55 protein-coding genes, 1 tRNA gene and 1 pseudogene are annotated in these 55,348 nt (G+C 71.8%); 28 read left to right on the top strand and 29 right to left on the bottom strand.

Going from position 1 to position 55,348, the window contains the following annotated elements; all coding sequences use genetic code 11:
- Positions 1-51: 51 nt before the first annotated feature.
- The 6 genes from LBW97_RS04935 to LBW97_RS04910 are packed head-to-tail and all read left to right on the top strand — an operon-like array spanning position 52 to position 6,861.
- Positions 52-1,287, top strand: coding sequence for an acyl-CoA dehydrogenase family protein (locus LBW97_RS04935; RefSeq protein WP_224498301.1), 1,236 nt, complete (start codon positions 52-54; stop codon positions 1,285-1,287).
- Positions 1,284-2,276 carry an acyl-CoA dehydrogenase family protein gene (locus LBW97_RS04930; protein ID WP_224498300.1) on the top strand — a complete coding sequence of 331 codons (993 nt, stop codon included), beginning with the start codon at positions 1,284-1,286 and terminating at the stop codon, positions 2,274-2,276. Before LBW97_RS04935 ends, LBW97_RS04930 begins: the two co-directional genes overlap by 4 nt.
- Complete coding sequence (locus LBW97_RS04925) at positions 2,273-3,175, top strand: enoyl-CoA hydratase-related protein (RefSeq protein ID WP_224498299.1); 903 nt, start codon at positions 2,273-2,275, stop codon at positions 3,173-3,175. The genes LBW97_RS04930 and LBW97_RS04925 overlap by 4 nt, the downstream gene beginning before the upstream one ends.
- Positions 3,176-3,230: 55 nt before the next feature.
- Complete coding sequence (locus LBW97_RS04920; protein ID WP_224498298.1) at positions 3,231-3,752, top strand: 2Fe-2S iron-sulfur cluster-binding protein; 522 nt, start codon at positions 3,231-3,233, stop codon at positions 3,750-3,752.
- Entirely contained in the window at positions 3,749-4,744 is a 996-nt protein-coding gene (locus LBW97_RS04915) for a xanthine dehydrogenase family protein subunit M (protein ID WP_224498297.1), read from the top strand. The genes LBW97_RS04920 and LBW97_RS04915 overlap by 4 nt, the downstream gene beginning before the upstream one ends.
- On the top strand, positions 4,741-6,861 hold the full coding sequence (locus tag LBW97_RS04910; protein WP_224498296.1) for a xanthine dehydrogenase family protein molybdopterin-binding subunit: 2,121 nt from the start codon (positions 4,741-4,743) through the stop codon (positions 6,859-6,861). The genes LBW97_RS04915 and LBW97_RS04910 overlap by 4 nt, the downstream gene beginning before the upstream one ends.
- Before the next feature lie 84 nt (positions 6,862-6,945).
- Here the strand turns inward: LBW97_RS04910 and LBW97_RS04905 are convergent, their stop codons facing one another.
- Positions 6,946-7,446, bottom strand: coding sequence for a MarR family winged helix-turn-helix transcriptional regulator (locus LBW97_RS04905; RefSeq protein WP_224498295.1), 501 nt, complete (start codon positions 7,444-7,446; stop codon positions 6,946-6,948).
- Between the two features lie 83 nt (positions 7,447-7,529).
- Here LBW97_RS04905 and LBW97_RS04900 point away from each other — a divergent pair, with 83 nt between their 5' ends.
- The 4 genes from LBW97_RS04900 to typA all read left to right on the top strand — a co-directional run bounded on the left by LBW97_RS04900 (position 7,530) and on the right by typA (position 11,940).
- Positions 7,530-8,093: a YceI family protein gene (locus LBW97_RS04900; RefSeq protein ID WP_224498294.1), complete on the top strand. Its 564-nt coding sequence runs from the start codon at positions 7,530-7,532 to the stop codon at positions 8,091-8,093.
- A 190-nt stretch (positions 8,094-8,283) separates the two neighbouring features.
- On the top strand, positions 8,284-9,585 hold the full coding sequence (locus LBW97_RS04895; RefSeq protein ID WP_224498293.1) for a DUF4232 domain-containing protein: 1,302 nt from the start codon (positions 8,284-8,286) through the stop codon (positions 9,583-9,585).
- Positions 9,586-9,605: 20 nt separating this feature from the next.
- A complete protein-coding gene (locus LBW97_RS04890) occupies positions 9,606-9,947 on the top strand; it encodes a hypothetical protein (protein ID WP_224498292.1) in 342 nt (113 codons plus the stop codon).
- Positions 9,948-10,050: 103 nt separating this feature from the next.
- Positions 10,051-11,940, top strand: a complete 1,890-nt coding sequence (gene typA, locus LBW97_RS04885; RefSeq protein ID WP_224498291.1) for a translational GTPase TypA — start codon at positions 10,051-10,053, stop codon at positions 11,938-11,940.
- 72 nt (positions 11,941-12,012) lie between these two features.
- Here the strand turns inward: typA and LBW97_RS04880 are convergent, their stop codons facing one another.
- Positions 12,013-12,639, bottom strand: a complete 627-nt coding sequence (locus LBW97_RS04880; protein WP_224498290.1) for a hypothetical protein — start codon at positions 12,637-12,639, stop codon at positions 12,013-12,015.
- Between the two features lie 359 nt (positions 12,640-12,998).
- Between LBW97_RS04880 and LBW97_RS04875 the strand changes: the two genes are divergently transcribed.
- The gene (locus LBW97_RS04875) at positions 12,999-13,493 is read left to right on the top strand and encodes a DUF5994 family protein (protein WP_224498289.1); all 495 of its coding nucleotides are present in this window, start codon (positions 12,999-13,001) and stop codon (positions 13,491-13,493) included.
- Positions 13,494-13,848: 355 nt separating this feature from the next.
- Here the strand turns inward: LBW97_RS04875 and LBW97_RS04870 are convergent, their stop codons facing one another.
- The 4 genes from LBW97_RS04870 to LBW97_RS04855 all read right to left on the bottom strand — a co-directional run bounded on the left by LBW97_RS04870 (position 13,849) and on the right by LBW97_RS04855 (position 17,543).
- Entirely contained in the window at positions 13,849-14,841 is a 993-nt protein-coding gene (locus LBW97_RS04870) for a sulfite exporter TauE/SafE family protein (protein ID WP_224498288.1), read from the bottom strand.
- Positions 14,842-15,160: 319 nt separating this feature from the next.
- Complete coding sequence (locus LBW97_RS04865) at positions 15,161-16,159, bottom strand: inorganic phosphate transporter (RefSeq protein WP_224498287.1); 999 nt, start codon at positions 16,157-16,159, stop codon at positions 15,161-15,163.
- Between the two features lie 20 nt (positions 16,160-16,179).
- Positions 16,180-16,797, bottom strand: a complete 618-nt coding sequence (locus LBW97_RS04860) for a DUF47 domain-containing protein (RefSeq protein WP_224498286.1) — start codon at positions 16,795-16,797, stop codon at positions 16,180-16,182.
- A 107-nt stretch (positions 16,798-16,904) separates the two neighbouring features.
- A complete protein-coding gene (locus tag LBW97_RS04855) occupies positions 16,905-17,543 on the bottom strand; it encodes a sigma-70 family RNA polymerase sigma factor (protein ID WP_224498285.1) in 639 nt (212 codons plus the stop codon).
- Between LBW97_RS04855 and LBW97_RS04850 the strand changes: the two genes are divergently transcribed.
- Genes LBW97_RS04850 through LBW97_RS04830 form a run of 5 tightly spaced genes read left to right on the top strand, consistent with a single transcriptional unit; the run spans position 17,542 to position 22,465 of the window.
- Positions 17,542-18,180, top strand: coding sequence for a zf-HC2 domain-containing protein (locus LBW97_RS04850; RefSeq protein WP_224498284.1), 639 nt, complete (start codon positions 17,542-17,544; stop codon positions 18,178-18,180). The two genes, LBW97_RS04855 and LBW97_RS04850, sit on opposite strands and share 2 nt — an antisense overlap.
- The gene (locus LBW97_RS04845) at positions 18,177-19,949 is read left to right on the top strand and encodes a copper resistance protein CopC (RefSeq protein WP_224498283.1); all 1,773 of its coding nucleotides are present in this window, start codon (positions 18,177-18,179) and stop codon (positions 19,947-19,949) included. The genes LBW97_RS04850 and LBW97_RS04845 overlap by 4 nt, the downstream gene beginning before the upstream one ends.
- 25 nt (positions 19,950-19,974) lie before the next feature.
- Positions 19,975-20,736, top strand: a complete 762-nt coding sequence (locus LBW97_RS04840) for a YcnI family protein (RefSeq protein WP_224498282.1) — start codon at positions 19,975-19,977, stop codon at positions 20,734-20,736.
- Entirely contained in the window at positions 20,733-21,407 is a 675-nt protein-coding gene (locus LBW97_RS04835; protein WP_224498281.1) for an SCO family protein, read from the top strand. Before LBW97_RS04840 ends, LBW97_RS04835 begins: the two co-directional genes overlap by 4 nt.
- Entirely contained in the window at positions 21,404-22,465 is a 1,062-nt protein-coding gene (locus tag LBW97_RS04830) for a hypothetical protein (protein WP_224498280.1), read from the top strand. Before LBW97_RS04835 ends, LBW97_RS04830 begins: the two co-directional genes overlap by 4 nt.
- Positions 22,466-22,544: 79 nt before the next feature.
- Here the strand turns inward: LBW97_RS04830 and LBW97_RS04825 are convergent, their stop codons facing one another.
- The 4 genes from LBW97_RS04825 to LBW97_RS04810 are packed head-to-tail and all read right to left on the bottom strand — an operon-like array spanning position 22,545 to position 26,851.
- Complete coding sequence (locus LBW97_RS04825; RefSeq protein WP_224498279.1) at positions 22,545-23,357, bottom strand: NTP transferase domain-containing protein; 813 nt, start codon at positions 23,355-23,357, stop codon at positions 22,545-22,547.
- A 4-nt stretch (positions 23,358-23,361) separates the two neighbouring features.
- Entirely contained in the window at positions 23,362-24,495 is a 1,134-nt protein-coding gene (locus tag LBW97_RS04820) for a CDP-glycerol glycerophosphotransferase family protein (RefSeq protein WP_224498278.1), read from the bottom strand.
- Positions 24,492-25,274, bottom strand: a complete 783-nt coding sequence (locus LBW97_RS04815) for an HAD family phosphatase (protein ID WP_224498277.1) — start codon at positions 25,272-25,274, stop codon at positions 24,492-24,494. The genes LBW97_RS04820 and LBW97_RS04815 overlap by 4 nt, the downstream gene beginning before the upstream one ends.
- A 41-nt stretch (positions 25,275-25,315) precedes the next feature.
- Positions 25,316-26,851 carry a mannitol dehydrogenase family protein gene (locus tag LBW97_RS04810; protein WP_224498276.1) on the bottom strand — a complete coding sequence of 512 codons (1,536 nt, stop codon included), beginning with the start codon at positions 26,849-26,851 and terminating at the stop codon, positions 25,316-25,318.
- A gap of 520 nt (positions 26,852-27,371) precedes the next feature.
- Between LBW97_RS04810 and LBW97_RS04805 the strand changes: the two genes are divergently transcribed.
- Both LBW97_RS04805 and LBW97_RS04800 read left to right on the top strand, forming a co-directional pair.
- Positions 27,372-28,157: a M23 family metallopeptidase gene (locus tag LBW97_RS04805; RefSeq protein ID WP_224498275.1), complete on the top strand. Its 786-nt coding sequence runs from the start codon at positions 27,372-27,374 to the stop codon at positions 28,155-28,157.
- Between the two features lie 106 nt (positions 28,158-28,263).
- Positions 28,264-28,336 (top strand) — tRNA-Ala (locus tag LBW97_RS04800).
- 200 nt (positions 28,337-28,536) lie between these two features.
- Here LBW97_RS04800 and LBW97_RS20585 read toward each other — a convergent pair.
- Positions 28,537-29,562, bottom strand: a pseudogene (locus LBW97_RS20585) (tyrosine-type recombinase/integrase); the annotation flags it as partial.
- A 74-nt stretch (positions 29,563-29,636) separates the two neighbouring features.
- Positions 29,637-29,879 carry a helix-turn-helix domain-containing protein gene (locus LBW97_RS04790; protein ID WP_224498274.1) on the bottom strand — a complete coding sequence of 81 codons (243 nt, stop codon included), beginning with the start codon at positions 29,877-29,879 and terminating at the stop codon, positions 29,637-29,639.
- Between the two features lie 200 nt (positions 29,880-30,079).
- On the opposite strand from LBW97_RS04790, the gene LBW97_RS04785 reads away from it, so the two are divergent.
- The gene (locus tag LBW97_RS04785) at positions 30,080-30,283 is read left to right on the top strand and encodes a hypothetical protein (protein ID WP_224498273.1); all 204 of its coding nucleotides are present in this window, start codon (positions 30,080-30,082) and stop codon (positions 30,281-30,283) included.
- Between the two features lie 743 nt (positions 30,284-31,026).
- Positions 31,027-34,002, top strand: a complete 2,976-nt coding sequence (locus tag LBW97_RS04780) for a TrlF family AAA-like ATPase (protein ID WP_374489400.1) — start codon at positions 31,027-31,029, stop codon at positions 34,000-34,002.
- 312 nt (positions 34,003-34,314) lie between these two features.
- Here the strand turns inward: LBW97_RS04780 and LBW97_RS04775 are convergent, their stop codons facing one another.
- Positions 34,315-35,445, bottom strand: a complete 1,131-nt coding sequence (locus tag LBW97_RS04775; protein ID WP_224498271.1) for a DUF4062 domain-containing protein — start codon at positions 35,443-35,445, stop codon at positions 34,315-34,317.
- Positions 35,446-35,653: 208 nt separating this feature from the next.
- Between LBW97_RS04775 and LBW97_RS04770 the strand changes: the two genes are divergently transcribed.
- Positions 35,654-36,649, top strand: a complete 996-nt coding sequence (locus tag LBW97_RS04770; protein ID WP_224498270.1) for a PIN domain-containing protein — start codon at positions 35,654-35,656, stop codon at positions 36,647-36,649.
- Positions 36,650-36,811: 162 nt separating this feature from the next.
- Positions 36,812-37,387: a hypothetical protein gene (locus LBW97_RS04765; RefSeq protein ID WP_224498269.1), complete on the top strand. Its 576-nt coding sequence runs from the start codon at positions 36,812-36,814 to the stop codon at positions 37,385-37,387.
- A gap of 490 nt (positions 37,388-37,877) precedes the next feature.
- Here the strand turns inward: LBW97_RS04765 and LBW97_RS04760 are convergent, their stop codons facing one another.
- A complete protein-coding gene (locus LBW97_RS04760) occupies positions 37,878-38,540 on the bottom strand; it encodes a hypothetical protein (RefSeq protein WP_224498268.1) in 663 nt (220 codons plus the stop codon).
- A 443-nt stretch (positions 38,541-38,983) separates the two neighbouring features.
- Between LBW97_RS04760 and LBW97_RS04755 the strand changes: the two genes are divergently transcribed.
- Together LBW97_RS04755 and LBW97_RS04750 are read left to right on the top strand one after the other, a co-directional pair.
- Entirely contained in the window at positions 38,984-39,853 is an 870-nt protein-coding gene (locus tag LBW97_RS04755) for an SGNH/GDSL hydrolase family protein (protein WP_224498267.1), read from the top strand.
- 150 nt (positions 39,854-40,003) lie between these two features.
- Entirely contained in the window at positions 40,004-40,663 is a 660-nt protein-coding gene (locus LBW97_RS04750; RefSeq protein ID WP_224498266.1) for a ScbR family autoregulator-binding transcription factor, read from the top strand.
- Positions 40,664-40,672: 9 nt separating this feature from the next.
- On the opposite strand, the gene LBW97_RS04745 is transcribed toward LBW97_RS04750, so the two are convergent.
- From LBW97_RS04745 to LBW97_RS04730, 4 genes are all read right to left on the bottom strand, one after another.
- Positions 40,673-40,945 carry a flagellar FlbD family protein gene (locus LBW97_RS04745; RefSeq protein ID WP_224498265.1) on the bottom strand — a complete coding sequence of 91 codons (273 nt, stop codon included), beginning with the start codon at positions 40,943-40,945 and terminating at the stop codon, positions 40,673-40,675.
- Between the two features lie 137 nt (positions 40,946-41,082).
- On the bottom strand, positions 41,083-42,387 hold the full coding sequence (locus tag LBW97_RS04740) for a hypothetical protein (RefSeq protein WP_224498264.1): 1,305 nt from the start codon (positions 42,385-42,387) through the stop codon (positions 41,083-41,085).
- The gene (locus LBW97_RS04735) at positions 42,384-42,812 is read right to left on the bottom strand and encodes a hypothetical protein (protein WP_224498263.1); all 429 of its coding nucleotides are present in this window, start codon (positions 42,810-42,812) and stop codon (positions 42,384-42,386) included. The genes LBW97_RS04740 and LBW97_RS04735 overlap by 4 nt, the downstream gene beginning before the upstream one ends.
- On the bottom strand, positions 42,809-44,686 hold the full coding sequence (locus LBW97_RS04730; protein WP_224498262.1) for a hypothetical protein: 1,878 nt from the start codon (positions 44,684-44,686) through the stop codon (positions 42,809-42,811). The genes LBW97_RS04735 and LBW97_RS04730 overlap by 4 nt, the downstream gene beginning before the upstream one ends.
- Positions 44,687-44,794: 108 nt before the next feature.
- Here LBW97_RS04730 and LBW97_RS04725 point away from each other — a divergent pair, with 108 nt between their 5' ends.
- Entirely contained in the window at positions 44,795-45,562 is a 768-nt protein-coding gene (locus tag LBW97_RS04725; protein ID WP_224498261.1) for a MerR family transcriptional regulator, read from the top strand.
- Here LBW97_RS04725 and LBW97_RS04720 read toward each other — a convergent pair.
- Positions 45,540-45,758: a hypothetical protein gene (locus LBW97_RS04720; protein ID WP_224498260.1), complete on the bottom strand. Its 219-nt coding sequence runs from the start codon at positions 45,756-45,758 to the stop codon at positions 45,540-45,542. The two genes, LBW97_RS04725 and LBW97_RS04720, sit on opposite strands and share 23 nt — an antisense overlap.
- Before the next feature lie 46 nt (positions 45,759-45,804).
- On the bottom strand, positions 45,805-46,740 hold the full coding sequence (locus LBW97_RS04715) for a siderophore-interacting protein (protein ID WP_224498259.1): 936 nt from the start codon (positions 46,738-46,740) through the stop codon (positions 45,805-45,807).
- A gap of 148 nt (positions 46,741-46,888) precedes the next feature.
- Between LBW97_RS04715 and LBW97_RS04710 the strand changes: the two genes are divergently transcribed.
- Entirely contained in the window at positions 46,889-47,614 is a 726-nt protein-coding gene (locus tag LBW97_RS04710) for an ABC transporter substrate-binding protein (protein ID WP_224498258.1), read from the top strand.
- A 75-nt stretch (positions 47,615-47,689) separates the two neighbouring features.
- Positions 47,690-47,830 (top strand): hypothetical protein, encoded by a 141-nt coding sequence (locus LBW97_RS04705; RefSeq protein ID WP_224498257.1) that lies wholly within the window; start codon positions 47,690-47,692, stop codon positions 47,828-47,830.
- A 67-nt stretch (positions 47,831-47,897) separates the two neighbouring features.
- Here the strand turns inward: LBW97_RS04705 and bfr are convergent, their stop codons facing one another.
- From bfr to LBW97_RS04670, 7 genes are all read right to left on the bottom strand, one after another.
- On the bottom strand, positions 47,898-48,383 hold the full coding sequence (gene bfr, locus LBW97_RS04700) for a bacterioferritin (protein ID WP_224498256.1): 486 nt from the start codon (positions 48,381-48,383) through the stop codon (positions 47,898-47,900).
- Complete coding sequence (locus tag LBW97_RS04695) at positions 48,370-48,600, bottom strand: bacterioferritin-associated ferredoxin (RefSeq protein WP_224498255.1); 231 nt, start codon at positions 48,598-48,600, stop codon at positions 48,370-48,372. Before LBW97_RS04695 ends, bfr begins: the two co-directional genes overlap by 14 nt.
- A 178-nt stretch (positions 48,601-48,778) precedes the next feature.
- A complete protein-coding gene (locus tag LBW97_RS04690) occupies positions 48,779-49,015 on the bottom strand; it encodes a hypothetical protein (protein ID WP_224498254.1) in 237 nt (78 codons plus the stop codon).
- Positions 49,012-50,481, bottom strand: coding sequence for a glycosyltransferase family 2 protein (locus LBW97_RS04685; RefSeq protein WP_224498253.1), 1,470 nt, complete (start codon positions 50,479-50,481; stop codon positions 49,012-49,014). The genes LBW97_RS04690 and LBW97_RS04685 overlap by 4 nt, the downstream gene beginning before the upstream one ends.
- Complete coding sequence (locus tag LBW97_RS04680; protein ID WP_224498252.1) at positions 50,478-51,230, bottom strand: PHP domain-containing protein; 753 nt, start codon at positions 51,228-51,230, stop codon at positions 50,478-50,480. The genes LBW97_RS04685 and LBW97_RS04680 overlap by 4 nt, the downstream gene beginning before the upstream one ends.
- On the bottom strand, positions 51,227-52,216 hold the full coding sequence (locus tag LBW97_RS04675) for an ATP-grasp domain-containing protein (RefSeq protein WP_224498251.1): 990 nt from the start codon (positions 52,214-52,216) through the stop codon (positions 51,227-51,229). The genes LBW97_RS04680 and LBW97_RS04675 overlap by 4 nt, the downstream gene beginning before the upstream one ends.
- On the bottom strand, positions 52,209-53,294 hold the full coding sequence (locus LBW97_RS04670; protein ID WP_224498250.1) for a response regulator: 1,086 nt from the start codon (positions 53,292-53,294) through the stop codon (positions 52,209-52,211). Before LBW97_RS04670 ends, LBW97_RS04675 begins: the two co-directional genes overlap by 8 nt.
- A gap of 255 nt (positions 53,295-53,549) precedes the next feature.
- Here LBW97_RS04670 and LBW97_RS20335 point away from each other — a divergent pair, with 255 nt between their 5' ends.
- Positions 53,550-54,257, top strand: coding sequence for a response regulator transcription factor (locus LBW97_RS20335; protein ID WP_224498249.1), 708 nt, complete (start codon positions 53,550-53,552; stop codon positions 54,255-54,257).
- Positions 54,258-54,329: 72 nt separating this feature from the next.
- Here LBW97_RS20335 and LBW97_RS04660 read toward each other — a convergent pair whose 3' ends face one another.
- A complete protein-coding gene (locus LBW97_RS04660) occupies positions 54,330-54,785 on the bottom strand; it encodes an Hpt domain-containing protein (protein ID WP_224498248.1) in 456 nt (151 codons plus the stop codon).
- A complete protein-coding gene (locus LBW97_RS04655; RefSeq protein WP_224498247.1) occupies positions 54,779-55,198 on the bottom strand; it encodes a hypothetical protein in 420 nt (139 codons plus the stop codon). The genes LBW97_RS04660 and LBW97_RS04655 overlap by 7 nt, the downstream gene beginning before the upstream one ends.
- Positions 55,199-55,348 lie beyond the last annotated feature (150 nt).

Genomic DNA, 55,348 nt, shown 5'->3' with positions numbered 1-55,348 from the left:
TGACCGGTGTCACGCTGCGCGCGTTCCGCCCACCGACGAGAGGCGCCGCCCGTGGACTTCGACGACAGCCCCGACGAGGCCGAGTACCGGTCGCGGGTTCGAGCCGCCCTGCAGCAGCACGCCGACGAGCTGCTGCGGCTGGCGCCGGGGCAGGAGGCCGTCGACGCGCGTCTGCAGGAAGCCGAGATGCGGCGCACCCAGCGGGTCCTCCACGACGCCGGCCTGGTGGGGGTGACGTGGCCGCGCGAGTACGGCGGCCAGGGCGGCTCGCTCCTGGAGCAGGCCATCGTGGGGCAGGAGCTCGCGCGCTTCCGGGTGCCGGCCCTGATCAACCACATCGGCATGGGCATGTGCGGCCCGACGGTCATCGGCCACGGCTCGCAGGACCAGCGTGACCGCTACCTGGCCCGGCTGCTGCGGGCCGACGACGTCTGGTGCCAGTTGTTCAGCGAGCCGGCCTCCGGGTCGGACCTCGCCGCACTCCGCACCACCGCGGTCCGCGACGGGGACGACTGGGTGGTCAACGGCCAGAAGGTCTGGACGACGCTGGCGCACGTCTCCGACTACGGCATCCTGCTCACCCGCACCGATCCGGAGAAGCCGAAGCACGCCGGCCTGACGATGTTCGTCGTCGACATGCACGCCCCCGGCGTCACGGTGCGGCCGCTGCGCCAGATGGGCGGGCAGTCGGACTTCAACGAGGTCTTCTTCGACGACGTCCGGATTCCCGACAGCGAGCGGCTCGGCGAGCCCGGTGAGGGCTGGCGGGTCGCGCTGACCACGCTCATGAACGAGCGGGTGACCATCGGCGGCGCGGGCAGCGCGATCGGCTCGCCGGTCGAGGAGTTCGCGCGGCACGCCAAGGAGCGGTTGCCGGAGCTCGACGCCGACCGGCAGGTGCTGGCCCGGCAGGCGGTCGGCCGCGCGGTGGTGGCCGCGCTGGGTGCCCGCTACACCGGCTACCGGCGGCTCACCGTGCTCAGCCAGGGTGGCATTCCCGGGCCGGAGGCCAGCGCCGGCAAGCTCGCGGGCACCGAGGCCGCGCACCTGATGGCCGACGCCGGGGTGCGCCTGCTGGGCGACGACGCGGTCTACGCGGCGACCGCCGATGGCGACGACCGGTGGCAGCGGACGCAGTCCTGGCTGCCCGGCATCTCGATCGCCGGCGGCACCGACCAGGTGCTCCGCAACATCCTCGGCGAGCGGGTGCTCGGCCTGCCGTCGGAACCCCGCCTCGACAAGACGGCTCCGTTCTCGGCCGGGCGCTCCGACGGGGGCACGCGATGAACTTCGACCTCGACGACGACCAGCACGCCTTCGCCGCCGGCGCCCGGGACTTCTTCCGCGGCAGCGCCTCACCGGCCGCCGCCCGCGCCGGGCTGGAGGGCGGCGCGCTCGAGCCCGGCCGCAAGTCGCTGGCCGACATCGGCTTCCTCGGCATCACGGTGCCGGAGTCCGCCGGAGGCTCGGGACGACCGCTGCTCGACCTCGCAGTCGTCGCCGAGCAGGGCGGTGCTGTGCTCGCCGGGCCCTCGCTGGTGACCGCGGCGCGGGCGGCGGTGCTGCTCGCCGACGCACCCGATCTGGCGGCCCAGCTCGCCGACGGGTCGACGGCGTTCGCCGTCCTCGACGGGTCGGTGGAGGGCTCCGCGCCGTCGGTGGACGCGGCCGACGCGACGCTCTTCCTGGGGCTCGACGGCGGCGCGCTCGTCGTCGGCGAGGGCGAGGTCGTGCCCGGCCGCCCGCTGGACGCCACCCGGGGACTGGCCTCGGTCCGGCTCACCTCCCGCCGGGTGCTGGCCGAGGACGCCGGCGAGCTGTGGGCCCGCGCCCGGCAGGTCGGAGCCGTGGTCATGGCCGCCGAGGACCTCGGCGGCGCGGACCGGTGCGTGCAGCTCGGCGTCGCCTACGCGCAGGAGCGCGAGGCGTTCGGCCGGCGGATCGGCTCCTACCAGGCGATCAAGCATCTGCTGGTCGACGCCTGGGTGGGGGTGGAGCAGCTGCGCTCGCTGGTGTGGTGGGCCGCGTGGGCGGCCGACTGCAACCCCGCGGAGCTGCCCCTGGCGGCGTCGGCGGCGAAGGCCTGCGCGGCGACGACGTTCGAGCGGGCGGCGTCCACGCTGATCCAGGTGCACGGCGGCATCGGGTTCACCTGGGAGCACGACGCGCACCTGTTCTGGCGGCGGGCCAAGGTCGACCGGCTGCTCCTGGGCGACGAGGCCGAGCACCTCGACGCCGTCGCGCGGCTCGCCGTCTCCGGGGCGCTGGGCGCATGAGCGTGGGCGAGCTGACCGAGCTGCGCTACGAGGTGGCCGACGGCGTCGCGACCGTGACGCTGCACCGGCCGGAGCGGCTGAACGCCTTCACCATGACCATGGCCGCCGAGCTGGCCCAGGTGGCGGCGGCCGCCGACGCCGACGACGCCGTGCGGGTGGTGGTGGTGACCGGTGCGGGCCGCGCGTTCTGCGCGGGGGCCGATCTGGGCGCCGGCCCGGAGACCTTCTCCGACCGGCGCTCCCGCGAGCGCCCGCCCGGCCCGTTGAGCGAGCAGATCGGCGGTTTCCCGCGGGACGCCGGCGGGGTCGCCTCGCTGCCGTTCGCCGCCCTGCGCAAGCCGGTGATCGCCGCGATCAACGGCCCGGCGGTCGGCATCGGCGCGACGCTGCCCCTGGCCATGGACATCCGGATCGCCGCGGAGTCGGCCCGGTTCGGCTTCGTCTTCGGCCGGGTCGGCATCGTGCCCGAGGCGGCGTCGTCGTGGTTCCTGCCGCGGGTGGTCGGGATCAGCCAGGCGATGGAGTGGGTCGCCACCGGCCGGGTCTTCGACGCCGACGAGGCGCTGCGCGGCGGGCTGGTCTCCCGGATCGTCTCCGACGAGGACCTGCTGCCCACCGCCTACGAGTTGGCGCAGGAGATCGTGGCCAACACCAGCGGGGTGGCGGTCGCCGCGGCCCGGCAGATGCTGTGGTCGATGCTCGGCGCGGCCTCGCCGTGGGACGCCCACCGCGTGGAGTCGCGTGCGCTCGTCGAGCTGGGCGAGGGCCCGGACTCGGCCGAGGGCGTCGCCGCTTTCCTGGAGAAGCGCCCCGCGCGCTTCCCCGCGAAGGTCGGCGAGGGCGAGGTGGCCGGCGTGCCGCGCTGGCCCGCGCCGCCGGAGGACGTGACGCCGGGCTGAGACGGTTGGTCGCTGCACCGTTTGTCCACACGGGTTCGGCGGGCAAGGGCGCGGCGTGGACACCGAGATCACGCTGCTGGTCGACGGCGAGCGGCATCCGCTCGTCGTCGACACCCGCACGACCCTGCTCGACGCGCTGCGCGAGCGGCTGCGCATCACCAGCCCGAAGAAGGGCTGCGACCACGGGCAGTGCGGCGCCTGCACGGTGCTGGTCGACGGCCGCCGGGTGAACAGCTGCCTGGTGCTCGCGGTGACCGTCGACGACGCCGAGGTGACCACCTCCGACGGACTGGCGGCCGAGGGGGAGCACCCGCTGCACCGCGCGTTCCTGGACAACGACGCGTTCCAGTGCGGCTACTGCACCCCGGGCCAGGTCTGCTCAGCCGCCGGGGTGCTGGCCGAGGCGAAGGCCGGCTGGCCGAGCACCGTGACCGACGACCTGACCGCGGAGGACGTCGACCTCACCGACGACGAGATCCGCGACCGGATGAGCGGCAACCTGTGCCGCTGCGCCGCCTACGCGCACATCGTCCCGGCGGTCGCCGCCGTGGCCGAGGCCGAGGGCGTGCGGCGATGAGGGAGTTCCGGTACGAGCGGGCGACCGACGCCGCCTCCGCCGTCGCGCTGCTGGCCGCCGAGCCCGAGGGCGCGTTCCTCGGCGGCGGCACCAACCTGGTCGACCTGATGAAGCTCGGCGTCGCCACCCCCGACCTGCTCGTCGACGTCCGCCGCCTGACGTCGGCCGAGGTCACCGACCTGCCCGACGGCGGGCTGCGGATCGGCGCCGCCGTGCCGAACGCCGACCTCGCCGCCGACCGCCGGGTGCGGGAGCGGTTCCCGGTGCTCAGCCAGGCGCTGCTCGCCGGTGCCTCCGGGCAGCTGCGCAACCGCGCGACCACCGGCGGCAACCTGCTCCAGCGCACCCGGTGCGGCTACTTCACCGACGTCACCAGGCCGTGCAACAAGCGCAGCCCCGGCAGCGGCTGCGGCGCGCTGGAAGGCGTGCACCGCAACCACGCGATCCTCGGCCAGACCCTCGAGGGCCCCGGCACCTGCGTCGCCACGCATCCGTCGGACATGGCGGTGGCGCTCACCGCGCTGGACGCCGTCGTCCGGGTGCTCGGCCCCGACGGCGAGCGGGAGGTGCCGATCGTCGAGCTGCACCGGCTGCCCGGCGACGACGCCTCGCGCGACACGACGCTGCGGCACGGCGAGCTGATCACCGCCATCGACCTGCCGGCCCTCGGCATGCCGTCGCGCTACCGCAAGGTGCGCGACCGGGCCTCCTTCGCCTTCGCGCTGGTCAGCATCGCCGCCGCCGTCCAGGTCACCGACGGCATGGTCGCCGACGTGCGCCTGGCGCTCGGGGGAGTGGCGCACAAGCCGTGGCGCGCCACGGCGGCCGAGGAGGCCCTGCGCGGGCGGCCGGCCACCGAGGAGTCGTTCGCCGCGGCCGCCGAGGCCGAGCTGGCCGCCGCCACCCCGCTGCGGGACAACGGGTTCAAGGTGCCGCTGGCCCGCAACCTCGTGGTCCGCACCCTGCTGCAGCTGACGGAGGGCTCCCGATGACCACGGTGGACCGCATTCTCGGCGCGGGCGTCGAGCGGATCGACGGCCCGGCCAAGGTCCGCGGCACCGCGCCGTACGCCTACGAGCAGGACCCGGGCGAGCCGATCTGCCACGTCGCGGTCGTGCAGAGCACCGTCAACCGCGGCCGCATCACCCGGCTGGACCCGACGGCGGCCGAGGCGATGCCCGGAGTGCTGGCCGTGCTCACGCCGGCGAACGCGCCGCGGCTGGGGGAGGGCCTGACCTCCGATCTGCCGGTGCTGCAGTCCCTCGACGTCCACTACCAGGGCCAGATCGTGGCCGCCGTCGTCGCGGAGAGCTCGGAGATCGCCAAGGCCGCCGTCGGAGCAGTCGCCGTCGAGTACTCCGCACATGAACCGGACGTCGTGCTGAGCGCCGACCGCCCCGACCTCTACGCCCCGGACCAGCTGATGGCCGGCTTCGAGACCGACTCGGTGATCGGTGACGTCGACGGCGCGCTGGCCGCGGCCGCGGTGACCGTCGACGCCACGTACGAGACGCCGACCCAGCACAACAACCCCATCGAGATGCACACCTCGATGGCCCGCTGGGACTCCGACCGGCTGACGATGTGGGACGCCAACCAGGGCCCGCACACCATCGTCAACGACCTGATGACGGCGTTCGGTCTGGAGCGCGGCCAGGTGCGGGTGATCTCCCCGTATGTCGGCGGGGCATTCGGATCGAAGGCCTTCACCCACCCCAACCAGATCCTCGCCGCGATGGCCGCGAAGGTGGTCGGGCGCACCGTCGTCTTCGAGCTCACCCGGCAGCAGATGTTCTGCCTCGTCGGGCACCGGACGCCCACGATCCAGCGGATCCGGCTCGGCGCCGACGCCGAGGGGCGGCTGACCGCGATCAGCCACGAGGTCGTCGAGCACACCTCGCGGATCAACGAGTTCGCCGAGCAGACCGCGACACCGACCCGGGTGCTCTACGCCGCGCCCCACCGGCGGACCACCCACCGGCTGGCCCGCCTCGACGTCCCGCCGCCGACGATCATGCGGGCGCCGGGGGAGACCCCCGGCATGTTCGCGCTCGAGTCCGCGATGGACGAGCTGGCGCACGAGCTGGGGATCGACCCGGTGGAGCTGCGGATCCGCAACGAGCCCGAGCGCGATCCGGAGCGCGACGTCCCCTGGTCCAGCCGGAACCTGGTCGCCTGCCTGCGCACCGGCGCGGAGCGCTTCGGCTGGGCCGGCCGCGACCTGCGACCCGGCGTGCGCGAGGACGGCCGGTGGCTGATCGGCACCGGCGTCGCCGCCGCGACCTACCCGGCCCGGCGCCGCAAGGCGGAGTGCCGGATCACCGGGCACGGTGACGGCCGGTGGACCGTCGAGATCGACGGCTCCGACATCGGCACCGGCGCGTGGACGGCGCTGACCCAGATCGCGGCGGACGCCCTGGGCGTGGAGCTCGCCGCGATCGAGCTGAAGATCGGCGACAGCGACCTGCCGTTCGCCGGCGGCGCGGGTGGCTCCACCGGCCTGGCGTCGTGGGGCTCGGCGATCGTGCTCACCGCCCGGGACGTGCGTCGGCAGCTCGACGAGCGGTACGGCGGGCAGCTGCCGGCCGACGGCGTCGTGGTGAAGGGCGAGGTGCCCGGGCCCTCACCGCACGCGGAGGACTACTCGATGCACGCGTTCGGCGCGCACTTCGTCGAGGTGCGGGTGGACCGCGACACCGGCGAGGTGCGGCTGCCGAGGGCGTCCAGCGTCTACGCGGCGGGCGCCATCGTGAACGCCCGCACCGCGAGGTCGCAGTTCCTCGGCGGCTTCAGCATGGGTGTGTCCATGGCGCTGCACGAGGAGTCGATCGCCGACGAGCGCTTCGGCCACTACGTGAACCACGACCTGGCCGAGTACCACGTGGCGACCAACGCCGACATCGGCGAGATCGACATCCACTGGGTCGAGGAGCACGACCCCTGGGTCAACGAGCTGGGGATCAAGGGCATCGGCGAGATCGGCATCACCGGTGCGGCCGCGGCGGTCGCGAACGCCTACTGGCACGCCACCGGCCTGCGCGTCCGCGACCTGCCCATCACCCCGGACAAGTACTTCCGCGACGCTCCGCGCCGCACCGCGGCCAGGTGACGTCCCCCGATTGCCCGGAGCCCATCCGTGTTCCGTGTCGGGAGGCCTCCGGCCCCCGCGACGCGGAACACACGACGCTCAGGGTCAGCGAAGAGAATTCGGATCCAGGTGGCGCAGCAGCGTCTCCCCGAAGTCGCGCATGTTCTCGATCTGCTCGGGGGAGAGCTGGTCGAACAGTTCCCGGCGCACGCCCTCGACGTGCACGGGCGCGGCCCCCTCGAGAGCTGCGAACCCTTCCTCGGTGAGGACGGCGAGCTGCCCGCGACCGTCCTCGGCGCAGACCTGGCGGCGAACCCAGCCGCGCTCCTCCAGTCGCGAGACGGCGTGGGAGAGCCGGCTGCGCGAGGAGAGGCACCGGTCGGCCAGCTCGCTCATGCGCATCATCCGCTCGGGCGTCTCCGACAGCGCCACCAGGATCTCGTAGTACGCGTGCGAGATGCCGGTGCGCTGGGTGAGGTCGCGGTCGAGCCGGTCCTGCAGCAACTGGGCGCTGTAGAGCCATGCCCGCCAGGCCTTCTGCTCCTCGGCGTCGAGCCAGCGGGGCTCACCCGCGGGGAGGGGCTGTGGCGACACGGACGACGTCATGCCCCTAGAGTACTAGCGGAATAGTTCAACGCTCAACTATGCTTCACCCGACGACAGCACGACCGCTCAACCAGGGAGACACCATGACCAGCAGCACCTCCGTCCAGATCCCCGGCTACATCGCCGGCACCTGGGACATCGACGCCAGCCACTCGACCGTCGGCTTCTCCGTCCGCCACATGATGGTCAGCAAGGTCCGCGGCTACTTCCGCGAGTTCGCCGGCGAGATCGTCACGGCCGAGAACCCGGCCGACTCCACCGTCAACGCCACGGTCGACCTGGGCTCGATCGACACCCGTCAGGAGCAGCGTGACGCGCACATCCGCTCCGCTGACTTCTTCGACTCCGAGAACCACCCCCAGATGACCTTCCGCTCGACCGCCGTGCGCACCCAGGGTGCCGACTGGCTGGTCGACGGCGAGCTGACCATCAAGGGCAACACGAAGCCGGTCACCCTGGCCCTGGAGCTCAACGGCTTCGGCCCGGACGCCTACGGCGGCACGCGCGCCGGCTTCTCCGCCCGCACCGAGATCTCGCGCTCGGAGTTCGGCGTCGACATCCAGATGCCCATGGACGGTGGCGGCGTCGTCGTCGCCGACAAGATCGCCGTCGAGCTCGAGATCGAGGCCGTTCTCCGCGCTGCCTGATCCGCTCCGCACGAGGGCCCGGACGCATGGCGTCCGGGCCTTCGTCGTCCCCGGGTGCCGACGGCGGCTCGCGTCCGGTCGCGCACGGGCGTCGGAGATGCGCGGCCCGGGCGCGCACGAGCGCGTCATCGCGGTGCGGACGGCGGCTGCGCGGGATCATGCGGACCGGGGCCGGTCCGGAGGAGGGTGCATGCGCGACAGGCTGCGGCTGGTGGCCGTCGCGGGAACCCTGCTCGGGCTGGGCGTCATGGTCGCGGCCGCCGTGCGGGCGTCGTCCTACATCCCGTTCCTGGACTCCGAGCCGCCCTGCGTGCGCTCCTCCGGAGGCTGTCCCGCGGACCTCGACGCGGCTCTGCGCGGACTCTGGTGGCAGGCCGGCGCGGGCGGCGTGCTGGTCCTGGTCGGGGTGGTCCTCGTGGTCGTCGCGCTGCCCCATCGGGCGAGGGAGGGCTCGCGTCTCGCGCAGCACCCCGTCGTGCACGCCGTCGCCGCCGGCGTGACGAGCGTGCCGCTGATGGTCGTGGGGAGCTACCCGGCGCTGCTGCTCCTGTTCACGGGTGGTGCCCACGGCCTGCCGGCGCTCGCCGCCGGCGCCTGGCTCGGGCAGGCCGCGGCGCTGGCTGCGCTCGACCGACGCCTCGGGCGTGCGGACGCCTCCCCCCGCGGCACGGCGGTGGGAGGGCTGATCGTCAGCGCGCTCGGCATCGGCGCGACGCTCGGGGTCCTCCTCCTCGACGGTGCGCCGCTGGGCTTCTGGGCCCTGCTGCTGACCGACGGGATCACCGTGGCTCTCGGGGTGCTCCTGGTCCGCCTCGCCTCCGATCCCTGGCCGGTCGACCCGCGCGGCCGGCTCCGGCGTGGGGCGGCCGTCTGCGCGGCACTGGCGGTGGGGCCCCTGGGGGTGGTCGCGCTGGTGGCCGACCAGGACCGGGACCCGGTCCCTCCGGCGGCGTCCCGGCCGATCCCCGCACCGCCGTCGCTCGAACCGCCCGTGCCCGTGCCCGCGCCGCCGCCCCCGGCCCCGACCGCTGCGCCCGAGCCCGCCCCGGTCGCGGCCGACGACCCCTGCGGGAGCGGCGACCTGAGCTTCACCGTGACCGGGATCGACGGGGCGATGGGAGCCCGGGCGACGAGCATCGTCGCGCGCAACGTCGGCGCCGTCCCGTGCTGGGTGGAGGGGCAGCCGGTCGTCGCGCTGGTGCAGGGCGGTCGCCCCCTCACCCTGACCGTCGAGCCCGGTCGGACGCCGTCGGGCGACCCGGCGCCCGTCCGACGGGTGGGCCTCGCGCCCGGGGGAGCGGCGTACGCCCTGCTCACCTGGCGGAGCTACGGCGGCTGGGCCGACCAGGAGACGCCGCAGTCGATGACCGTCGCCTTGACCGCGGCCGCCCAGGCGGTCCCGGTGCAGGTGGCCGACGGCTCACCGGCCCCCTTCGACATCGCCGACGGCGGCACCTGGGCCGTCGCCCCGTGGGCGCCGCCCTGGAACTGACCGGGGGGAGACTGGACGGCATGACGACCTCGGCCCTCGCCCGGATCCCCGCCTCGCTGCTCGTCGCCGTCGGCCTCGCCGCGGGGTTCGGGATCGCGCAGAGCACCGGCATCCGCGCGCTCGGCGGCGCCGTGTTCGCCGTCTGCGGGGTCGGAGCCGGTTGGATCGCCGCCCGTCGCCGGGGTCCTGCTGTCACCGCGGGGCTCGCCGCCCTCTACGTCGGCGCCTTCGTACTGGCGCACGTGCTTGCCCTGGGGGCCGGTTTCCCGGCCTGGTTCGCGGTGAGTCTGGTCACTGTTGCCGCCGCGGGGACTACCTACGGGGTGGTCGACCGGCAGCGGACGGAGGTGTCCGCGCGTTGAGCGCCTAGAGTGGCGGGGAAGGTCGCGGCATCGGTTGCTGTTGACCTGATGCCCGCGCGCGTCCGCGCGGTGCGCTCCCGAGCTCCCCGAGGTGCCCTTCCGCATGCCCACCCGCAACGACCTGCGCAACGTGGCGATCATCGCCCACGTCGACCACGGCAAGACGACCCTGGTCGACGCCCTTCTCCGCCAGGCGGGCGCCCTCGGGCGGTCCAAGGGCGAGGGGACGGACAACGACTCCACGCAGGACCGCGTGATGGACTCGATGGACCTCGAGCGCGAGCGCGGCATCACCATCCTCGCGAAGAACACCGCGATCCACCTGGCCGACGAGGACGGCAACCCCGTCGTCGTCAACATCGTCGACACCCCGGGCCACGCCGACTTCGGTGGCGAGGTCGAGCGCGGCCTGTCGATGGTCGACGGCGTCTGCCTGCTCGTCGACGCCTCCGAGGGCCCGCTCCCGCAGACCCGCTTCGTGCTGCGCAAGGCGCTGGCCAAGGGGATGCCGGTCATCCTCGCGGTGAACAAGACCGACCGCGCCGACGCGCGCATCGCCGAGGTCGTCGACGAGTGCTACGAGCTCTTCATGGAGCTCATGGAGGACGCCGGCCTCGACGCCGACAACCTCGACTTCCCGATCGTCTACTGCAGCGGCCGGGCCGGCAGGGCGTCGATGAACCGCCCGGAGAACGGCACCGAGCCGGACAACGAGGACCTCGCCCCGCTGGTCAAGACGCTGCTCGACACCGTCCCGGCGCCGGTCTACGACGCCGAGGAGCCGCTGCGCGCGCAGGTCACCAACCTCGACGCCTCCCCGTTCCTGGGCCGCCTCGCGCTGCTGCGCATCCACTCCGGTGAGATGAAGCGCGGCCAGCAGGTGGCCTGGTGCAAGGTCGACGGCACCATCAAGAACGTCAAGATCACCGAGCTGCTGGTCACCGAGGGCCTGACCCGGACGCCGGCCGACAGCGCGGGTCCCGGCGAGCTGGTCGCCATCGCCGGCATCGAGGACATCATGATCGGCGACACCCTCGCCGATCCGAACGACCCGCGCCCCCTGCCGCCGCTGACGGTCGACGAGCCGTCGATCTCGATCACGATCGGCATCAACACCTCGCCGCTGTCGGGCAAGTCGGGCAAGAAGCTCACCGCCCGCCTGGTCAAGAACCGCCTCGACCAGGAGCTGGTCGGAAACGTCTCGGTCCGCATGCTGCAGACAGACCGCCCCGACACCTGGGAGATGCAGGGCCGCGGCGAGCTGGCGCTGGCCATCCTCGTCGAGCAGCTGCGCCGCGAGGACTTCGAGCTCACCGTCGGCCGTCCCACCGTCGTGACCAAGGAGATCGACGGCAAGCTGCACGAGCCGGTCGACCGGGTCACCATCGACACCCCCGGCGAGTACGTCGGCACGCTGACGCAGGCGCTGGCCACCCGGCGGGGGCGGCTGGAGAACCTGGTCCACCACGACACCGGCTGGGCGCGGATGGAGTACCTCGTCCCGTCCCGCGGCCTCATCGGCTTCCGGACCGAGTTCCTGACCGAGACCCGCGGTACCGGCGTGCTGAACAGCAACTTCGAGGCTTACGAGCCGTGGCTGGGTGACATGCGCGCCCGCCCCACCGGCTCGCTGGTCGCCGACCGGCAGGGCGTGGCGACGACGTACTCGATGTTCTCGCTGCAGGAGCGGGGCCAGATGATGGTCGAGCCGGGCACCGAGGTCTACGAGGGCATGATCGTCGGTGAGAACTCCCGTCCGGACGACATGGACGTGAACATCACCAAGGAGAAGAAGCTCACCAACATGCGCAAGTCCACCTCCGAGGAGCTCGAGCGGCTGATCCCGCCGCGGGTGCTCAACCTGGAGCAGGCGCTGGAGTTCTGCGCCGAGGACGAGTGCGTCGAGGTCACCCCGGCCACCGTGCGCATCCGCAAGGTGGTGCTGGACCAGACCGAGCGCGGCAAGTCCAAGAACCGCAAGCCGAAGCCGTAACGGCCCACGCTCTCGACAGGCCCTCTCCGGTTCGCCGGAGGGGGCCTTCGTCGTCGTCGGGGCGGGACCCGCTCAGGGGCGGCTCTGCCACTCGGCGATCCGGGCTGCGGGCACGCGGCCGCGCTGCCCGGCCAGGACGGCGATGAGCTCACCGTTCTCCCGCTCCATCCGCTCCACCGGCTTCCAGTCCACCGAGATCCGGCCGTTCCCGTCGTCCTCGCGCAACCAGTAGCTCGTCCGCTCGGCCTTCGGCCGGCCGACGTAGCAGTTGGAGATGAAGGAGTTGACGATCGCCGCCCGGGCGGCGTACTCCGCGGCCGCCGCCTGCGCCCGGGCGGAGACGTCGCCCCGCACGACGAGGGCCGCGGCGATCAGGCCGGCGGCGGCCAGGAGCGCCGTGCTGATGACGAGCACGGGGTCGGTCTGCGATGTCGACCGGACCGCGGTCAGGACGCCGGCCGCGGAGCCGCCGAGCCCGAGCACGACGGCCCAGCCCTTCGACAGTGCTGTGGCGCCGGCGGTGATGAGCTGCATGGACGGCGGCGTGCCCAGGATCGCGCTCTGCTCCGGGAGCGGCTTGCCGTCCGGGCCGGTCCTGGGCCCCTCGAGCACGTGCACGTCTCTCAGCAGCTCCTGGATCGGCTCGCCGAGGTCGAGTTGGTCAGGGGCGTACGCGCTTCCGGGGAACTGGACGCTCATCGCCGTACCTCCGTGCCGGACCGACCCGGCGTCGGCCGCCGAGGACTAGGGAAGCGACGCGCTGGTCCACTGTCCAGGGGCCCCGGTGCGGACCCGGGAGCGCGGCGGATCCCGGCACGTCGGCGTCCGTCTGTCGTCACCCTCCGCAGTACCGGAGTGCTCGACCGCGATGGCAGGCTCCTCGCCGGCCGTCGCCCGGTCGTCGTGGTCGGGAGGTCACGAATCGTGATGACCGGCCGGTGGCCGACGGCACGCCCGGACGGCACACGCCGGAGTGAGCGCGGCGCCGCACCTAGGCTCGTGTCGGGGCCGTGTACGACCGTGCCCTGAGGCGAGCGACGAGAGGTGGCCGAAGGCTGATGACGACGATCGCCCGTGCGGTTCCGCTGGGGGAGGGCTTCCGGGGTGGCATCGACGTCCGGGTGAGCCTGCGGGACGACGCCGGTGCCGGCCGCTCCGCCTTCGACGGCGCGTGGTTCCCGCGCAGCCGCGACCTGGCCACCGAGCTCCCCGAGCTGATCGCCGCCCTCGAGCGGCGCGGAGTCCGCGTCGAACGGTTCACCTACGCGCTGGACGCCTGGGCGGAGCCGGTGCCGCGCAAGCTGGAGGTCCTGGGCCGCACCGTGCGGGCCGGTGGCTTCCGCAGCATGGACCCGGGCGTCGTCTGCCTGACGTGGGCCGGTGGCACCCGCCGCGCCGATCTCCTGGTCGTGCCGCCGGAGACCGACGTCCTGACCGGCGCCCGTGCCCTGCGGCTGTGCACCCGCCGGGGGCTCCCGTCGTCGCCGCAGATGGTGCTCGCGGCCGCCCGGTCCACCCCGCTGCCGCAGGTGCCGGCCTCCCGGGCGGTGTAGCCGGTTCGGCCGAGGGCGCTTCCGCTGCCCGCGAACCCGCTGGACGGCGGTCGAGCGAAGAGGCGCGCACCGCCTGGGACGTCGACACCGCCCGCGCCGGGGAACTGCGTCTGGCGACCCGACCGCTGGAAGAGACCGTCGCCGACACGGAGCGTGGATGCAGGCGTCGGTGCCCCGCGTCGGGCTGCCCGCCGACCCTGAGGAGCGCCTGCTCGCCTGTCGCCGATGATCAGCTGACCTGATCGTTCTGGGTCCTACCTCACGGTCGACGGTGAGCCAGGACGCCCCATGGTGAGCCAGGACGACAAGAGACCCCGCCCGGCTGCTGCCGGACGGGGCCTCTCGCTGTTCGGGTCTAGTCGCGCGGGTCGCTCGGGCGCCCCGCGCCGATGGGCTGCGCGTTGGTCACGCGGACGTCGTCCGCGTCGGCGACGACGTTGCGCTCGGCGGCCAGCGCGGCGATGGCGTCCGCGGACTCCAGCGCCTTGGCGCTCCGGTACTGGCGGTAGGAGTGGACGATGGCCAGCGCCCACACCGCGTACAGCACCGCGTAGATCGCGTAGCGGGTGGCGTCCGGGGCGTCGATCCAGTCGCTGCGGAGCAGGGTGCGGGAGTTGGTGATGACGATGAGGCCACCCACCAGCGAGCCGAGCAGCCGCGGCGGGATGTGGCGCACGAGCCAGGCGGCGATCGGGGCGGCGATCAGGCCACCGATGAGCAGGCCGGCGACCCACGTCATGTTGATGCCCTGCGAGCCGAGCGCGAAGAGGAAGCCCAGGCTGGCGGCCAGCGCGACGATGAACTCGGAGGTGTCGATCGAGCCGATGACCTTGCGCGGCTCCATCCGGCCGCTGGCCAGCAGGGCCGGGGTGCCTACCGGGCCCCAGCCACCGCCGCCGGTGGCGTCGACGAAGCCGGCCACGAGGCCCAGCGGGCTGAGGAAGCGCTTGCGCACGGGCTTGCCCAGGTTGCTGCGGTTGATCCCGCGCAGGGTGAAGCGGATGAGGATGTAGGCGCCGAGGCTCACCAGGATCAGGGACATGACCGGGGCAGCGACCTCGGTGGAGAGGTTCGAGAGGAACGTGGCGCCGGCGAACGCGCCGATCGCGCCGGGGACGCCGATCTTGGCGACGACCTTCCAGTCGACGTTGCCGAACTTCCAGTGCGAGAGGCCCGAGGCCAGCGTGGTGCCGATCTCCGCGAGGTGGATGGTGGCCGACGCGACGGCAGGGTTGGTGCCCAGCGCCAGCAGCAGCGTCGTGGAGGTGACGCCGTAGGCCATGCCGAGGCTGCCGTCCACGAGCTGAGCGCCCAGGCCGGCGAGGGCGATCAGGATCAGGGTCTTCACGGGGTACTGACTCCGGTCTCAGGAGCGCGGCGCGCAGCGGCGCACGCGGAAGCAAGCGGGGAGGGGTGAGACAGGGGGCGCCGGGACGGCGCGGAAATCAGCAGCCTCGACAGGCGGCGGTGCAGACGCGCAGCAGATCGACGTGCAGGCGGCTCACCAGGAGCAGCATCGTCGGGCGCGCGGTCACGGGGGAATGTCTACCAGATCGATGCACTTTAGCGTCAATGCGGTGCCCACTGGGTGGGACGGGTCGTGCCGGAAACGGCGACGGCCCCTCCCGCGAAGCGCGGGAGGGGCCGTCAGGGGCCTGCCGACGGGGTCAGACGACGGCGTCGGTGATGAAGAAGGCGACGGCCGCGACGGCCGCGGCCGCGGGCAGCGTGACCACCCAGGCGACGACGATGTTGCCGGCGACGCCCCAGCGCACGGCCGAGAGTCGCCGGGTCGAGCCCACGCCCATGATCGAGGTGGTCGTGATGTGGGTGGTCGACACCGGGACGGCGAAGACCGTGGCCGTGGTGACCATGACGCTGGAGGCCACCGTCTGCGCGGCGAATCCGCCCGTCGGGGTCAGCTGGATGATCCGGCGGCCCATGGTCCGCATGATCCGGAAGCCGCCGGCGTAGGTGCCGGCGCTGATGGCGGCCGCGGCGGCGACCACGACCCAGAACGGGACCTCGAAGGTGTCGATCTCACCGGCGGTGAACAGCGCCAGCGTGATGATGCCCATCGTCTTCTGGGCGTCCTGCATGCCGTGCCCGAGGGCCATGGTCGCCGAGCTGACGATCTGCGCGTAGCGGAAGTTGCGGTTGGCCTTGGACACGTGGGCCCGCCGGAAGGTCCACAGCAGGATCAGCATGAACAGGTAGCCGAGCCCGAAGCCGACCAGCGGCGAGACGATCATCGGGATGATGACCTTCTCGAAGACGCCCATCCACTGGACGGAGTGGGCAGCGGCCAGCGCCGCGCCGACCAGGCCACCGATGAGGGCGTGCGAGGACGACGAGGGCAGGCCGTACCACCAGGTGATCAGGTTCCAGGTGATCGCCCCGATCAGCGCGGCGAAGACGATCTCCAGCCCGCCACTGCCCTCGGGCGGGTCGATGATCCCGGCGCCGACGGTCTTGGCGACCTCGGTGGAGAGGAACGCCCCGATCAGGTTCATCACGGCGGCGAGGGCGAGCGCCACGCGCGGGGTGAGCGCCTTGGTGGAGACGGCGACCGCGATGGCGTTGGCGGCGTCGTGGAAGCCGTTGGTGTAGTCGAACGCCAGGGCGACCAGGACGATGATGATCAGACCGATGAAGGCCGCGTCCATCAGAAGGTGTCCATGCGGGGTCAGGACTCCTTGACGGCGATCGTCTCGACCACGTTGGCGAGGTGCTCGAACGCGTCGGCCGCCTCTTCCAGCTGGTCGGCGACCTCTTTGAGCTTGAGGATCTCCAGGGCGTCGAACTCGCCGCTGTAGAGCCGGGAGAGCAGCCGGCGGTAGAGCTTGTCCGCCTCGTTCTCGATCCGGTTGACCTCGATCCAGTAGTCGGAGAGATCCTTGAGCGTCTTCAGCCGCGGCATGGCCTCGGCCGTGGTCTGGGCGCAGCGCTGGAGGAGCGCGACCTGCTGGCTCATCTCCGCGGGCAGGGTGCCCAGCCCGGTGAGGATGACCAGGTCCGCGGCGGCCTCGACGTAGTCCATGACGTCGTCGAGGTTGCTGGCCAGGGAGTAGATGTCCTCCCGGTCGAACGGCGTCACGAAGCTGGTGTTCAGCTGGCGGAAGATCGCGTGCGTCGTCTGGTCCCCGGCGTGCTCGAGGTCCCGGAGCTTGACCGCCAGCTCCTCGCGTCGGGCGTGGTCGTGGATGAACTCGCCCAGGACCTCGGTCGCGACTACCAGGTTCTGCGCGGACGCGGTGAACAGCGGGTAGAAGCTCGAGTCCTTGGGCGACAGGCTGAAGGGCACGCGGGGGCTCCGTCTCGGATGTGGGCACGGGCCGCGCTCGCGGGAAGCGTGCGGAGGGCCGTCGGGCAGCATAGGTCGCCCGGTCGTCACCTGCCGTTCACCTGCCGTCAGCTGTGAGCGGTATCGCCCCGGCGGGAGCCCTCGCTCACCCCGGAGAGGGACGCCACCAGATCGGCGCGGGCGCGCGCGACGCGGGAGCGGATGGTGCCCACCGGGCAGTCGGCCACCTCGGCCGCCTCGGCGTAGGAGAGACCGATCAACTGGGTGAGCACGAACGCCTCGCGGCGGTCGGCGTCCAGGCGGGCCAGCAGGTCGGTGACGGCGGCGCCCTCACCGACCACGTCGGCGGTCGCGTCCGGTGCCAGCAGCTCCAGGTCGGCGGCCTCGCGCACCAGGGCGAGCCGACGCCGGCGCCGGGAGCGGACGGAATCGGCGCAGACCCGGCGGGCGATGGCGAGCAGCCACGTCCGCAGGGAGGAGCGGCCCTCGAAGCGGTGGAGGGCGGCGAAGGCGCGCAGGTAGGTCTCCTGCGTCAGGTCGTCGGCGGTGTCGCGGTCGCCGAGGGCGGCGCACAGCCGCCAGACGTCGGACTGCGTCTCGCGCACGAGGGTGGCCGCAGCCAGCGGGTCGCCGTCGGCGGCGGCCGCGGCGATGCGGGCCAGGTCGTCCATGTCCTCGTCCTCGGGCGGAGAAAAAATCCCGCGCGGCGGGAACCGGACGGCGTCCGACGACGACCAATGAACCATGTCCTGCCAGATCTACCGCGAGGCGCTGTCGGCGCGCCTGGACGGCGAGCCCCTCGGCATGCCCGGCGCAGAGCTCGACGGGCACCTCGCGGAGTGCCCCGACTGCGCGTCCTGGGTGACCGCGGCCGAGGGGGTGACGCGTCGTGCCCGGCTGGCCGCCGCGCCACCGGTCCCCGACCTCACCGCCACGGTGCTGGCGGCGCTCCCGCGCGAGCTGCCGGGCGCGCGGGTCGCGGCCCGGGCGCGGCTGACCGCCACGGCGCTGCGCCTGGTCCTGCTCGCCGTGGGCGTCGCCCAGGCAGCCCTCAGCTGGCCCGTCCTCGTGTCGGGGGCGGGAGCGATGAGCGCGCCGGTGCACATGGCACACGAGACGGGGGCGTGGAACCTCGCGCTGGCGACGGCGTTCCTCGCCGTCGCGGCGGCGCCGCGCCTGGCGGCCGGAGCCCTGCCGTTCCTCGGGACCTTCGCCGCGCTGCTGCTGTCGATCACCGTGGCCGACCTCGCGGCGGGGCATGTGCACGCCGACCGGGCCGCCGCCCACCTGCTCCTGCTCGTCGGGGTGGCCGCCGTGGCGGTCGTCGCCTGGCGGGGCCGGCGCCGGCGCGAGGTCCCCTCGGTCCGACGGGTGACCGCGTGAAGCGGGCCCTCGTCCTGCTCGCGCTGCTGGTCACCGGCTGGCTGGGCGCGGGCGTGGTGACCGCGGCTCCGGCCGCCGCGCACGCGACGCTGGTCTCCACCGAACCCGGGGAAGGGGCACGGCTCGACGACGCGCCCCGGGAGGTGACCCTGACGTTCACCGAGGGGATCTCGCTGGGCGCCGGGTACGCCCGGGTCCTCGACGGCGAGCAGCAGCGGGTCGACGCCGGCGCCGCCGAGGTCGACGGCGCCGTCCTCACCGTTCCGCTGCGGGGCGAGCTGCCCGACGGCGGGTACCTGGTCACCTACCGGGTCATCTCGGCGGACTCGCACCCCATCGCCGGGGCGTTCTCCTTCGCCGTCGGGGACGCCGAGCTGCTCGCCACCGGCGGTGAGGCGGCGCAGGACGACACCGATCCGGTCGTCGCCGCTCTCCTGCCCGCGGCGCGGTGGCTCGGTTTCGCCGGGCTCGCCCTCGCGGTGGGGCTGCCCGTGCTGGCCGCGGTCTGCTGGCCGGCCGGCTGGGCGGCGCCCCGGCTGCGGCAGGCGGCGTCCGGCGGCGCTCTCGCCGTCGTCGTCGGCGCGCTGGCGACCTTCCTCCTGCAGGGCCCCTACGCCGCAGGCTCCGGCATCGGATCGGTCGGCGACCCGGCGCTGCTCGGCGCGACCCTGGGGTCGGAGGCGGGCTGGGTGGCGCTCGTGCGGGCGGTCCTGGCGCTGGTGTTCCTGCTCGTGCTGCGCCGGGTGCCGCGGCGTCCGGAGACCCCTTCCCGCGCGCTGCTGATCGGCGGAGGGGTCCTGGCGCTGGGCCTCGTCGTCGCCACCGCGGCGACCGGGCACCCGGTCGCCGGCCCCTGGCCGGGGCTGGCGGTGCTCGTCGCGTCGGCCCACGTCGCCGCCATGTGCGTGTGGCTCGGGGGCCTCGCCGGCCTGCTGCTGGCCCTGCTCCGGCCCGCCACCCCGCCGATCGAACTCGGGGCAGCGCTCCCCGCGTACTCGCGCCTGGCCTTCGGGGCGGTCGGCGTCCTCGTCGTCTCGGGGATCGTCCAGTCGGTGCGCGAGGTCGGCTCCCCGTCGGCGCTGGCGGCCACCGGGTACGGCCAGCTGCTCATGGCCAAGCTGCTCCTGGTCGTCGTGATCCTCACGATCGCGGGGGTCTCGCGGGTGTGGGTGCAGCAGCGGCTGGGCATCCGCCGGCCCCGCTCGCGTCGAATGATCACGGTGCACGCCTTCTCCGCCACGACCGCCGAGCCCGGTCCCGAGGAGCTCTCGGCCGCCGCGGAGCGCGACCGCGCCCAGGCCGAGAACGCGGCGGAGCACCTGCCCTCGCTGCGCCGGTCTGTGCTGCTGGAGGCCGGGCTGGCCGCCGTCGTGCTCGCCGTGACCGCCGTGCTGGTCGGCACCCCGCCGGCCCGGTCCGCCGTCGCCCAGCCGGTCGACGTCGTCCTTCCGCTGCAGGGCGGCTCGGCGTCCGCGTCGGGCACCGTCCAGGTGTCGGTCGACCCTGCCCGGCCGGGGGAGAACGCCCTGCACGTCTACCTCTTCGACGACGCCGGCCGGCTCACCCAGCCGACCGAGATCCGGGTGACGCTCACCGAGCGGACCCAGGAGATCGGGCCGCTGGACGTCGACCTCGAGCCCGCCGGGCCCGGCCACTTCGTCGGGAACGGCATGACCGTCCCCGGTGCCGGCACCTGGTCGCTCACGGTCACGGTCCGGCTCGACGAGTTCACCGCCCTCACCGCGGCCACCGACTTCCCGGTCCGCTGAACAACCCCCGATGAACAGGAGCTCCGTGTCCCAGCCCCGCCCGCTCACCCGTCTCGCCGTCCTGCTGACGGCTGCCGTGAGCGCCCTGGCCGGCGCCGTGGTGCTCGCGCCCACGGCGTCCGCCCACGTCACGGTCTCCTCTGCCGACGCCTCCGCCGGCGGCTACGGGAAGCTGACGTTCCGCGTGCCCAACGAGAGCGACAGCGCCAGCACCGTGGCGCTGCGGATCCAGATCCCCGAGGACGCCGCCATGGGCTCCCTGCGCGCCCAGCCGGTGCCGGGCTGGACCGTGGCGATGACCACCGCCGACCTCGCCGAGCCGCTCGAGGTCCACGGGCAGGAGATCAGCTCCTACGTCTCCGTGGTGGAGTTCCGCGCGGCGGACGGCGGAGGAATCGCACCCGGCCAGTTCCAGGAGTTCGCGCTGTCCGGCGGGCCGTTCCCCGATGCCGACCAGCTGAGTTTCCCCGCCGTGCAGAGTTACAGCGACGGTAGCGAGTCGGCGTGGATCGAGCCGACCGTCGCCGGCCAGGAGGAGCCCGAGCGCCCCGCGCCGGTGCTGTCACTGACCGTTTCGGCCACCACCGGTCACGACGTCGCCGCCGAGGAGGCCGGGACCGAGACGGCCGGAACCGAGGAGGCCGGAACCGAGGAGGCCGCCCACGGGGGGAGTCACACCGACGACCCGGGGGCGCTGGCGCTGTTCTTCGCGATCCTCGCGTTCATGACCGCGCTCGCCGGTGTGGTCCTCGGCGTGAAGGCCAACCGACGTACCGTGTCCTCGTGAGTTCCGCCCCTCTGCGTCGTCGTCGTGCCCGCTCCCTGTCGGCGCTGCTGCTCGCGGCGGGCCTGCTCGCGGCAGGGTGCGGGACGTCGGCGGACGCCGAGACCGCCGGCGAGCACGACCACTCCGGGAACGCGCCTGCCGTCGTGGAGGCCCCGGAGGACACCTACGCCGGCATCGACCTCAACGAGCCCTACCGCCGGCCGTCGTTCACGCTCACCGACACCACGGGCGCTCCGTACGACTTCACGGCGGAGACGGGCGGCCGGCCCACCCTGCTCTTCTTCGGCTACACCCAGTGCCCCGACGTCTGCCCGACCACGATGGCCGACGTCGCCGTGGCGCTGCGAGGAGTGGACCGCGAGCTGGCGGCGCAGGTGCAGGTGGTCTTCGTGACGACGGACCCCGCGAACGACAGCCCCGAGGTGCTCGGCGAGTACCTCGGCCGCTTCGACGCCGATCTGCCGAACTCCTTCATCGGGCTCACCGGTGACCAGGATGCGCTGGACCAGGCCCAGCTCGCCGCGGGCGTGCCGCAGGCCGAGGACAACGGCCGGCTGCACTCGACGCACCTGCTCCTGTACGGCGAGGACGACGAGTCGCGGGTGATCTTCGACGCCGAGAACACGGCCGACGACATCGCCGCCGACCTGCGGCTGGTGGCGGGCGCGTGAGCCGCGGGCCGGCCCGGCTGCTGACGGTCCTGGCCCTCGTCCTCGGGTTCCTGTCACTCGCGGGGCCCGCGTCGGCGCACGTCGGCGGAGAGGCGGCCGGCAGCGACTACGACGGGCGCATCGTGTCGGTGACCCCCGACCTGCCCGGCGTCACTGTTCGGATCCTGCAGTTCGGTGACGAGCTGGAGCTGGTCAACGGCTCGGACACCGACGTCCTCGTGCCCGGCTACTCCGACGAGCCCTATCTGCGCATCGGGCCCGACGGGGTCTGGCGCAACGCGAACAGCCCGGCGACCTACCTCAACCTCGACCGCTTCGGCGGGGCGGCGATGCCGGAGCGCGCGGATGCGTCCGCCGATCCGGAGTGGCAGCAGGTCTCCACCGAACCCGCCTACGTCTGGCACGACCACCGGACGCACTGGATGAGCGAGGACGTCCTCCCGCCGCAGGTCGCCGAGGACCCGACCCGGGAGCACCTGGTCTCGGAGTGGATCGTGCCGCTGCAGCAGGGGAGTCGGGAGGCCGAGGTCGCCGGCGTCCTCACCTGGAGCCCGCCGCCCGCCCCGTGGGTGGTGTGGCCGGTCGTGGCGGCTCTCGTGCTGATCGCCGTCGCCGCCGGGTTGCTGGCCAGGACGCCCCGCCTGCTGGGCGGGCTGCTCGCCGTGGGCGCCGCTGCCGCGCTCTGGCACGCGCTCGCGACGCCCGAGCCGTCGGCGACGGTCGGCTCGCACGCCGGAGCCGTCGTGTCGGCGCTCATGCCTGCTTCCGCCGCCCTGCTGTGCGCCGTCCTGGGCGTGCGTGCCGCCCTGCGCGGCCGGGGCACGATGACCGGGCTGCTGGCGGTCGTGTCCGGCTGGCTGCTGCTCGTGCAGGGGCTGCCCGACGTCGACGTGCTCTGGTCGGCGAACGTCGCCTCCGCCGGGCCTCAGGTGGTCGCCCGGATCGCGGTGGCGCTGCTGGCGACGCTCGGGGTCGGGCTGGTGATCGGCGGGATCGCGGCGGCGCGCCGGTTCCGCGAGGCCGACGCGCCCCCAACGGGACGGGTCGCCACCGCCTGAGCCCGGTCGGGGCCCCGGGAACGCGCGAGGCGCGCGCCCCGGGACAGGGGGACGCGCGCCTCGGCGGGAGAGCGGGGGATCAGCTCAGCTCGGCCACGATGTTCGGCTCGTCGACGGCCGGAGCGGTTCCACCCAGCAGGGTGTTGGCCCGGACCAGGTCGTCCTCGAAGTCGACCTCGACGGCGTCGAACTGGGAGATGTCCACCGGGCGCACGCGCATGCCGCGCTCGGTGATCGCCGTCTCGATGCCGCGCTCGAAGTAGTCCTCGTGCGAGCAGATCTCGAGGTGCTCGATGAGGGCCGCCTTGTCGGTGGAGGAGATGTAGTTGATCCCCACCGCCTCGCCGAGGCCACCGACGACCGTCTTGGACAACTCTCGGATGCAGCCGTCGTCGTCGAGGGTGTACTTGACCTCCTCCTCGGCGACGGTGCTGGTGTCGACGCAGACGAAGCTCTGGTCGGCGGCGAGCTGCGGCAGCGTCTGCTCGATGACCGCCGGGTCGAAGACGACGTCGCCGTTGAGCCAGAGCACGCCGCCCTCACGGGTGGAGCGCAGCCCGCGGAGCAGGCTCTTCGACGTGTTGGTGACGGCGAAGTCGGGGTTGTAGGCGAACGTCAGGTCGGGCGCGGCGTCCATGATCAGCTCCTTGCGGAACCCGACCACCGCGGTGATCGACACGTCCGCGCCGAGGACGGCGCGCAGGCCTTCGATCTGGCGCTGCATGATGCTGCGCCCGTCGTTGAGCCGGGTCAGCGGCTTGGGGTCCTGTCGCCCCAGCCGCGTACCCATGCCCGCGGCCAGGATCACGACCTGCACCTGCGAGGACCGCTGGCGGCCGGTCGGGGTCCGGGTCAGATAGGGGGACAGCCCCCGACGGACAGGGTCGAGCATTCGGTCACCGGTCCGCACGGACATCATCTCCCTCAGGGTTGGTGCTGGTGGTCTGCCCGGGCGCACCGGCGCCCGGGAGGATCAGGTCGAGGACGCGCTCGGTGGCGGATCCGTCCTCGAGGTGGCAGAACGTCTCCTGGAAGCGGGCGTAGGGCTCCGCGTACTCCGACCGGATCTTCTCGACGTCGGCGATGGCGGAGACGAGCTCGCGGCTGTCGCGGAGCAGCGGTCCGGGTGCGACGTCTTCCAGGTCGAAGTAGAAGCCGCGCTGCTCGTCGCGGTAGCTCTCCAGGTCGTACGTGTAGAACAGCAGCGGCCGGCCGGTGATCGCGAAGTCGAACATCGTCGACGAGTAGTCGGTGACCATGAGGTCGGCCGCCAGGTACAGGTCGCGGATGTCGGGGTGGCTGCACACGTCGCGCACCGCGGAGCCGTCGACGATCTCCAGCCGGTCCATGACCATGTTGTGCAGTCGCAGCAGCAGCACGTGGTCGTTCCCGAGCCGGGCGGAGAAGTCCTCGAGGTCGATGGCGAACTCGAAGTCCTGCGAGCTGCTCTTCTCGAAGACCAGCTTGTCGCGCCAGGTCGGGGTGTAGAGCACCGCGGTCTGGCCGGGCTCGATGCCCAGGTCGGCCCGGACCTGGGCGCGCACCTCGTCGCGCTGCGGGCTGGAGAGCAGGTCGTTGCGCGGGAGCCCCGTCTCGTGGATCGGACCGGTGTACCCGAAGGCCTTGCGCAGCCGGTCGGTGGTGATCGCGTTGGGGGAGAGGAGCAGGTCCCAGCGGGCGATGTCCTGGTCCAGGTAGGCCAGCCGGCCCTCCGGCGCCCACAGCACGTCGTTGTGGATGCGCTTGAGCATCGTGCCGTGCCAGGTCTGCAGGTAGGTAGCGCCCGCCTTCTTCTCCCAGTCCAGCGGGATGTGGTCGTTGGAGACGACCAGGTCCGCGGACTCCAGCGCCGCGATGCACTCGGCCGACCCGAAGAGCACCCGGTCGACGTCGGCGGGGAACGTGCTCGCCGTGTGCTCGGCGGCCAGCCAGGTGTGGGTGGCGTCGACGCCTCGCGCCAGCAGCGCCTCGTAGATCGCGCGGGGGCTGTCGGAGAAGTGGCCGCGGAAGGCGACGTAGACGATGTTCACGCCGTCACCCCGCTCAGCGCCTCGCCGGCGGCGCGGCGGCCGGCGACGACGGGCAGGACGAGGTCGGCCAGCTCCTGCCAGGACTCGACGACGGCGAGGGCGCCGGCGGCCAGCAGGGCCTCGGCCCGCTCGGCCCGCTCGTCGGGGAGCACGAACAGCAGGTTGCCGATGACCGGGCAGCCCGCGGCCACGGCCGACCGGACCCCGGCGACGGCGTCCTCCACGGCCAGGCCCTGCTCCGGCTCGATGCCGAGGTCGGCGCAGGCGTGCAGGTAGACCGCCGGGTCCGGCTTGCTCGTGGGCGTCGGCAGGGAGTCCTCGGCGCTGTACCGCACGACCGGGGGCAGGAGGTCGTCCAGTCCGGTCGCGGTGAAGCAGGCGGCCAGCCGGGAGAGCGCGCTGGAGCTGACCACGGCCAGCTCGAGCTCCGCGGCCAGCGCGTGCAGCGCCTCGATCGTCGGCGGGTGCGGCCGCAGGGTGGAGCCCAGGTGGGCGGTCACCGCCCGGCGCTCCTCGGCGACCCACGGCTCGATGTCGACGTCGGTCATCCCGGCGTCGGCGGCGAGCTTCAGCCCGGTCGACCGGAAGTTCATCCCCGTGGCGACGGCGCGCAGTTCGTCGGCCGTGTACCGCCGCTCGATGCCGATGGAGGCGAGGAAGGCGTTGGTCACCTCGGCCGACGCGTCGAAGGCCGGCTCCTCGGACGGGAAGAGATTGCCGTCGGCGTCGCAGAGCAGGTACTGCACCTGCTCGATGAGCGTCGGCGGAACGGTCGGCACCGGGTGGGCTCCCTTCGGGGTCGGACGAGGTGGGGTGGCGCTCACCGGGGGAGTGCTGCCGGGAGCAGGGAACGGGCCGCGACGGTCGCGCGGGCGCCGTCGCGGTCGAGCGCGGCGAGGGTGTCCTGCAGCTCGGCCGCGAAGCCCGGGAAGGACCCGAGGTCCCCGAAGACCGAGGTCTCGCCCAGCAGCGGTCGCGGGTCGGTGCCGCCCTGGCGGGCGAGCGTCCGCAGCCGGTCGCCGAGCACGTCCTCGAGCGGGAGCTGCCGGCCGGCGTCGTCGGTGCCCTGCAGGTACCGGATCCAGCCCGCGACGGCGAGGGTCAGCAGCGCGTGCGGCCGGCCCTCCTCGAGCGCCTGCCGCAGCGAGGGCAGCAGGTGGTGGGGCAGCTTCGTCGAGCCGCGGCGGCAGAGCCGGGGCAGCCCGTCGGCGATGGCCGGGTTGGCGAACCGCTGCAGCAGCGACCGCTTGTAGTCGGCCAGGTCGATGCCGTCGGGCGGCGGCAGGAGCGGGGTGACCTCGACGTCCATGAGCCGGGCGACGTAGCCGGCGAAGACCGGGTCGGCCATGACCTGGTCGAGGCTGCTGTGGCCGGCCAGCGAGCCGAGGTAGCCCAGCGCGCAGTGGCTGGCGTTCAGCAGCCGGGTCTTCATGAGCTCGTAGCGGCCGACGTCGGGCACGAAGCGCACGCCGACCTCGTCCAGCGGCGGGCGGCCGTCGGAGAAGGTGTCCTCGATGACCCACTGCGAGAACGGCTCGGTGATGACCGGCCAGCGGTCGTCGATGCCGTAGCGCGCGGCCACGACGTCGCGCTCCTCGGGCGTGGTGTGCGGCGTGATCCGGTCGACCATGCTGCTCGGGAAGGCGACGCGGTCGGCGATCCAGCGGCCCAGCACCTCGTCGCGCAGCCGGGCGAAGCCGACGACGGCGGTGCGCGCGGCCTGCCCGTTGCGGTGCATGTTGTCGCAGGAGACGACGGAGAACGGCGGCAGCCCGGCACGCCGGCGGCGGTCCAGCGCCTCGACGATGAAGCCGAACACCGTGCGCGGACGGGAGGGCTCGCGGACGTCCCAGCGGATGTCCGGGTCGTCGGCGTCGAACAGGCCGGTGCAGGGGTCGAGGCGGTAGCCGCTGTCGGTGATGGTCAGCGAGACCATGCGGGTGCGCTCGTCGGTGAGCAGGTCGAGCACCGTGGCGGGGTCGTCGGGGGCGAAGTGGTAGTCGACCATCACGCCGACCACCCGCGCCCGCTCGCCGTCGGGGCTGCGCTCGACGACCGTGTACAGGTGGTCCTGCGGCGCCAGCGCGTCCTTCATCGTGCGACTGCGCAGGCCGACGCCGACCACGCCCCAGTCGGTGCTGATGCGGCGCTCGGCCAGCTCGTCGAAGTACAGGAGCTGGTGGGCCCGGTGGAAGCCGCCGACGCTGAAGTGCACGACCGCGGGCGTGAGCGCCGAGCGGTCGTAGGTCGGGACGTCGAGTTGTCCGCCGTGCAGCGCGAGCGTGGCGTCGGTCAGCGGCAGGATGTCGACGGCGGCAGCGACGTTGGGCGCCGTGCCGGTCAGCGTGGTGGTCATCGGGGCCGTGGGTGCGACTCCGGGGGGAAGAACGGTTGCGGTGGTCCCGGCTGCTGCCGAGAGGGGCAGGATTTCGGCCTGCGACATCGCATCCCTCCTTCTCTGTCCTGGGCGCGGTCGATCCGGTCCGACCCGTTCCGGGAACAGCTGGACCAGCAGTACACGGGTGTACATGGGCACCGCGCAACGATGTTCGGCGCCACGTTGCAGACACGTGATGCGCGCCGAGCGGCGCGGGATGTTTCACGCCGGAGAACCGGGGTGCCCGAGCCGGCCGATTCGCAAACCAGTGCAGTCACTGCACGCGGCGTGCTGTTGATCATAAACGCCGGGCCGGCGCCGGACCGCCATCCGCGCGGGTGACACAGGAGTGACACGTGCGACCCCCACGGAGCGCGTGGCACAGCTCACCCCGGCGTGTTTCGAGCGACGCGCCGTACGGGGGGTCACGAACGGGTCACGGAATGTTTCCATGTGTGCGGTCCGCGAGGGCCCCCTCACAACGCGAGACGGACGGTGCATGGACGCGAAGCTCGGCCAGGAAGCCCGCACGGAGCTCCTCGGAGCCGTGGCTCCCCGCACCACCCGTTCCGCCACCCGGCGCACCCGCACCGCTCCCGCGCCGCACGTCCGTCGTCGCCCGGCGCTGCTCCTGGGTGCGCTGCTCGCCGGCGGTGTGGCCGCCTCGGCACTGAGCCTGCAGAGCGCACCGGCCGCATCGGCCGACGCCACCTCCGTGCTGGAGGCCCAGGACGCGCTGCTCGCCACGGACGAAGGCGTCGAGATGCTGCCCCAGGCGTCGATCACCGTGGCCGAGGCCGAGCTGCGACTGAAGGAGGTCGCCGCGTCGCGGGCCGCCCGCGACGAGCGCGAGGCCGCCGCCGCTGCGGCGGCTGCGGAGGCCGCGCGGCCGAAGGCGGTCCTGCCGGTGGACGGCGCCCGCTTCACCAGTGGCTACGGCAGCCGCTGGGGCACCTTCCACTACGGCATCGACCTCGCCGCACCCATGCGCACGCCGGAGTACGCGGCGATGGACGGCGTCGTGCTGCGGGCCGGCTCCGCCAGCGGCTTCGGCCTGGCGGTCTACATCCTCCACGACAACGGCGACGTCACCGTCTACGGCCACATGGACAAGATCCTCGTGGAGCCCGGCCAGTTCGTGGAGGCGGGGGAGACCATCGCCCTGCTCGGCAACCGCGGTCAGTCGACCGGCCCGCACCTGCACTTCGAGGTGCACCAGGGCGGCCTCGGCGGCAAGAAGATCAACCCCGTTCCGTGGCTCGCCGCCCGCGGCGTCGAGGTCTGACCCCACCGCGGAGCCGGGTGACGACACCCGGCACCCCTGTGCGGGGTGGGTGTCGGTGCCCTGTACAGTTGCTACCGGCTCGAACACACCAGATCGGGCCGGGTTCGGGGCTGTGGCGCAGCTGGTAGCGCACCACACTGGCAGTGTGGGGGTCAGGGGTTCGAGTCCCCTCAGCTCCACCCGGATGACCAGGCCGTTCCCCTTCGGGGGAGCGGCCTGAGTCGTCTCTGGTTGCAGTTGTGGTTGCAGTTTGCCCACCCTTACCTGTGAGCAGCACGGTGCCCATCCGGTCGGCCGCCTCGCGGGCCAGCGCCGGCATGACATGGCTGTAGATGTCCATCGTCGTGCGCATCTGGCTGTGGCCGAGCAGCTCCATGACGACCCGTGGGTGCACGTTCTCGGTGAGCAGCAGGGTGGCGGCGGTGTGCCGGCCGTCGTGCAGGCGGACGTGGCAGACGCCTGCCTTCTGCAGCAGCCGCGTCCAGTCGTCGTAGTCGGTCTTCTTGTCGATCGGCCGGCCGTTGGCCTGGGCGAAGACGAGATCCTCGTCGTGCCATTCGGAGCCGGCCAGCATCCGCTCGCCGAGCTGGGCGGCCTTGTGCCGGTGCAGCTCGGCGACCAGCGGTAGGGGGAGCGCCAGGGTGCGCTGGCTGCGGCGGGTCTTGGGCTCCTCGTAGATCAGCCCGCCGCCGCGGACCCGGTGGATGCTGCGCCGGACCGTGAGGGTGTTGTTGAGCAGGTCGATGTCCTTCCACTGCAACGCCAGCGCCTCGGACTGGCGCAGGCCGAGGGCGAGCGCGACGGTCCAGCGGGCGGAGTTGCGGACGCGCGCCGCTGCGGCCAGCACGGCGCGGGCCTCACCGAGGTCGAGGGCGGTGGCGAGGTCGCTCTGCTTCTGGGCGGGCGGATCGACCAGGCTGGCCACGTTGCGGGGAACGTGCCCGCGCTGGACGGCGACGGTGAGCGCGCGGGACAGGATCCGGTGGTGGCGCAGCACGGTGGCGGGGGAGTAGCCGGCGTCGAGGAGCGCGGTGTAGAGCTGGTCAAGATGCTCCGGTCGCAGCCGGTCGAGGCGGTGCCGGCCGATGCCGGGGACCAGATGCTTGCGGACGGCGGACTCGTAGCTCTCCAGGGTCCGCTGGCGCACCCGGCGCGGGGCGATGGTGGTGAGCCAGTGCTCCAGCCAGTCGGCGACGGTCGGGGTGGAGACGGCGCTGAGGGTGCCCGCATCACGCTTGCGCTCCAGGTCGCGGACCTTCGCCACGACCACGGCCCGGGTCTTGCCAGTGACGTGCCGGCGGTCGGGCTTGCCGGTGAGGGTGAAGCCGACGGAGACGTAGCCGTGCCACCGCCCGTCGGCGTCCTGGTAGATCGTCGACTCACCGTTCGAGGCGCGTCCGGCCATCCGCTACCCCTCGCCGCTGCTACGAAGGCTCAGTTTCGCCGAGCACTCGGGCGATGGGCAGGCCCGCTGTGGAGTCACGCGGCGTCCGGCGAAGGCTGTGGACGGGACGAAGAAGCCTCGAGCCGGCGGACGTAGCGGTCGAGCTCTGCCTGAGAGATCCGGCAGCTGCGGCCGATGTGCACGGGACGCAGCTCCCCGCTCTTCATGAGCGCGTACACCGTCGTGCGGCCGACGCGGAGGACCTCCCCCGCCTCCTCGGGCGTGAGGAGAAGCCGATCGGCCGCCACGACTTCGCGCAGCGGCTGCGGATCACCCATGTCGACATCTCCCGGATCAGTGGCGTCGCTGCGTAGATGCTGCCGCACGACGGTGGGGGAGCGGCCTCCCGAACATCTCCTGTTCCTCTCCTGTGGAGACGCGTAACGAGAGGTGATTGCTGCTCACAGGAGACGCGAGCACATGCCCCTCGCTACTGCAGAACTTCTGAAGCATCGGTCAGTGCACGTGGGGAGCGCCGGTGAAGAAGGGCGCGTCTCCTGTAGCTCTCCAGTACGGGCTGAAGTGCCCGCGCCACGGCGGGCAGGTCGCGGTCGTAGACCCGGCCGTCGTCAAGCTGGCCGACGAGCTCACCGAGCAGTCTGGGCCAGTCGCGGCGGGTGGGCACGAGTGGGACCTGGACCTCGACTCGCCGCTCGACGACCTCCACCGCGGACAGGCCTGAGGCCGCGGCTCGGGCCTGCTCCCAGGCGCGGTGCCGGCAGGTAGCCGAGCACCACTTCGGGATCGGCCCCCGGCTCCGCGGGGTGACCGGCCCGCCGCACCAACTGCACGCCGTCGCCGCGGTCCTCCGCTCGCGACCGTGCACTTCCGCTGCGGCCGGGTCCGCGCGGGCCTTGGGAGTCGTCCGCTGGGATTGCTGACGCCGTTGCCGCTCGCGCTCCCGCCGACGGGCTTGGTACTCGGAGCTACCGCTGGTTTCCATGCCGTCAAGCCTCCGGAGGAGTCTCCGGAAACCCGTCACCACGATTCGGCAGACCGCAGGTGCATGAGGTGTGACGGTCGCGATCTTGATCGTCGCTCATGCGGATGAGAAGGGCCGGGTCATGCGGCGCCGCGTCGCATCGGTGCGAGCGACCCCTACGGTCAACAATCTGAGCGCGGAATGGACGAGCGTGGCCACGAAGCGCCACACGCCGGCGGCTGGGTCGCCCACTGGAACGCCTCGGCAACGCCGTGGTCCTCGCCGCAGGTCTCTGACGTCAGCAGTGAAGAACTAGAAGCAGCCTTGACTCGGCCCACGGTGACGCGCGCTTGCAGGCCATCTCCTCCTGGGTCTGTGATCCTTTGGGCGATAGAGGCAGCACGCATGGGGAACGCTGGCTCGGCAATCCGGCCGGGAGTGACGTGATGTGCCGCCTCGAGCAGTGATGACCACGTGCTTGACGAACAGGAGGCTACGGCGATATGAGGTCCCAGGCGGACCCGCGCGGATCGGTCTGGCGACGCTGGGATCCGCACATCCACACGCCCGGTACGGCCATGAATAACCAGTTCGGCCAGAACGCGTGGAACGACTATCTGACACGGATTGAGCAGTCGGACCCGCGAATCGAAGCGCTCGGCATCACCGACTACTACAGCATCGACGAGTACGAGAAAGTTCTCGACTTCCGAGCGGCGGGCCGTCTACCGGACGTCGGCCTGATCTTTCCGAACATCGAACTGCGTCTGCCGACAGCGACTAGGGACGACCACCCGGTCAATATTCATCTGCTGGTCTCCCCCGAAGACCCCAACCACGTCGACGAGACGCGGCGCTTCCTTCGGACCTTGACGTTCTCGTCCGGGCGCGAGTCGTACGCCTGCGAACGGTCGGACCTGATCCGGTTGGGGAAGGCCCACGATCCCTCAATCCTGGATGACACGGCCGCGCTGTCCGCCGGCACCAATCTCTTCAAGGTGTCGATCGAGAACCTCAAGCAATCGCTAGAAGCGAGCGCCTGGGCGCAGCGCAACATCATCATCGGTGTCGCCGCCGGAAGCACGGACGGCACATCAGGTGTTCGCGAGCCCGGTGGCTCACTCGAAGCCGTCCGGATCGAGATCGAGCGTCTCGCTCGCGTGATCTTCTCTGGCTCGCCAGCGCAGCGGCGCTTCTGGATCGGGGAAGGGGTACTCGGAGCCGAAGAGCTGGTCCGGCGCTACGACGGACTCAAGGCGTGTATTCACGGAAGTGATGCTCACAAGCTCGCCGACGTGGGGAGACCGGCCCAGAACCGTTACACCTGGATCAAAGGTGATGCCACCTTTGAGGCCATTCGCCAGGCGTGTCTGGAGCCGAGGGAGCGTGTGATCGTTGCCGAGGAGCCGGCCAAGGGGGCACTCGCGTATCGGGTGATCGACAGAATCACCGTCTCGGGTGCCGACTGGGTAGCGACACCTGAGATCCCGCTTGCGCCCGGACTGGTAGCCATCATCGGCGCTCGTGGTTCGGGCAAGACGGCCCTCGCTGACTTGATCGCGGCTGGTGCCGGAGCCGGCAGTACCGATGACACCGACCAGACCTTCTTGCAGAGAGCCAGGCAGCACATCGGCGGGACCAACGTCGCTCTCGCCTGGGGCGACGGCGCCACCTCGGATGCCGATCTCCCGCCGAGCTACTTCTTCGACGATCACGCGCCGCGCGTTCAGTACCTGTCGCAGCAGTTCGTCGAGCGACTCTGCTCGTCGGAGGGGATCACAGACGAACTGCTGGCCGAGATCGAGCGGGTCATATTTGAAGCGCATCCCTACGAAGACCGGCTGGGAGCTTCGAGCTTCCGGGAGCTCCTCGATCTGCGTGCCAGCCACGGACGAGACCTTCGTCGCTATGCCCAGAACGAGATGGACAGTCTGGCTGAGCAGATCGAAGTTGAACGGGTCGCCGGTGATGAACTACCTAGTCTCAATAGGGAGCGGGCAAGGCTTGCTGGCCTCCTGACGGAGGACAAGCGTGCCCGGGGCGGCCTAGTTGTGGTGGGAGGCGAACAACGCGCCAAGCGACTCGAAGCCCTTAGTGGGGCCCTGGTCGCCAAGCAGGCTGAGGTTGATGCGCTCAAGCGCCGAGAGAAGTCGCTCTCGGATCTCACGGACGCCGTCAAAGACATCTTGGACCGGCGCCTTCCGGCGATCCGTGCAGAACTGGAGCGCGACTACGCCGGTGCGGGTCTGACTGTCACTGAATGGCAGAACTTCAATCTGGGGTTCAGTGGCGACGTTGATGGGCTCGTTGACGCGCGCTTGGGCGCAGTACGCGAAGCCATCGGCGAACTAGTCGGTCCGGCGGTCCCCAAGCCGACTCAGCCCGCACATGAGTTGCCGCCGTTCGTGGCCGACGATGCGGACCTGTCCAGGGTGACGCTTAGTGCATTGCGTGCTGAGGCGTGGCGGCTCGGCGAACTCATCGGACTGGACGCCAACCGGCAGAGGCAGCTGCAGGCGCTCAACGACAAGATCGCCAAGACTGAAGCTGCGCTCGTCTCAATCACTGGAAGTATCAAGGAAGCCGAGGGTGCCTCCGCCCGCATCAAGGCACTGATGCTCAAGCGTAAGCAGGCCTACGCGTCTCTGTTCGATGGCTTCGTCTCGGAGCAAGAGCAGCTTGAGGCGATGTATTCACCCCTCAAAGGCATGCTGGGCGCTGAGGAGGGGGCACTTGGCAACCTGACCTTCAGCGTCAACCGCGTCGTTGATGTCGAGGCATGGGCTCAGCAGGGCGAGACGCTTCTGGACCTTCGTACGGGTGAGTTTCGTGGGCGGGGCGAACTGCTCAATCAGGTGCGCCAGGAGATGCTCCCTGCCTGGGAGAGCGGCTCGAGCGGTGAGGTCGCAGAGGCGATGGCAGCATTCCGTGCCGAGCACGATCGACACTTCATCGAACAAGCCAAGGTGTCGGGCGCGGATAAGCAGGCATTCCGTGAGTGGGCAGCTGGCATCGCGACGTGGCTGAACAGCACAGAGCACATTTCGGTGAAGTACGGGGTGCAGTACGACGGCGTGGCGATCGAGCAGCTATCGCCAGGCACGCGCGGCATCGTGTTGCTGCTGCTCTATTTGGCTGTTGACCAGTCGGATGACAGACCACTAATTATCGACCAACCCGAGGAGAACCTCGACCCTAAGTCGATCTTCGTCGAGTTGGTCGGACGGTTCGTCGAGACGAGACGCAGACGGCAGATCATTATCGTGACTCATAACGCAAACCTGGTGGTCAACACTGACGCCGACCAAGTAATCGTTGCGAACGCCGGCGCGCATCGACCGGGACGACTACCAAAGATGACCTACACAAGCGGCGGTCTAGAGAACCCAGTCATCCGACGGCAGGTCTGCGAGATCCTCGAAGGCGGTCAGCATGCCTTCGAGGAGCGTGCACGGCGGCTTCGAATCCGCCTGGAATGAGCGTTCGTGTCGGGCACGCAGACGTTGCTGCTGTCCGTCACAACGAATCGCGCGCTCCGAAGTGCAAGACGTGTGTCCCTCTTGATCTTGTCGGTTCCGCAGTAGCTGGTGAGGTCGTCTCTTCGGTGGCTTGAGCGGCATACGTGCGCAGGACGCTGAGCGGCGGGCGTATGGGGGCGGGCTCGCTGTTGGGTTGCCAGGTGGGTGGCGCTTAGATGTCACGTCGGCGGATCGCGATGGATTGAAGCCGGTGGGCGGCGCCCGGAAAGCGGCCGTTCACGGAGGGGCTGCGGACGAACCGGGCCAACGTGTTCAGTAGCCGGCTCGGTTGTTGCTGCGGTAGGCGGTGAGCAGCGCCTCGGTGAGCGTGCGGGCAGCGTCGCGGGCTCCGTTGCTGAGGGCGGCGCGGGTGACGGCCTCGTCCGGCGGGACCGCGAGCCGCTCACGGCCAAGCGAGAATCCGCTGGCCCTGCTGCGGGACATCCCGGTGACCCGGCCCTCGGTGACGCTGGTGAGCGGGTCGACGCCGACGGCCAGCGCGAGCTGCTGGGCGTCTCCAGGCATGGCCGCTCCGGCGGTCCGGAGGAATCTCGCGAGGCGCTCCATCAGGTCTGCCGGGTCGAGGATGCTGCCCATGCCGTCGCCGGGGAGGGTCCCCCAGACGCTTGTCTGACCGGTGGTCGCGACGCGGCATCCGAGGAGGGAGCCGTCGCGGACCTCGTCGTACATGCGGTTATGGCGTCGCTCGACGACGTGCGCCCAAGCGGCGGCGGTGTCGTGGTCGGCGGGGACAGAGGCGGAGGGTCCGACTCCTCCGGAGGACCGGACCTCCGCGGCGAGCCGCTCGGGAAGCGCCCGGAGGACGCGGGAAGGCACCGGCTGCGAAGCGGCGGGCAGGACGTGGAGCTCCAGGACGGCGTGGTCGGAATGACCCTGCTGCTCGGCAGGCCATTCGCCGCGCCACTGGACTGGTACGTCCCCCGGCAGTGGCGCGAAGGTCAATGATCCGGGCGCCTGCTCGGCCTGCCGCAGGGCCGCAGCGACCTTGGCCTGGAGGTCCACGACGTCGGTGAACTCGTTGTAGAAGACCCCGTCGCGGTAAGAGCGGATCTCCTCGATGAGCTCCTTCTGCCTCGGCTCGGGCTCCACGCCGGTCTTGCGCATGACCAGACGCGGAATGCCGGCGGTCCTCGCGGCGACGTGCTCCTCCGCGGTCGGGCTTAGTCCGGTCTCGGGGAACTCGTAGCCGTAGCGCTGCCCCAGGAGTAGCAGGTACACGTCGCAGCTCCTCACGCCCTCCAGGCACGCCTCGCGCGAGGGGACCGGCTGCGCGGTGAAGTCCTCGAACATAACCGGCTCGTGGCCTAGCGCCACGACCAGCCCCTTCAAGGAATCGCGCTCCTGCTCGAGGCTGATCCGGACAGAAGAGATGAAGACGCGCATGGAGGCAGTGTCCTCGGGAACCGGTCCTCCCGTCCGGCCTGACCCGGCCCGCGCCGGCGTCCCACACCCGACGCTTGCGTTTCCTGTCCGAGGGCGTCCTCTTCAGCCGCCAGCACAGCGCTGCGGCGACGAGCGACCACTCGCTGCGCCTTCTGCTCCTCGGTCAACTGGGCCATGTCGTCTCCGGGGTAGGCCATACGTTGGGCTTGTGCTCCATCTGCTTGTTGACACCTCCACCTGGCTCGACCTGTGCAAGCGTCGGGACGGGCAGCGCTGGATCGTCGCGCTCCGGGTACTCGCTCACCAGGGGCAGGTGGAGCTGCTCGTCCCCCGACTCGTCATCGACGAGTTCGAGCGGAACCGGGACCGAGTCGAGACGTCGATGACCGCGAGCATTGCCCAGCGGTTCAAGCTCATCAAGCAAGACCTCGACGACTACGGCGGGACGGCTCAAGAGGAGGCTCGCAGGCTCGTTGCGGATCTCGCGCGTCATGTCCCGCTCATCGGCGCGATGACGACCCGCAACTTCGACGAGGTCTTGGTACTGCTCCAGGCGGGTCGTGTCATCGAGCCGGGCGACGAAGAGAAGCGCCGGGTTGTCGAGCGTGGCCTTTCGAAGCAGGCGCCGTTCCACCGATCTCGCAATAGTGTCGCCGACGCCTTGCTCATCGAGCTCTACGAAACGACTGCCCGCGGGGTCGACCTGGACCAGGAGCCGCACGCGTTCATCACGAGCAACAGCGACGACTTCTCCTTGCCCGGCGGCGACGCGCGGCAGCCGCATCCTGACCTCGCCAGTCTGTTCGTAGCCGAGGGGTCGACCTACGGGCTGGGAGTCGACGGCCTCAATCAGGTCCTCCTGGACTACTTCGGCGACGAGATCGAGGAGCTGTTCGCGGAGACCTACTTCGAGGAGGAGCCCCGACGGCTCGACGAGATCGTAGAGGCAGAGCGGGAGCTGTTTGACCGCATCTGGTACCACCGCTCCCTCCAGCACGAGTACCGGCTCGAGGACGCTGGGGACGACGCCGAGTTGAAGCGCCTACTCGCGATTGCAGGGCCAGGGCGCCGGCGTGTTGAGGGGCTGTACACAGAGCCTGGTCAGCTGGGCCCGTACACGGATTTCGAGCTCGGGATGCTCAACGGCAAGCTATCGGCCCTGCGCTGGGTCCTCGGCAGCGAATGGGACTTCCTCGACACATGACGGCGATCCCCGGAGCCGTGGTGCCTAGCCGACGGCCACCCCAAGTATGAAGAGCCGGTTTCACCTGGCAGTTCAGCGAGCCATAGGACAGCGCGTTCGTAGGTTGTTCGAAGACGGTGGACGGTTTGCCTCGGTGGTCCACCTACGGATAGGCGAGGTGCGATGTCTGACGGCAGTGCGATCGAGCTAGTGTCGCCTGACTTCTTCCCGGCAGCGATGCTCTACCGACGGGCATGTGCAACGGCGCATCAAGCGCGGCAGCGGGCGACGGAAGCCGCTCAGACCGGGCGCCATGAGCGGCGCCTTCGCGAACTTGACGCGGTCGTCGAGACCATCGTGCTGGCGCAGGCCGGTGCCGAGGGCTGGATCCACCGGGCCTACCACCTCGCCGATGTTGAGCCGCAAGGTGCGGGCGGTTGGGTGGCTCGCTGGCAGGCGGCACCTCAAGCCATCTGCGGTCCGGGCACCCGCGACCTCGATGCCGAGACGGGTGAAACGCTGCGCTGGCTCAGTACCTGGCGCAATTTCCTCGTCCATGACGACGCGCGTGCTCGCGAGCGGTTACGTGCCAACGGCTTCGATGCTGGCAGTGCAGCGGCGCACTTGACTGCCGATATGGCAGAGGCAGTCATCGCACGGATGGACGACGCCTTCACTGACATCGGTGCGTGCATCGGCTGGCGGACGCTGGCCGGCCTCAACTCGGCATACCTCTGGCGGGCGCACGATGAGGGGTAGACCGGCGTCGCTCTGCGGTGCTCCCGGAGAACGAACCTGGCCCCACTCAAACGGCTCGGCTGCGAGGTCAGGGGAACGGTCAGGGCCGCGTTGAGAGGGGAGCCGGTCGCCCTCGGTGGTTGCGGTTCTGGTCGCAGTTGGTCGAGTTCATGGTCATTCGTGGCCGTGCGCGACCGTACCTCTCTGCTGGTCTATCGGTTGCGGAACGGTAGCGAACCGCCACAAACGCGATCATGACGGCCTGGCAGTATGCGGGCCTCGTCCAGCGCTCCCGCCGGAGCCGAACTCACCGCCGAGGATCGACTAGCCCAGGTACGCGAGGAAGAGGTCGACTGCCCATGCCGCCATGCGCTGCCAAAGCCCCGCCACGGGTAGTCCTCCCCAGTTGCCCGGCCAGTGGCCGGCAACTACTTCGCGGGTGTTCTGATGGGCTCACTCGTGACCTGCGGCCTTGGCTGTGGTTCTCATTAACCACACCATCGGTCCGTCCTCACGAGTTCGGAAGATTCAGCTGCGCCGTAGCGGTCCTCAAGAACTCCTCGCGGTCCTCAAGGAACTTGAAATAAACGGGCTCCGACCCCTCCGGCGTCCCAGGAGGCAGGAACGTTGCACTTGGTGGCCCGATACACTCCGTCGTACCGGCTTTCTCGTTATTACACCGAAGGATCCACCTGATGACTTCGGCGCTGAGTTCCAGTTGTGCGGCAAGTTGATCGGCGTCGCGGGCCACCTCTTCGCCGCCGATGACGTCTATGCGCCCTGACAGCGTCCTTACTAGGGGTAGGGACGCGACAATCTCCGCATAAGTCTCCGCGGGAGGCGCGTCAAACACGCCCATGGGTCGCGCGTAAAACAGACCTTCGGACGGTAGCCACGTAGCCATCAGGGCATAACTTGTGTCGATGGCGCCGAGAAACTCACCGTAAGTCTCAATGCGCTGCTCCCTGGCGAAGTCCTCATCTGCACGGGCGTCCTGGGCGTCGGCCGTCTGACTGGTACCCAGCCATACGCCTCCGAGGGTTCCAAGGGTCGTCAGCACGCCCACGGCCACGACGCTGGCGACGTTGAAGACGGCAGTTCGTCTCGCCTCCAGTCGATTGAGTCGGCCCTCGATCTGCTCGACGGTCGGTCCCCCACCGCTGGCACTGGCCATGTGGCAAAGGGTAGCGAGCAACACGGACAGCAGGTGCCTGCCTCGCTCCGGAGTCAGACCATGTGCCTCATGGGCACCGAGCCACCTCCGGGGCCCAGCGGTGGTTGCAGTTCTGGTTGCAGTTCCGGTTGCAGTTGCGGTGATTCCGCGTTTGTTCGCTTACGTCCGCTGCTGTCTCGGAAGCTCACAAATGGGCTGCTCAGAGGGCCGTCGTGGACGCTGGTGGACGTTTGCGAACGGGATCATGACGGCCTGGCAGTGTGGGGGTCAGGGGTTCGAGTCCCCTCAGCTCCACCCGAACGTGCAGGCCGTCCTCCTCCGGGAGGGCGGCCTGCTGCGTTTCCCGGATCGGTTACGTGTGACGCGCGTAACCATCTACCGGTCGAGACGTTGTTCCGCGCACAGAGCCCCTCACCAGGGCCCCTCTCTCGACTGGAGAAGACGTGCGCCGTCTCGCCGCTTGTCTGTTCGCCGCCGTCGCGGTCCTGCTCGGCCTCGTCGTCGCCCCCGCGGCGCAGGCGACGCCGAAGGCCCCACCCGGGCCGATCCAGTACGTCGCCCTCGGCGACTCCTACAGCGCCGCGTCCGGCGTCCTCCCCCCCGACCCGAACGCGGCGCCCCAGTGCCTGCGGTCGATCCGCAACTACCCGAACGTGATCGCCGCGAAGATCGGTGCGCAGCTGACCGACGTGACCTGCGGCGGCGCAGACACCACGCACTACCGCACCTCGCAGTACCAGGGCGTCCCGCCCCAGCTGGACGCGCTGAGCAAGAAGACGCAGCTGGTCACCATGACCATCGGCGGCAACGACAGCGGCGTCTTCATCAACTCGATCCTGTCCTGCGGCGCGGCCGGGATCGCCTCTGGTGGCCAGGGCGCGCCGTGCAAGGCCAAGTACGGCGATTCCTTCAAGAACACCGTCAAGAGCACCACCTACCCGGCCCTCGTCCAGGCGCTCAACGACGTGAAGGCGCGGGCTCCGCACGCGAAGGTGGCGATCCTCGGCTACCCGTCCATCCTGCCGAAGAGCGAAGGCTGCTTCCCGGTGATGCCCGTGGCCCGGGGTGACGTGCCCTACCTGAACGACCTGCAGGCGACCCTGAACGACGCCGTCAAGCGGGCCGCGGAGCGGACGAAGGTCACCTACGTCGACATGACGAAGGTGTCGCAGGGCCACGACGCCTGCCAGCCGCTGGGTGTCCGCTGGATCGAGCCGGTGCTCGCCGGCACCAATCCGGTGATCGTTCACCCGAACGCTCTGGGCGAGGCGAAGATGGCCGAGCAGACGCTGCGGGTGCTCACCCGCCGCTGATCAGCCGTTCCGTCCGGCCCTCGTCTCCGCAGCCCGGAGGCGGGGGCCGGACGCACGTCTCCGCCGATGGGGCGAGCATGGTCCCCGGATTCCCAGCTGGGGCCGCTACGCTCGCCCATCGCCGGAACGCCGGACCGAGGGAGGCACGTGGTGGTGATCGAGCCGCTCGACGCTGTGCCCGCCGGTCGTCGACCGCGCGGCCGGGCCAGTGACAGCGCCGCCACCCGACGGCTGATCATCGAGGCGGCCGCCACGCTGTTCAGCACGCGGGGCTACGCCAGCGCGTCGCTGAACGACATCGTCGCGGGCACCGGGATGACCAAGGGCGCGGTCTACTGGCACTTCCCCTCCAAGGAGGAGATCGCCCTCGAGATCGTGCGGGAGATGTACGGCAGCTGGCCGCCGATGCTGGCCGAGGTCATGGCCGCCCACCCCGACGCGCTCGACGCGCTGGTCGCCTGCACCTACAAGGCGGCTGACCAGTTCAGCAGCGACCTCACCACGCAGGCGGCGAAGCGGCTGCTGGCGGAGCTGCCCGCGGAGGCGATGGCGAAGCTCCCGCAGCCCTACGTCGGCTGGCAGGGGGCGATCTGCTCGCTGATCATCGAGGGGCAGCGTCGCGGTGAGATCAACCGCGCGGTGGAGCCGGAGGGCACGGCCCAGGCCATCGTGGCGAGCTTCTTCGGCATGCAGCAGGTGTCGTGGGAGCTCACCGGCCGGCGCGACCTGCTCGCCCGCCTGGAGAACTTCTGGAAGCTGGTGCTTCCCCAGCTGCGTCCGCCGTCCTCCTCCTCCGACGGAGCCGGCTAGCAGCGAACGTCAGGGAGCCGCGGTGGTGGTGACGCCGTGCCGCCGGGCCAGCCGCGCGGCGGTGGGCAGTGCGGCGTAGCCGCCGACGAGCCGGGCCCGGCGCACGAGAGCCCGGGCGCGGTGCGTGCTGATCGAGCGGAGCAGGTCCTCGACGTCGGCCTGGACCACGAAGTGCGTGCCGTCGGTGAGGACGACGAGCGTGTCGCCGTGGTGCTCGATCCGCTCGATGGCGTCCGGGTCGACGGAGAAGTGCTCGCCGTTGGAGCAGGTGACAGCGATCACGGCAGCGTTCCTCCGGGCTGGGCGGACAGGGGCCGGCGCGGATGCCGGGCGTGCTCTGGAGACATCGACCCTGGACGGCCTCGGCTGGAGCCCCGCGGACCGAGGAGGCCCCTATCGGGTGACGCGGTCGGGGGAGCTCAGAACCCGAACAGGAGCCCCAGGCCGCCGATGGTGAAGAGCACCATGACCACGACGAGCGGCAGCTGGTCCGAGGCGCGGGCCCGCCGCTCGGAGAGCAGGGCGCGCTCGTGGGCCAGGGTCACCCCGGCGACGTGCCCCGCGATCACCCCGCCCACCTGCACGTAGGCGATGGTGTCGGGGCTGACCGCGGTGAGGTCGACGACGTTGCCGTAGGTGCCGAAGAGGTCGGTGCCCGGAGTGCCGAACGGGTTGCTGGCGAGGATCCACGTCGTCTGGCCGTCGAGGAGCAGCAGGCTGAAGTAGTGCGCGATCGTGTAGCCGAGCGCGATCGGGATGACCGTCGCCGCGTACCGCCGGGGCTGGATGGCGAGGGGCTGCCCGGCCAGCCGTCCGGAGAGACGGGTGCCCAGCAGGTAGAGGGCTGCGACGAGGGCGATGCTCACGACCAGCCCGACCGTGCCGGAGAAGGAGTCGTTGGCCGAACCCGGCCCGGTCTGCCACCAGACGGTCCGGGTGATCCCGTCGAAGGCCGTCGACCCGAGCAGCACGACCACCACGGCGGCGAGCCCGGGGGTCTCCGGGGTGGCGATGGCATTGGTCAGCGGGTTGCGGAGGACCAGCCGTCCGTCGTCGCGGCGGCCCCAGGGGGACAGCCGGGCGACGAGGGTGGAGTAGACCTCGAACCCGTCGCCCTGGGCGAACCAGCCCGCGCCGAACCAGAGGGCCAGGGCGGTGTGCGCCACCGCGTACGCGATGAGGAACGCCGCGACGGTCGCCGGCTCCGCGCGGTCCGGGTAGACGAGCTCGAACCACAGGAAGACCAGCAGCGAGACCGAGGCCGGCCAGAGACCCAGCGCCGGGAGCCGCCCCGCGCCCGGGGCGGTGCGGACCACGAGGCTCAGCACCGCGTGCAGCAGGCGCAGCGGGTTGACCGCACGCCAGACCGGCCCCAGCAGCAGGCTGGCCGGCACCAGCCCCACCCAGAAGGTCACGTACAGCGCCCACGGCGCCAGGTTGAGTCGCGTCTCCGGCGGGCCGGCGGCGGCGGCGGCGAGGACCACGAGGCTCAGCGCCAACGCCAGCGCCTGCAGGATCCGGCGGACGGCGGGGCTGTCCGCGACCCGCTGGACGCTCTCCGGCAGCGGGCGCCCGGAGCCGGGGCCGCCCAGCTTCGGCGCGCGCCAGAAGAGCAGCAGCGCCGCGAAGCTGATCAGGATCGCGGCCCCGGCCCCGTACAGCGCCAGACCGAGCGGGATGGGGAGGTCCGTGCGCGACCCCACCCCGTGGGCGAGCAGGTTCATCCGACCTGCAGCGTCAGCAGCACCGTCCCGGCCTCGTGCAGCTCGAGCTCGAAGACCCCGGGAATCGTCGCGTCGAAGGTCAGCTCCGCGGGGGTCCCCGCCGGGAGGTCCGCGGTGACGTCGTACCCGTGCAGGTGGGCCTCGTCGGGGGTGTCACTGGTGATCGTCACCGTCACCGCGTCCCCCAGCGGAACGGGCACCCGCCCCGTGTCACCGGTGACCGCGCCGCCGGCGACCTGGACCTCCAGGGCGGTCCCGGCCGGAGCGGGAGGAGACGTCGTGACCGCGCTGCTCCCTGCCGCGCCCTCCGCCGGGGTGGACGCGGCCGAGCTGGGCTCGGCCGCGTCCGGAGCCTCGGTGCCGGCGCAGCCGGCGAGGACCAGGGAGAGGGGGAGCAGGGAGAGGGCGAGGATCCGCCGACTCATCGGCCCGCCGCGCCGCGCGCCGTGCTGCCCTGGCTCGTGGCGTCCTGGGTCGTGCCCTCGGTGGTGCCCTCCGCGGCGCTGTCCGCCGGGGCGTCGGCGTACGGCTCGACGGCGCTCGCGCGCCGGGAGTACCGGCCCACGCCCCACGCGATGGCGCCGATGAGCGCCAGCGTGCAGGCCAGGACGACGAGGTTGGAGATCGTCCACAGGCTTCCGGTGGCGTCCTTCAGCTCGCGCTGCAGGATCTCGACCTCGGGGATCGCCGAGCGGGTCATGCCGTCCTCGGCGGGGAGCTCGTCCTCGCCGATCGCCTCGTCGGCCGGGAGGTAGATCGGCACCGCGGTGAGGGTGCGCCCGTCGTGGATCCGCAGCAGCGTCTTCCACGTGCCGTGCAGCGGCACCGGCTCGGTCGTCCGGTAGGTGCCCTCACCGGTGCGCTCGAGCTGGGTGACGACTAGGCCCTGGCCCTGCCAGGCGGTGATCTGCACCCAGGCCGGATCGTCCACGAAGTCGGCCGGGTCCAGCTCGACTGTCACGTCGGCCGTGCGGGGGTCGGTCTCGACGTCCTCGATGCCGAACGTCGCCTGGACGTCGTCCGGCACCGTCGCCATCAGCCCGTTGGCGACCCCGGCGGCCAGCGCGACCAGGGAGCCGACGAGCACGGTGCGGGCGATGGCGGGGCGGGGCAGTCGGCGACGCAGACCAGAGGCGAGCAGCGCGCCCAGCAGGCCGCCGGCGACGCCGCCGACGATCGCCATCAGGGTGCCCTCGACGAGGATGTCGCTGTTCCACTCGAGGGTCTGGGTGAACTGGGTCCAGCCGGCCTCGGTGGCGTGCCCGAGCGTGCCGATCAGCAGGCCGGCGACGGCACCGAAGACCAGCGGCCGGCGGAAGAGCCCGACCGCCAGGGCCAGCAGCTCGACGATGATCGCCGAGCCCAGGTACAGCGGGAACGACGGGGTGATCTCGTCGAACCCGAACCCGACGATCAGCGCGATCCCGCCCCGGATGACGAGGAAGAACGCGACCGCGGCGAGCGCGCCGCCGCGACCCATGAACAGGCGGGCCGCGACCAGCGCGACGCCGGCGGCCCCGGCGATCATCAGCGGCTCGAGGACCAGCCGGAACTGGGGGACGTCGAAGTCGTACTCGCCCTGGAACACCGACAGGCCCAGCAGCAGGCCACCCATGGCCGAGGCCTGGCGGACGAAGCGGGCGGTCTGGCCGACCTTGCGGTCGCCGTCGTCGGTGGAGAGCCCGCCGTGGCCCTCCTGCTCGAGGAGCAGCAGGCCGATGATGGAGAGGCCGGCGCCGCCGATGAGCATGAGGTGCGTCGGGCCCCAGAGGGTGACGTCCTGGCCGAACATCCGGTGCCAGACGTCGTCCAGCGGGAAGCCGAGGAGGGCGTAGAAGCCGGCCGCGGTGAGGATCACGCCACCGACCGGGACGTCCCAGCCACGCAGGAAGTGGATCGCCGAGGGGCCGGGCTTCTCGTCCAACGGCATGGCGCAGGCGAGGATGCCGCCGGCGAAGACGCCGAAGAGGCCGAAGAGGATGAGGAAGTGCGCGGGGTTCGCCAGCGGACCCTCGTCGCGGCCGACGCCGATGTGCAGCGCGATGTCCCAGAGCATCCCCAGCAGGGCGACCAGCAGCGAGATCGTCGTGAGGACGGTCGGCAGCGCCACCCAGGCGGGGACCCCCGTGGCGGAGCCGAGACGATTCCCGATCGTCGTCAGGACCGTGGAGCGGCGGGTGCGGTGCAGCCAGACGAGCGCCAGCAGGATCACCGTCAGCCCGAGGCCGATCCCGGTGGCGACCAGCACCTCACCGATGGCGGCGCCCCCGGCGGGACGTGATTCAGCGGCCAGTGACATGGCTCTCCCTCGAGGCATGGGGCTATGGAACACCCATCACGGTGACATCGACAACTGATACATAGAACGAGCGGCTTACCGTGTGGTCACGAAGGGAAGGACGTGAGCGTGAGCGCACCGCAGATCGAGCCGGCGAACGAGCCGTCCGATCCTCAGCTGACCGTCGACGAACTCGCCGCGCGGGTCGGCGTCACCGTGCGCAACGTCCGCGCGTACTCCGCGCGAGGCCTCCTGCCGCCGCCCCGGATGGTCGGCCGGACCGGTTACTACGGGCGCGAACACGTCGCCCGCCTGCTGCTGGTGCGCGAGATGCTGGCCGAGGGCTACTCCCTCGCGATGATCGAGCGCACGCTGTCCAGCGCGCCGGCCACCACGAGCTCGGCCACCCTCGCGCTGCATCGCGCGCTGCTCGCGCCCTGGCTGCCCGCGGAGCCGGAGATCACGACCGGCGCCGAGCTCGCGGCGCGCGCGGGCGTGCCCGAGCAGCCCGACGTGATCGACCAGCTGGTCGAGATGGGCCTGGTGGAGCGGCTCGACGACAGCCGGATGCGGGTGCTCGACCCCGCCCTGCTCACGGCCGGTCTGCAGGTGGTGGAGCTCGGTGTGCCGCCGGCGGCGCTGATCACGGCCCAGGCGCAGGTCAACGCGCACGTGCGGGAGATCGCACGCATCTACGTGGAGATGTTCGTCGACACCGGATGGCGGGAGTTCGTGGAGGCCGGGGCGCCGCGCGAACGGCTGGACGAGATCCTGGCCACCGTCACGCGGCTGCAGCCCGTGGCCGCGCAGGCCTTGCTCGCGGCGTTCCGCACGGAGATGGCCACCGAGGTCGAGGTGGCGGTCGAAGCCGCGCTCAGTCAGCTCGCGGAGGAGTAGCGGCGCCGTCCTCCGGGAGCGATTCGCGGGCCAGCCCCTCCCGGGTGGCGTCGTCGGCGGCCTCGCGCGCGCTGATCCGGCGGTCGCGGACCACCGCGCCGGCGACGAGGGCGATCAGGAGCGCGGCGGGCACGAAGAAGCCGACGGTCCCGATGATGCTCAGGCCGTCCATGGCGAGCACGTCGTAGTTCGGCATCCACCCATGTGACACCGGCCGATGACACGGTGTCAAACGGAGGTGGTCAGTCGCTGGTCCGGCCCTCGCGCCAGTAGCCCATGAACGCGACCGAGCGACGGTCGACGCCGACGTCCTGCACCAGGTGCCGGCGCAGGCCCTTCACCACGCCGGCCTCACCCGCGAGCCACGCGTAGACGCCCGATGACCCGCGGACGGTCGTGTCGTCGGGCACCTCCCAGAGGATCTCGGAGTCGACGTCGACGTCGGTGAGCTCGGGAGCGGACCCGGGCGCGAGCCGGTCGCCCAACTCGCGGACGGTGGCGGCGACGGCGGCGGTGAGCAGCTGCCCCCGCGGGGCCGGCGGCGCTCCCGCGACCGTCTGACGCGGCAGCCAGGTGACCACCACCCCGCGCGGAGTGGCGAGGTTCAGTGCGTCGACGGCGGTGGGCACCTCGAGCAGGACACGGGCGTGCCGCCCCTCGGGCAGGGTCTCGACGATCGCGCAGATCGCCGGCACCGCGGTCTCGTCACCGGCGATCAGCAGGCAGGACGCGTCGGCCGGCGGGTGCCACTCGTAGCCGCCGGTGGGCCCGGGAAAGCGGGCGTCGGGGCCGACGAGGACGACCTCGTCGCCGGCCGCGGCCTCCTCGGCCCAGGCCGACGCCGGCCCGGTCGCGCCGTGCAGCACGAAGTCGACGTCGACCTCGAAGGCCTCGGGCCGCGCCGCCCGGACCGTGTACGTGCGGATCGGCATCTGGCGCTCCGGCGGGAGCGCCCGCCACTCGCCGTACCAGTCGTCGCCCGACGGGCAGTCGACCAGGCCGCGGCCGGGGAGGGGGAGGAGGACCTTGATCCGCTGGTCCCAGCCGTTGGAGGCGAAGAGGTCCAGCTCGGGGCCGGTGAACGTGATCCGCAGGAAGCTCTCGCTCAGCCGCTGCACGCGGGCCACCTGCACCGGGAACGTGCGGTAGGCGGGGACCTGAACGGTCTCGACTGTCACGCGGTCTCCCGGGTTCGGCAGGTGCAGACCGTCTCTCGACTTAGGCTAGCCTCACCTGGCTTTCGGCAGTCTTGCACACGGCTGCCGCCGTGACCAGAGCCCGTCCCTGGACGTGCTGACCGGACCAGGAGAACGAATGACGACACGCATGCTCCGAGCCGTCACGCTCGGCCTCGCCGCCACCCTGGCGCTCACCGCCTGCGGAGGGAGCCCGGACCGCGAGGAGACCGCCGCCGGGCCGGCGGCCGAGGGGGAGGGCTTCCCCCTCACCGTCGAGCACGCGATGGGCAGCACCGAGATTCCGTCGCGCCCCGAGCGGGTCGTCGTCCTGGACACCGGTGAGCTGGACTCGGTGCTCTCGCTCGGCGTCACCCCCGTGGGAGCCGTCACCACCGCTGTCTCCGACGGCTTCCTGAGCTACCTGGCCGAGGACGCCGAAGGCGTCGAGGTCGTGGGCACCATCGCCGAGCCGGACCTCGAGGCGATCGCGGCGCTGGAGCCGGACCTGATCCTCTCCAACAAGGTGCGGCACGAGGACATCTACGAGCAGCTCGCGCAGATCGCCCCGACGGTCTTCGCCGAGAAGGTGGGTGCGGTCTGGAAGGAGAACCTGCTGCTGGACGCCCGGGCTCTCGGGCTGGAGGACGAGGCGCGCTCGGCGCTGGACGACTACGAGGCGGATGCGGCCGCCCTGGGCGAGGACCTCGGGGACCCGGCGGGCACGACGGTCAGCGCGATGCGATTCGTGGAGGGGACCATCCGCGTCTACACCGCGGAGTCGTTCATCGGAACCGTGCTGGCCGACATCGGCCTGGACCAGCTGCAGCTGCCCACCGGAGAGACGCCGACCTTCGCGGAGCTCTCCGCCGAGTAGCTGACGCAGGCCGACGCCGATCTCGTCCTGTACTTCTCCTACGGCCCGGCCGAGGACTCCGGCGAGCAGGCGGCCGTGGCCGGGCCGCTCTGGCCGCGGCTGACCGCCGTGGCCGAGGACCGCGCCTACGCCGTCGAGGACGACGTCTTCTACACCGGGATCGGCCTGCGGGCGGCGACGCTGCAGCTCGAGCAGCTGCGCGACCTGGCGCTGTAGACCCCGCCCGACGACGAGGGCCCTCTCCCGGGTTCGGGAGAGGGCCCTCGGAGAGGCGGGGCGGAGGTCAGGCAGGCGTCTCGGTGACGATCTGCGCGGCCAGGTACTGCGGCACGCCGACCCGCTCGATCGCGGACAGCTGCGCCTCGAACCAGTCGGCGTGCTTCTCCTCGTCGCGGACCATCTCCTCGAAGACGGCGGCGGTGCCGTGGTCCCCGAGGTCGTGGCACTCCTTGGCGGAGGCGTTAAACTGCGCGACCGCGACCTTCTCGCTGTCGAGGGCGAGCGCGAGCATCTCCTCGGCGGTCTCGCCGATCCGGATCGCACCCAGGCGCTGCAGGTTCGGGTGGCCGTCGAAGAGCAGGACGCGCTGGATCAGTGCGTCGGCGTCGCGCATCTCGTCGATGGAGAGGTCGTAGAACACCTTGCCGAGCTTCGGCAGGCCCCACGCGTCGAGCATGCGCGCGTTGAGGAAGTAGGTGTTCGTGACGGTGAGCTCGAAGGTCAACGCGTCGTTGAGCAGTTCGACCACACGGGGGCTAACGGGCTGCACCAGCGACTCCCAGTTCTCGCTCGGCCGGACGCTCGGTGGTGCGCTCGGCGCGGACCGGGCAATGCTTGCACACGAGGTCGCGCATCGACTCGACGCAGTTGCCGCAGGTGCGGCCGGCGCCGGTGACGCGGGCGACGTCGGCGATGCACCGGGCACCGTTGGCGATGGCCTCGAGGATGTCGCGGTCGGTCACCACGCTGCAGTGGCACACGTACATGGAGCGGTCGCCTCACGTCGGGGGCACGGGGTCGCGCTGCTCCGCCGCGGACGCCGGGCAACGCCAGGGAGGTTAGCCTGGCCTTACCCGATTGCGCCAGTGGTGCAGGTCAGGGCCGCACCCGCCGGAGCGGGTACGGCCCTGTCGGGGCCCACATGGCCATGACGGCCCTGCGCGGTCAGCCCAGCAGCATGCTGCGGACGATCCAGAGGGCGACGACGACGGCGATCGCCGCCGCCAGGCCGACGTAGAGCCGGCGCTCGCGCACCCGGTCGGCCTCCGTCTCGTCGGCGAGCGCCAGGGGGTCGGCCCACACCGGGGCGATCCCGCCGCAGCGGGCCAGCAGCTCCGGCGTGAGGACGATCGGCGGCGAGACGCGGAACGGCTGTCCGGTCCCCACGAGGTCGGTGCTCATACGGTGACCCTCCCGGTCTTCTCGGTCTTGTCCCAGGTCATCGCGGCCCCGCGGAACTCCTTCACGTAGGCGTCCACGGTGATCGCGCACATCATCGGCCCGAAGCCGACCAGGTAGAGCGCCAGCGGCGCGAGCGGCCTGCCCCAGCGGGTGCCCTCCAGCTTCCGGACGCCGTAGGCCAGTGGGATGCAGAGCACCAGCCAGCTGTAGACGAACAGGGTCCAGAAGGTCTCCGCCGTGCCGGTCACCGGGATCAGGCCCGGGAACGCGGCGGCGACGAGGACGACGAAGGAGATGAGCCCCGGGAAGAGCAGCGCCTCGCGCCACACCTTGGACCCCGTCTTCGGATCCACCGACATGGTCAGCGTGATCATGAAGACGAAGGTCGCGATCGGCACGAACACGGCCGCCCCGAACACCTCGGAGGCCAGCCGGCTGTCGAGCAGGAAGAGCCCGATCAGGCCGATCGAGGTGAGCAGCATCGCCACCGGCAGCAGCAGGATCGCAAACCAGAAGATGCCGAAGAAGAAGCCACCGAGCCCCGGGTGCACCGAGCGGCGGAACCACAGGTGCTTGTACATCGAGGTGATCTGCACGTTGCCCCGCGCCCAGCGCAGCCGCTGCTTCCACAGCGCGTCGATGCCGGCCGGCTCCTCGGCCAGCACGCGGGCGTGCGGCTCGAAGACGACCCGGCGGCCGCCGAGCTGGGTGCGGAACGTGGTGACCGTGTCCTCGGCCAGCGACGAGGTGTCGATCTGGCCGCCGATCGCCTCGAGGTTCTCCCGGCTGTGCAGCTGGGCCCCGCCGGCCAGGCAGGCCATGGCGCCGGCGACGTTCTGCGCGCGACGGGACGCGGCCTGCGCGGCCAGGTAGTCGAAGCCGATGAAGCGGGTGATCCCCTGCGGGTCGCCGCTGCCCTCGCGGATGTAGGCGGTGACCGCGCCGACGGTCGGGTCGGCGAGGTGCCGGGTCATCTTGCGCAGCGAGGCCGGCTCGTAGATGACGTCGGCGTCCATGATCAGGAGCGCCTCCATCCAGTCCTCGGCGAGGATGTGCCGCAGCCCGTGGTTGAGGGTGTGCGCCTTGCCCTCGCCGCCCTTGTCGCGGCGCAGGTGCACGACGCGTCCGGGGAAGCGCTCGGCGCAGCGGGCGAGCACCGCGGGGGTGTCGTCGGTGCTGGCGTCGTCGACCACGTAGATCCGCAGCCGGTCCGGCGGGTAGTCCAGCCCGACCAGGCGCTCGATCGACGTCGTCAGGACGGCCGCCTCGTTCCACGCCGGGATCACGACCGCGACGTTGGGCAGGTACGGCCCGGTCTCGCGGTAGTGGTTGCGGACGGCGTGCAGCGGGATCACCAGGAACTGGGCGAGCCCGGCGATCACCGGGATCGCACCCACGCCGACCAGCACCAGCAGGAAGACGGCGAGCACGTCGTGCCCCGTGCTGCCGGAGAAGATCTCGGTCATCGGGTTCCCACCAGTCGGGTCGCGGAGGCAGCGTCGGCCACCCAGGAGTAACGGCCCACGGTCGTGGCCTCGTGGCTGTCGGTGGAGCCGACGAGGGTGACCCCGGCGGCGGCGAGCTGGAGGACGACGCGCGGGCCGGGGCACCGCCACTTCTCGTTGACCTCGACGGTGGTGCCGGTGCGCACGGCGGCGTCGGCGATCGCCGCGACGTGCTCGTCGAGCAGCTCGCTCTCGTGCAGCCCGATCTTGGGCAGCAGGGAGAAGAGGTGGGCGAGCTGGCCGCGGCCGGCCCGCTCCATCGCGCCCACGGTGGCGGTGACGAGGATGCTCATCGCGTCCTCGGCCGACAGGCCGGCGGCGAGCTCCTCGAGGGTGCGGCGCGGGCTCCACGGGCCGTCCGGCCCGGGGAACTGGTGGTCGGCGATGAGCACGCGGTCCACGCCGCCGGCGCCGACGACGAGGTCGTCGGGCACGTCGAGCCGGCCGGCCGCGTCGAGGATCTTCGCCTCGACCCCGGTCAGGACCTCCAGGCCCTCGATGCGGGGCAGCGCGGAGACCTCGGCGAGGAAGCCGGGCACCCACGTCGTCGTCGTCCGGACGTGGTCGACCATGCGGATGCTGGCCAGGCCGCGGTCACGGGCGGCGGCCAGGTTCTCCATGGGCGCGCTGATGGCGTCGTCGGACCAGGTCGAGTGCACGTGGTGGTCGGTGAGGAGCAGGTCGAGCTCCGCGATCTCGGCGATGGTCATCGCGCGGGCTCCTCGGCGACGACGTCGGCCAGGGGCACGAAGACGTCCTCCAGGTACCGGACGACGGCGAGCTCGCGGAACGGCACCGAGGCCGGCAGCGGGCGCCCCAGCGCCAGGTCAAGCGCGAGCGAGGGCATGTCGACGCCGGCGGCGACGGTCAGCGGCATGGCTCCGGGGAAGCGCGGGTTGACCTCGAGCAGCGCGGGGCGGCCCTCGGCGTCGCGGCGCAGCTGGATGTTGGCCACGCCGACCAGGCCGATGGCCGCGGCGATCTGGCGCGCGGTCTCCTCCAGCTCGGGGTCGGCGACCGTCGTGCCGGCCACGGAGACGCCGGAGTCGACGCGGAGGCGGGACCGCGGCACGGCGGCGACGACGGTGCCGTCGGCGTCGGCCAGGGTGTCGACCGAGTACTCGTCGCCGGGCAGGTTCGCCTGCACCAGGATGTCCTCGTCGCTGCCCAGGGCCCGCAGCGCGGCGGCGTCCTCGACCAGGTGCACACCGCGCGAGCCGGCGCCGCGGCGCGGCTTGACGATGACCGGGTAGTCCCAGCTGTCGGGGTCGGTCTCGCCCAGCAGGGCGGTGCGCGGCGTCCGGACGACGCCGGTGCAGCGCTGGGCCAGCGCGTACTTGTCCAGGCAGACCTCGAGGGTCTCCAGGCTCGGGGCCGCCAGCGTGGTGCCGACGGCGTCCAGGCGCTTGCGTTCGGCGGCCAGCCGGGGGAGCTCGACGTCGACGGTGGAGAACAGGACGTCGACCCGCTCGCGCTCGCACAGCTCGACGAGGTGGTCGACGAACTCCTCGCTCAGGCCCGGGCGGACCAGGTGCCGGGCGCCGGCCTCGACCAGGTAGAGGCCGCTGGCGTAGCGGTCCATGTCGGCCGCGAGCAGCACGACGTCGTCGCGCCGGGCCAGGGAGCGCAGCACGGCCACGCCGGCGGGTCCGCCGGCGCCGGTCACGAGGACGCGGGTGGGGGAGTGGTCAGACACCGTAGGACTCCGAGGGGGTCGAGGAGGTGGGGCTGCTGTTCGGCTGGAAGGTCGCGTCGCTGGTGGCGCCGACGACGGCGCCGGCGTCACGGATGACCTCGAGGGGCTCGCAGTACTGGCCGCCGCTGGCGTAGCGGGACCAGTAGCGGGCGGTCGCGAGGACGAAGTCGTCCTGGAGGTAGGACCGGATGCCGGCCTGCGAGCGGAAGGCCTTGAGCAGGTCGAGCTTGGTGCGGGTGAACCCGTCGATGGTCACGAAGCGGGTCGGCCGGAAGTCGATGGTGGCCGAGGGGCTCTGGAAGCACGCGACCGTCGGCACCGACCGGGTCGCGACGCTCGCGGCCTGGTGGACGGCGCGGTGGTCCTGGTGCCGGTCGTTCGCCGAGTGCGTGTAGACGATGGTCGGCCGGACCTCGTTCACGACGCGCTCGATGATCGACATCGTCGGGTCCATCGGGCTGATCCGGGTGTCCTCGAGGTCCTCGAGGAAGAGGCGGGCGCCGATCAGCTCGGCGGCGGCCAGCGACTCGTCCTGTCGGTCGCCGGCCTCGCCGCCGCGGGCGCCGCGGGACATGGTCAGGATGACGACCTGGTCACCGGCGGAGCGGTGGGCGGCCAGCGTGCCGCCGACGCCGATCTCGACGTCGTCGGGGTGCGCGCCGATGGCGAGCACGGTCTGCCGCTGCGGCGCGGCGGCCCGCTTGGCCTGGGCGGTCTCGGCCAGCCGGCGAATCGTGGTGGCGAGGGTGTCCTTGGGGACCGGCTTGACGAGGAACTCGTCGGCCTGCCGGCGGAGCGCGTCCACGGCGTAGTCCACGGACGCGTGCGCGGTCATCACCGTGACCGGGAGGTCGGGGCGGATCTGGCGCAGCCGGTCGAGGAAGTCCAGGCCGGTCATGCCCGGCATCTCGATGTCGGTGATGGCCGCGTCGAACTCGACGCGGCTCGCGAGGGTCAGTGCCTCGAGCGGGTCGGCGCAGGTCGTCACGGTCATGCCGCTCCGCTGCAGCACGGTGCGCACGAACAGTGCGGTGTCGGCGTCGTCGTCGACGACGAGGACGTGCAGTGCACCGTCCACGATTCCGGCTCCCGTCGGTCGGGTCTCCCGGTTCTCGCCGGGAAGGGGACGGGCGTCCCCTGTGACCGTTGACGGCGGGAGGAGCCGCCGTCATGAGCCGAATACGCGGCGATCTCACCCCGGAGGGGGAGACGACCCTCCCGGGCGACCGACCCGCCGCTCAAGCAGGGCATTCGGCGTGCCGATCACCCGGTCAGGTGACGGAGAACCGCCCGGTCCTCCGCACCGTGACAGCTCAGCGTGAGGAGGAACGTCGTGTCCGAACAGTCCGTGCTCGTGGTCGAGGACACCGAGGAGATCCGCGAGCTCGTGGTGACAGTCCTCGAGCGTGCCGGGTTCGCGGTGCGCGCGGTGGGCACCGGCGGAGCGGCACTGGAGGAGGTGCGGCGCGATCCGCCGGACCTCATCGTGCTCGACCTCGGGCTCCCGGACGCCGACGGCACCGAGATCTGCCGGCAGATCCGGGCCGAGACGGCGTGCTACGTCCTGATGCTCACCGCCCGCGCCGAGGAGGTCGACCTGCTGATCGGCCTGGCCGTGGGCGCCGACGGCTACATGGCCAAGCCGTTCTCCCCCCGCGAGCTCACCGCGCGGGTCCAGGCGATGCTGCGTTTCCCGCGCACCGCGCCCGCGGCGGCCCCGACGATCGCGGAGGTGGCCGACTCGGTCCGCCGGCTCGCCGAGCTCGAGGTGGACGAGGACAGCCGCGAGGTGCGGGTGGACGGCGACATCGTCGACCTCACCCGCACGGAGTTCGACCTGCTGGCCGCGCTCGCCTCCCGGCCCGGCCGGGTGCTGCAGCGCGAGACGCTGCTGCGCGAGGTCTGGCAGACCGACTGGGAGGGCAACCTGCGGCTCGTGGAGGCGCACATGTCCAACCTGCGCCGCAAGCTGGTCGCGGCCGGCCTGAACTCGCCCGAGATCAAGACGGTCCGGGGAGTCGGCTACCGCCTGGTCGCCTGAAGAGAGACCCCGTCCAGGGGCCGCGAACGACGAAGGACCCCCGCCTCGGCGGGGGTCCTTCGTCGTTCCTGATCAGGCTCCGGTGAGGGTCTGCAGCTCCTGCACCCGGGAGTGGGCGAGCACGCCGCGGCGGGCGTCGGCGGCGATGGCCCGGCAGATGGAGGCGACCTCGGGGTGGCCCAGCTGGCCGCTGGTGCCGGCGAGGGTGGTGGCGGCCGAGGCGACGGCGGGAGCGTTCCCGGCGGAGGTGCTCGTCGTGATCGCGGAGAGCCGCTCCGGCAGAGCGCTGCGGTACATCTCCTGCAGGCGGTCCATCAGCTCGGCGTCCAGGTCCTCGTCGTGGAGGTCGGCGTCGTCCAGGTGCTGGGCGCCGGCGAGCGGGAGGAGTTCTGCCCGCGCGGCCGGCCCCGTGGTCCGGCCGCGCAGGAAGTCCAGGAGGGTGCCGGGGACGACGACGGCGGGGAGCGGCGCGGAGCGCTCGTCGGCCGGGTCCTCGACGGTGGCGACGGAGTGGACCAGGGTCAGCACGTCGTCACCACCACGGGAGCGGAGACCTTGCTCCAGCCGTAGTCGGTGAGCACGTTGACGGTGACCGACACCTGGAGGCCGGGGCTGCGGCCGGTGGAGTAGGTGACCGTGGTCTGCGTCGGACCGGTGCTGGCGGCGAGGGTCTGGCCCGCGACCGTGGCATTGACGACGTAGCCCGACACCCGGGCCGAGGAGCTGGCGGTCCAGGTGACCCGCGCCTCCATCGAGTACAGGGTGGGACAGGTGATCTGCACGCGCACGTTGGTGGGCGCGGCGACCGTGGTGGTCGTCAGCGTGGTCGGGGTGGGCAGCTTCACCATCTCGGAGAAGGTCGCCGAGGCGGGGGCTCCGGTGCCGATGACGACGGCCAGGGCCAGGCCCAGGACGGTCACGGCTCGTCGGATCACGGTCATCACTGCACCTCCTCGATCTCGTCGGGCCGCGATCAGCGGGCGGTGCCGGTCTTCTGCGTGCCCGTGAAGACCAGGCTCAGCGCAGCGGACTTGCCCTGGAAGGTGTTGTCGGCGGTGGTGGGCAGCGAGACGGTGTAGGCGACGAAGTCG

Origin of the sequence: Blastococcus sp. LR1 (assembly GCF_020166105.1) — a bacterium.
Classification (GTDB): Bacteria; Actinomycetota; Actinomycetes; order Mycobacteriales; family Geodermatophilaceae; genus Blastococcus.
Note: the sequence above shows the minus strand (reverse complement) of the source record. Positions and strands in the feature narration are given on the sequence as shown.

Excerpts from the sequence above, each read along its gene's own strand:
- LBW97_RS04930 (WP_224498300.1), top strand. The coding sequence starts at position 1,284 with ATGAACTTCGACCTCGACGACGACCAGCACGCCTTCGCCGCCGGCGCC.
- LBW97_RS04925 (WP_224498299.1), top strand. The coding sequence starts at position 2,273 with ATGAGCGTGGGCGAGCTGACCGAGCTGCGCTACGAGGTGGCCGACGGC.
- LBW97_RS04915 (WP_224498297.1), top strand. The coding sequence starts at position 3,749 with ATGAGGGAGTTCCGGTACGAGCGGGCGACCGACGCCGCCTCCGCCGTC.
- LBW97_RS04910 (WP_224498296.1), top strand. The coding sequence starts at position 4,741 with ATGACCACGGTGGACCGCATTCTCGGCGCGGGCGTCGAGCGGATCGAC.
- LBW97_RS04905 (WP_224498295.1), bottom strand. The coding sequence starts at position 7,446 with ATGACGTCGTCCGTGTCGCCACAGCCCCTCCCCGCGGGTGAGCCCCGC.
- LBW97_RS04900 (WP_224498294.1), top strand. The coding sequence starts at position 7,530 with ATGACCAGCAGCACCTCCGTCCAGATCCCCGGCTACATCGCCGGCACC.
- LBW97_RS04895 (WP_224498293.1), top strand. The coding sequence starts at position 8,284 with ATGCGCGACAGGCTGCGGCTGGTGGCCGTCGCGGGAACCCTGCTCGGG.
- LBW97_RS04890 (WP_224498292.1), top strand. The coding sequence starts at position 9,606 with ATGACGACCTCGGCCCTCGCCCGGATCCCCGCCTCGCTGCTCGTCGCC.
- typA (WP_224498291.1), top strand. The coding sequence starts at position 10,051 with ATGCCCACCCGCAACGACCTGCGCAACGTGGCGATCATCGCCCACGTC.
- LBW97_RS04880 (WP_224498290.1), bottom strand. The coding sequence starts at position 12,639 with ATGAGCGTCCAGTTCCCCGGAAGCGCGTACGCCCCTGACCAACTCGAC.
- LBW97_RS04875 (WP_224498289.1), top strand. The coding sequence starts at position 12,999 with ATGACGACGATCGCCCGTGCGGTTCCGCTGGGGGAGGGCTTCCGGGGT.
- LBW97_RS04865 (WP_224498287.1), bottom strand. The coding sequence starts at position 16,159 with ATGGACGCGGCCTTCATCGGTCTGATCATCATCGTCCTGGTCGCCCTG.
- LBW97_RS04850 (WP_224498284.1), top strand. The coding sequence starts at position 17,542 with ATGTCCTGCCAGATCTACCGCGAGGCGCTGTCGGCGCGCCTGGACGGC.
- LBW97_RS04855 (WP_224498285.1), bottom strand. The coding sequence starts at position 17,543 with ATGGTTCATTGGTCGTCGTCGGACGCCGTCCGGTTCCCGCCGCGCGGG.
- LBW97_RS04825 (WP_224498279.1), bottom strand. The coding sequence starts at position 23,357 with ATGCTCGACCCTGTCCGTCGGGGGCTGTCCCCCTATCTGACCCGGACC.
- LBW97_RS04810 (WP_224498276.1), bottom strand. The coding sequence starts at position 26,851 with ATGACCACCACGCTGACCGGCACGGCGCCCAACGTCGCTGCCGCCGTC.
- LBW97_RS04805 (WP_224498275.1), top strand. The coding sequence starts at position 27,372 with ATGGACGCGAAGCTCGGCCAGGAAGCCCGCACGGAGCTCCTCGGAGCC.
- LBW97_RS04790 (WP_224498274.1), bottom strand. The coding sequence starts at position 29,879 with ATGGGTGATCCGCAGCCGCTGCGCGAAGTCGTGGCGGCCGATCGGCTT.
- LBW97_RS04780 (WP_374489400.1), top strand. The coding sequence starts at position 31,027 with ATGAGGTCCCAGGCGGACCCGCGCGGATCGGTCTGGCGACGCTGGGAT.
- LBW97_RS04775 (WP_224498271.1), bottom strand. The coding sequence starts at position 35,445 with ATGCGCGTCTTCATCTCTTCTGTCCGGATCAGCCTCGAGCAGGAGCGC.
- LBW97_RS04765 (WP_224498269.1), top strand. The coding sequence starts at position 36,812 with ATGTCTGACGGCAGTGCGATCGAGCTAGTGTCGCCTGACTTCTTCCCG.
- LBW97_RS04760 (WP_224498268.1), bottom strand. The coding sequence starts at position 38,540 with ATGGCCAGTGCCAGCGGTGGGGGACCGACCGTCGAGCAGATCGAGGGC.
- LBW97_RS04740 (WP_224498264.1), bottom strand. The coding sequence starts at position 42,387 with ATGAACCTGCTCGCCCACGGGGTGGGGTCGCGCACGGACCTCCCCATC.
- LBW97_RS04735 (WP_224498263.1), bottom strand. The coding sequence starts at position 42,812 with ATGAGTCGGCGGATCCTCGCCCTCTCCCTGCTCCCCCTCTCCCTGGTC.
- LBW97_RS04730 (WP_224498262.1), bottom strand. The coding sequence starts at position 44,686 with ATGTCACTGGCCGCTGAATCACGTCCCGCCGGGGGCGCCGCCATCGGT.
- LBW97_RS04720 (WP_224498260.1), bottom strand. The coding sequence starts at position 45,758 with ATGCCGAACTACGACGTGCTCGCCATGGACGGCCTGAGCATCATCGGG.
- LBW97_RS04710 (WP_224498258.1), top strand. The coding sequence starts at position 46,889 with ATGCTCCGAGCCGTCACGCTCGGCCTCGCCGCCACCCTGGCGCTCACC.
- LBW97_RS04695 (WP_224498255.1), bottom strand. The coding sequence starts at position 48,600 with ATGTACGTGTGCCACTGCAGCGTGGTGACCGACCGCGACATCCTCGAG.
- LBW97_RS04690 (WP_224498254.1), bottom strand. The coding sequence starts at position 49,015 with ATGAGCACCGACCTCGTGGGGACCGGACAGCCGTTCCGCGTCTCGCCG.
- LBW97_RS04685 (WP_224498253.1), bottom strand. The coding sequence starts at position 50,481 with ATGACCGAGATCTTCTCCGGCAGCACGGGGCACGACGTGCTCGCCGTC.
- LBW97_RS04680 (WP_224498252.1), bottom strand. The coding sequence starts at position 51,230 with ATGACCATCGCCGAGATCGCGGAGCTCGACCTGCTCCTCACCGACCAC.
- LBW97_RS04655 (WP_224498247.1), bottom strand. The coding sequence starts at position 55,198 with ATGACCGTGATCCGACGAGCCGTGACCGTCCTGGGCCTGGCCCTGGCC.